The following is a 46549-nucleotide window of genomic DNA, read 5'->3' on the forward strand; positions in this document are numbered from 1 at the left end:
AGCATGCCGGATACGCGGCCGAAGACCTGAAAGGAAGCCGTTGCGGGGTGTATGTCGGCTGCCGGGAAAGCGATTACCTGAAGCCTTTTGCCCAGTTGGGAACCAGCAGCTATCAAGGCACCGGTAACAGCGCCGCGATGCTGTCGGCTCGTATCGCTTATTTCCTCGACCTCAAAGGCCCCAGCCTGTCGATAGATACCGCTTGCTCATCGTCGCTGGTTGCGATTCATCTGGCCTGCGAAAGCATCAACAGCGGGACTTGCGACCTTGCGCTGGCGGGCGGCGTTTCGCTGTTTTGCACCGAGCAAAGCCATCTTATCCTGGGCAAGTCGGGCATGTTGTCGCCGGACGGACGCTGTAAAACTTTCGACGACCGCGCCGACGGCTTTGTGCCGGCCGAAGCGGTCGGCGCTGTGCTGTTAAAGCCGCTGCAACATGCGTTGCGCGATGGCGACCCTATTTTCGGCGTGATTAAGGCGCACGGCATTAATCAAGACGGCAAAACCAACGGCATTACCGCCTCCAGCTCGCCTTCCCAATCGGCTTTGCAGCAGGAGGTTTACCGGCGCTACAGGATCAACCCGGAGCGTATCAGCTACGTTGAAGCGCACGGCACCGGCACCGGCCTGGGCGACCCGATTGAAATCGATGCGTTGACCGATACGTTCCGGGCTTATACCCAGCGCAAACAATTTTGCGCGATCGGTTCGGCAAAAACCGCAATCGGTCATGGTTTGGCGGCCGCGGGCGTCGCGGGCTTAATCAAAGTCCTGCTGTCGATGCGGCATAAACAATTGCCGCCAATGCTGCATTTCCAAAAAGAAAACCGGCATTTTCAATTGGCGAATACGCCTTTTTACGTCAATACCAAAGCACAGGACTGGGACAACGCAAATAAAGAACCGCTACAGGCCGCAATCAGCGCTTTCGGCTTTAGCGGCACCAATGCGCATTGCGTGATTGAGGAAGCGCCGCATCGGCCTGAGCCTGCTGAGGGTAAGAAATCCTATTTGATCCCGTTGTCGGCAAAAACCGCTATCGATCTCGCGGCAAAAATCCAAGCGCTGGCAGGCTGGCTTGAAAACGAAGGCGATGCTTATGCATTGCGCGACATCGCTACAACACTGCTGCTTGGAAGAAGCCATTTCGATTTCCGCGTGGCTTTGGTCGCAAACGACAAGCAGGCGCTTGCTGCCTTATTAAAGGGCCTGCCGTCACGGCCCGACAGCGGATGGACAAAGATCAAGCCGGAACAGGAACGCGGTGCGGCGCTTAAGCAGTTCGGTGCAAGATTGTTGACGGAAATACGGGATTTAGAGCTGCCGGAAAACGAACGCGACGAGAGTTTGTTGAGTTTGGCCGATCTTTACCGGCAAGGCTATGAACTTGAATGGCGCTTGCTTTACCAGCATAACGCCGCCGCGAAAGGTGTTTTCCGTAAAGTGCCGCTGCCGACTTACCCGTTCGTCGGCGAACGTTACTGGCTTGCGCCCATGGACGGTATTGCCGTTAATGCGCAAGCGCCAACTGCATTCGTCCCGGTAGCGTTGCCTTCGGAAACGCCGGAACTGAAGGCGTTCCAGCACGCTTACGCCGAAGTTCCGGGTTTTTGCGCGATGCTGTTAGCCGACACGCTGCACAATATGGGTGTTTTTGAAATGCCGGGGCAACGGTACTTGCGGGAGGAGTTGCGCGGTCAATTGCAAATTGACGCCAAGTACCACCGCTTGCTGGATGCGTTCTTGAATATCCTGTTGGATGAAGGCTATTTGCAACGGCAAGGCGATTATTTTGTTCGTACCGGCCGGGAATGGCGATTGCCGTTTGCCGAACTGCAACAAAGAAAAGACTGCTTGCTAAGCGAGTTTAGCCAGATTGGCGCATTCGTGAACCTGATCTGGGTTTGCGTCCGGAATTACCCGGAAGTGTTGCAAGGCAAGCTCAACGCGACCGAAGTGATATTCCCAGATGCTTCGTTCGAGTTGGTCAAGGGCATCTACAAGGATAACGCCACCGCCGATTTTTATAACAAGATTCTGGTAAACAATGTGCTGGAACAGGTCAGGATACAAACCGCGCGTTTACCCGGCAAACAATTGAAAATACTCGAAATCGGCGCAGGCACCGGCGGCACGTCGGCTTTGCTGCTGAACGCGTTGCAACGTTTCGGCGATAGCATCAGCTATCTTTACACCGATATTTCATCGGGCTTTATTCAATACGGAAGACGGACTTACGGTCCCCGGTATCCGTTTGCCGACTTTGAAGTGCTGGATATTGAAAAAGCGATTGTCCCCGACTGCGTTTATCGCAAATCGTTCGACATCGTTGTCGCGGCGAATGTCATACACGCCACGCGCGATCTTTGCAAAACGCTGGCCCATGTCAAGGCCCTGTTGAAAGACAAAGGCTATTTGTTCCTGAACGAGACCACCGACATCCAGGCTTTTGCGACGATGACTTACGGTTTGCTGGATGGCTGGTGGTTGTTTGAAGACGACATCCGGCTTGAAAATTCTCCTCTGCTCGACGATAAGATGTGGGTAGCGTTATTGCAGCAACAAGGTTTTAGTGTTGCGCCGCCGCAAGGTTTGAGCGGCGCAGAGAAGGGACCGGGCCAGCATATCTTGATTGCAGAGCTGTTGGAAGATAAGGCCGCGCTACACGACGCCGCGCCTGTAAGCGAGCCGGTACCCGCGGCGGTGCAACCGGCCGCGGCCACGAAAATCAGCCGCCCCGTTCAAGAAACGCTGAAACAACGGATTCAGCAAGAGGTTACGGATGCGATATTCCATATTCTGGGCTTGAACGACCGGCAGTTGGTGATGGAAAAAAGATTTGCCGATTACGGCTTGGATTCGATTTCCGGCATTGATTTTTTAAGCCTGGTTAACCAACAGTTCGGCATTAATGTCCGGGTCACCGCGCTGTTCGATTATCCGAGCGTTGCCGAATTATCGGCTTTTATTTATGAAAATTACCGTGAGCAGCTGAGCGCGCCGGACTTTGCCGATGCGCCGGAAACGTCGGCGAATGAAGCTGATGATAAAGAAGACGAATCCGCAACATCGGCTTCGTGCGATGTACCTGAAATGCAGCAGGACGATATAGCCATCATCGGCATGTCGGGGCGGTTTTCAGGTTCCCGCAATGTGCATGAATTTTGGGAGCAACTGGCGTCGGGAACATCCTGTATTAGCGAGCCGCCGACAGGACGTTGGGCCGAAGGCGGTTTCCCGCCAGGTTACCGCGCGGGTTTTCTGGACGGCATCGATCAATTCGACCCGTTGTTTTTCAATTGGTCGGGCGCCGAAGCCGAACAGGCCGATCCGCAGCAACGCCTGTTTCTTGAGGAATCCTACGCCGCGCTGGAAGATGCGGGTTATGCACCCGCCCAGCTTCGGGAATTGACATGCGGCGTCTTTGCCGGCGTCGGCATGAGCGATTACCTGATCAACATGCGCGAGAGAGGCTATTTCGGCGAAGCGCAGTCGTTCTGGGGAAATTCTCCGGCGGTGGTGCCGGCGCGGATTTCCTATTTCCTGAACCTTAAAGGCCCCAGCATTGCGATCGATACGGCTTGTTCCTCTTCCTTGGTTGCCATGCATTCGGCCCGGCAAAGCATTCTTGCCGGAGAATGCGATATGGCTTTGGCCGGGGGCGTCTATCTTTGCACGACGCCGCATTTTCATACGCTCGCTGATAAAGCGCAAATGCTGGCAGCCGACGGAATATGCAAAGCTTTCGATCAAAAAGCGGACGGTTTTGTGTTCGGCGAAGGCGTCGGCGTAGTTGTTCTAAAAAGGCTGGATGCCGCGATACGCGATAAAGACCATATTTATGGCGTATTGAAGGCTTCGGGCGTCAACCAGGACGGCAAAACCAACGGCATGACCGCGCCGAGCACTCTGTCGCAAACCGAGCTGGAAGTTGCGGTCTATCGGCGGGCGGGCATTAACCCGGAAACCATCGGCTATGTCGAGGGGCACGGTACCGGTACCAAACTGGGCGATCCTGTCGAAGTCGAAGCCTTAAGCAAGGCGTTTCGGCGTTACACCGACAAAAAACAGTTTTGCCTGTTGGGCTCTGTAAAAACCAATATCGGCCATTCCTCGCTGGCAGCCGGTGTTGCCGGTGTTATCAAGGTATTGCAATGCTTTGCCCATAGTCAAATTCCGCCGTTGCTGAATTTTTCCGAAGCCAACGAGCATATCGACTTTAACGACAGCCCTTTTCATATCAATACCCGCTTGTACGAGTGGAAAAAGCATGGGGATTTGCCAAGAAGGGCGGCGATCAGCGGTTTTGGCTTGAGCGGAACCAACGCGCATCTGGTATTGGAAGAATCGCCGGTGCGGCTTGAATCCAGGCCGGTAAGGGGAGAAGGGCCGGTGCTGATTTGCTTGTCGGCAAAAACCGGCTATTCGCTCAAACAAAAAATACGCGATCTGGCCACTTGTCTGGAAGCACAGGGAAGGCAATACGCCTTGGAGTATATTGCTTATACCTTGCATGTCGGCAGGGAGCATTTCGGGCAGCGTTTTGCGTTGGTTGCCCAAAGCCGCGAGGACTTGCTCCGGCAATTGCGCGAAGCCGACATCGACGCGATGCCGCGCAAAACGTCCGAGCTTTCAGGCGACGCGGAGCTATGGCTGAAGCAGCTCCGTGCCCGCAATTTGCCGCTGCCGGAGACGCTGGAAAAACTGCATGCCTTGGCCGCGTTGTATCGGGACGGCCGGGATATGGAGTGGCTGAAACTGTACCCCGAAGACGTGCGTTATCGCGTTCCGTTGCCGAGTTATCCGTTCGACCGCTCCCGTTTTTGGTTCCCCGCGCCAACAGCAAAAGCGCTTCAGCCCCAGGCCGAAGCCCAGGTGGTTCCGGTGCCGGGCGCTGCAATGCCTGTATCGGGCAGCGCGGAAAAGACCTGGTGGCAACCTGATTGGCAACCGTCGCCGCTGGATTCTTCACTTGCAAGCCATGCGGACGGCCCGCTGTTGATATTCGGTTCCGGACAACAGGACCTGTCCGGCTGGCAAAATACGAAGGTGGTGCTGGTGACTTCGGGCGAGGATTTTTCGGTCGCTCCGCAAGGGACGGTACCGGGGGCTGACGCCGTTATCCGGATTCGTGCGGGAGAACCGGAAGACTATCGGCAACTGGCCGGACTGCTCGCACAGCGCGGTTTGCTGCCGACGCGCATTTTGCATTGTTGGTCGCAGCAGCCGTTTGTTGCCGATGAGCTGGATAAGCAGTTGGATCGCGGTTTTTATTCGATGCTGTTTATCGCCCAGGCTTTGATCGAACAGAAAGCCTGCCCGGAAAAAATTCGCGTGATTTATGCTTTTGTCCGCTCCGCATCCAGGGATTACGCTTTAAATCAAGCCATCGGAAGTTTTGCCAAGACGCTGAACCGGGAAAATCCGGCGTTTTATTGTCAAACCCTGGAATTGCCGCAAGCCGCGCTATTGTCCCAAATTGCGGACAGGGAATACCGGCACGGCACGGCCAATCAGGTTGAAGTCCGTTACCGGCGTGACGCCAACGGTGAATTGGTCCGGGAAGTAAAAGTCTGGCGGAGCGTCGATCTTGAAAATGCGACGGCCAAACCGCCGGCGCTCAAAGAACAGGGAACCTATTTGCTGATTGGCGGCGCGGGCGGACTCGGGTTGCTGTTCTGCGAATATCTGCGGCGGCAGGCGGAGGCGCAGCAAAATCGCATCCGCGTCTTTTTAACCGGCCGCAGGCCGTTATCGGCGGATAAATTGCAACAGTTGCAAAGGTTGAATTCAACGTGGTGCGAAGCCGTTTATTTGCAAGCCGATATTGCCGATGCGGCGCAGGCTAAATACGTGGTCGCCGAAGCAAGAAGCAGGCTGGGCGGGATTGCCGGGATTTTTCACTTTGCAGGCTGCGCGCAAGACGCTTTCCTGTTGAAAAAGACCAAAAGCCAATGCCGGGAAGTATTGGCCGCCAAGGTTCAGGGAACGCTCTGCCTGGAACAGGCGCTGGCAGGGGAAAAGGTCGACTTTTTGAGTTTCTTCTCTTCAGCCAGCTCGGTAACCGGCAATGTCGGGCAAGCCGATTACGCCTACGCCAACGGTTTTTTCGACGCTTTCGCCGCGCAAGGCGGAATCGGCGGCCGTATGTTCAGCGTGAACTGGGCGTTTTGGCAGCAAGGCGGAATGCAGCTTTCCGATAGCAAGCTGGAAACGATGGCGGCCGATATGGGGGTTCACGGATTGTCCGGCGCGGTCGGAATCCAGGCTTGGGAAAGCATTTTACAATCCGGGTTGACGCAATGCATGTTCTTGTCCGGGAACGGGCAAAAAATCCGGCAATTTGTTGAGAAACAGTTTGCCGAGCCGCAGCGGGTCAAAAAAACCGGGAACGCTCGTTTCGATGCTCAAAATATCTACCGGCAAGCCGAAAGCGTCGGCAGGCTGAACGACACTGTCGGCATGGCTCAACGTTCCGCCGATATTGATGCGGCAACAGGGAACGCTATGCCGCTGTCCCAGGATATCGAAGCCTTCTTGAAACAAGCCGTTGCCGACGTAAGCCGGTTGCCGTTGGATAAAATCAGCATTCATCGTCCGTTTGACGAGTTCGGTCTGGATTCGTTGATGATTACCGCTCTGAACGAAAAGTTGATTGCCAGGTTCGGGCCGTTGTCGGCAACGCTGTTCTTTGAATATCAGGACCTAGCGTCGCTGACCGAGTATCTTTCAGCTCGGAAGCAAGCCGCGCAAGCGGAGGTCGTGTTTGCAAATAATGCCGGGCAAGTATCTTGCCGGACAGCCTCCGGCGTCGACGATATTTACCGAAAAGCCGAGGCGATAGGACATGCGGCCGTTCAAGGCATCGCCCGGAGCATCGATGCTTTGGAAGCAATCGTGGCGTCTTCCGCGCCGGTGGGCCAGGATATTGAAGCCTTCTTGAAACAGGCCGTTGCCGACGTGAGCCGGTTGCCGTTGGATAAAATCAGCGCTGAACGTCCGTTTGAGGAGTTCGGTCTGGATTCGCTGATGATTACCGCGCTTAACGAAAAGCTGATCGCCAGGTTCGGGCCGCTGTCGGCAACGCTGTTCTTTGAGCATCGCAATCTGGCCGCATTGACCGAGTATCTTGCCGCCCGGCAGCACAGCGTCCAACCGGCGCCTGCAAAGATCGCGGAGCTTGAATATAGCGCCGGCCGGCCTGCGAATAAGCAAGCGTCCTCGCAGGCAAAGCTTTCGGACGTCGGCAATATTTACAGCAGGGCTAAAGCTATAGGGCACGAGTTTTCCCGAAGTGACGGCTGTGTTGTTGCAAAGGCGGCTGCTTCGGCCGCTTCCGTTAATGTGCGTCAGGATATTGAGGCTTTCCTGAGAAAAGCCGTTGCCGACGTCAGTGCGTTGCCGATCGAAGAAATCGGCGTTTACCGTCCGTTCGATGAGTTGGGGTTGGATTCGCTGATGATTACCGCGCTGAACGAAAAGCTGATCGCCCGGTTTGGCCAATTATCGGCGACGCTGTTTTTTGAATACCCTAACTTGGCGGCGTTAAGCGAGTACCTTTCAGGTTGGCAGGCATCGGCGAAAGCTTGCGTAGTTGCGGAAGAAAACATCGTCGGCCGCACGCCTTGCCCGGACGACGCTAAAAGAACGCTGAATATCGGCGATATTTACAAAAAGGCCGCGCAAATCGGTATCGCGGACAATGCCGCAACGCAGGCTTCGGCGTTTCGGGCCGATAAAAGGCAAGATACAAGCAGCGTTGCCGGTAATTCCGCGTTAGACATTGCGATTATCGGCGTCAGCGGCATTTATCCCGAAGCGGATAATCTGGAAATTTTTTGGGATAACCTGAAAGCAGGCAGGGATTCCATCACGGAAGTCCCGCCAAACCGCTGGAACCCGGACGAGTATTACGACGCGGACCGCACCCAGGCGATGCATGGAAAAATGTATTGCACAAAGGGAGGCTTTGTTGACGACATCGATTGCTTCGATGCTTTTTTCTTCAATATTTCGCCGCGCGAAGCCAAGCTGATCGATCCTTGCGAGCGTTTATTCCTGCAAACCGCATGGGCCGCGTTTGAAGATGCCGGTTATACGCGCAAGAAGTTGGCGGAAACCGGCAATGCCAATGTCGGCGTTTTCGCCGGCATCAGCAACTACGGTTATTCCCTATGGGGGCCGCAGGAATGGGCAAAAGGCAATTCGTACACGCCTTGCAGCGGGCTTTGGTCCATCGCCAACCGCGTGTCCTATTTCATGAATCTTAACGGTCCCAGCTATCCGGTCGATACCGCCTGTTCATCGTCGTTGAGCGCGATCCATCAAGCCTGCGTGAGCCTGAACAACGGCGAATGTTCAATGGCGCTTGCCGGTGGAGCTTCGTTCAACGTGCATCCCCATCAATACGTGGCGATGTGCCAGGGCCAGATGCTGTCTCCTACCGGCAAATGCCATAGTTTCGGCGAGCAAGGAGATGGTTTCGTGCCCGGAGAAGGCGTCGGCGCCGTATTATTGAAGCCCTTGGCGCAAGCCGTTGCCGACCGCGACCCTATCTACGCGGTCATCAAAGGCAGCTCGGTTAATCACGGCGGGCGCAGCAACGGCTATTCGGTGCCGAACCCGAAAGCGCAGGCGGAGCTTATCAAACAGGCTCTCAATAAGGCCAAGATAGACCCCGCCACCATCAGCTATGTCGAAGCGCACGGCACCGGGACTGCGTTGGGCGACCCGGTTGAGTTTGAGGGCTTGTGCCGGGCTTGGGACGAAGCCGCGGGACAGCAAGCGGTCGAAAAACAGTCCTGCGCTTTGGGCTCGGTAAAATCGAATATCGGTCATTTGGGCGCCGCGGCAGGTATTTCGGGACTGACCAAGATCCTGTTGCAAATGAAGCATAAAACCTTAGCGCCATCGCTGCACGCGCAAAAGCTTAATCCCAAAATCAACTTTGCCGATTCGCCGTTTTTTGTCCAGCAAAGTCCGGCGAGTTGGGAAACCAAGCCGGAAGGACAACCCAGGAGGGCCGCGGTCAGTTCGTTCGGGGCCGGCGGCGCGAATGCGCATGTAATTCTTGAAGATTATGCGCTGCCGTCGACGGCCTGCGGCGCGAGTCCGGTTTCGGGGCCGTACATTATCCCGATATCGGCTAAAACGCCTGAGCGGCTGCTTCGCTACGTGGAAAAAATACTGGCGTTTTGGGAAAAGCACCAAGGCGAGTTGCAATTGCAGGATTTCGCTTACACCTTGCAAACGGGTAGGGAAGCGATGACCGAGCGTTTTGCCTGCATCGTCAACCACAAGCAGGAGGTCGGAATGAAGCTGCGCGCCTTTTTGCAACATAACGGACAAGCGGAGCAGGGGAGCTTTTTTACCGGTCAAGCCGGGGATAATGCGGCTCAGGAAGAGCTTGCGGCTTCTCCCGATCACGAACAACTGGCCAAGCTTTGGGTCAGAGGCGGCGACATCGACTGGGAAGCCCTGTTTTACCGGCAGCAGGCGGCAAAGCGCATTTCCTTGCCGACCTATCCTTTCGATAAACAGCCGTACTGGTATGTGGAAAAGACCGTTGTCGAACCGGCAGGAAAAGCCGGGCGGGCAAACGATCCGCTGGCCCGCTGCACGGAGGCTTTCGACGACTTGGCCGAGCTCGGCGCTAGCGGCTTGCTGAGCGCATTCCAGCAAATGGGCTGCTTTCGGCAGGATCGGGAAGAGTACGCAAAAGACCGGTTGAAAGCCTGCATCCGGCTGAGCCTCGAGCACGATTTGCTGTACGACGCGTTGCTGGACATTCTGCAAACAGCCGGTTATTTGGCGATTGACGGCGACAGGATACGCAGTACGGAGCGGGTTTCGCAAAAAGTTGAAGCGCATAACCTTGATTACTGGTGCAACAAACATCCCGAGCTGGCCGCTAACTTTCAGTTGTTGTGGCAATGCCTGGACAATATGACCGCGATTTTGCAAGGCGATATACCGGCAACCGAGGTTATGTTCCCGAACGCTTCGATGGCTTTAGTCGAGAAGATTTATCAGCAAAACGCAATCTCGGATTATTACAACCAACTCGTCGTTGACGAGGTCGTGTCCTTTATTCGCGAGCGGCTGTCCGAATTGCCCGAAGGAGAAAAAATCCATCTGTTGGAAATAGGCGCAGGCACCGGCGGCACCAGCGCTGCGGTGCTTAAGGCGATTGAGCCGTATCAAGAGTATCTTCGCTATGACTACACGGATGTTTCATTGAAGTTCATTCAGCACGGCAGAAAGCATTACGGTCATTATACGTTCGTCGATTTTCATGTTTTGGATATAGAAAAGGGGATCGAAGGTCAGGGTTTTGTTCGGCAAAACACCGATTTAATAATTGCTACCAATGTGCTGCACGCCACGCGCAACATGAACGTCACGCTGAAAAACGCCAAGTCGCTGTTACGCCGGGGAGGGAAACTTATTATTAATGAAGCGGTGGAGCCCCATGTTTTTTCCACGTTGACTTTCGGCCTGCTGAAAGGCTGGTGGTTGGCCGAAGACCCGCATAATCGGCTGCCGGGCTCGCCGTTGCTCAGCGTTTCGATGTGGCGGCGGTTGCTGGAGCATGAAGGTTTTATGTCGGTGCGAACCTTGGCGCCTGTGATCGAGACGGGAGTGAGCCAAAACGTATTTGTAGCGCAAAGCGACGGCCGCATCCCTTTGCATGAAGAGCAGGAGCCGCGGGAAATGGCGGCGTCAAGCATTCCGAAGCCTGAGCCTGTCGATATACCTGAATATGACGAAAAACTAAATATACTGGCGCAAAAGCTCAGGCACATTGTCGCTGCGGTGATTGAAGTTGAAGCGGAGACAATCAATCCCGATTGCGCTTACGTCGATATGGGCGTGGATTCGATTCTGGCGTTGGAAATCGTCAGCCAAGCCAACCGGGAGCTGGGATCCGAGCTACGGACGACGGCCGTGTTCGATCATGCGACCGTCAACAAGCTGGCCGCGCATATCGCGGCGCAACATCCCGGCGCGGTGCAGCAAGACGCCTTGCTGGATGTTTTTCAACAACTGCATAGCGGCGGCTTGGATATTCACGAAGCCGACAGGCTTTTGGGTCTTTGATAATAATTTTTTAGGAATCATTTCATGAGAAACGGCATTAATCAGGAAGATATTGATTTTTTCATCTCGTTCCCACGGGCTCCGTGGGAATGCAGTGCAGGACGCGCTGCGTCCCCTATACGCCGGACGCTGATCGTGATTCGCGGCGCAGCGCGCCTTGACTGCATTCCCACGCGGCGCGTGGGAACGAGGAAACTTTATCTCGCTCCCACGCGGCGTGCTCGTCGTTATACACAAGTAGTTGTGAGACGCCGTCATCCCGGCAGGGATTGCCGGGATCCAGAAGCCAGGGATGGCAATACCAAAGCAAGTGACAAACCTTACAACGCGAAATTGTTTGGTTACGAGCCTTCACATCCCTGTGCTCTGGATTCCGGCAATCCCTGCCGGAATGACGTGCTTTTAAAGACTTGTGTATAACGACGAGCGCGGCGCCTGAGAACGAGGAAAACTTCGTGTTCTTCGTGGTGAATGCTTTGTTTTTGTTCTGTCACGAATACTTTCAGTCTCATAAGCAACGCGCATCCACCAAAACCGGCGATGCAAAAACTTTTGCGACTATTAATAATAATTTTTTAGGAATAATTTCATGAGAGACAGCATTAATCAGGAAGATATTGATTTTTACAACGAGTACGGTTTTGTCCGGATTCACTCCCTGCTTACTCCGGAAGAGACCGAGCGTTTGCGCATGCACCAGTATAATGCGCTGGAGCAACGCGGCAAGTTCCGCTACCCCGACCGGGATATTCTGGGCGAGGATAATCCGGTATATGAACGCATGTTTTTGCAACGGTTGAACTTATGGCGGGACTACGAACCGATTCGCGAATTTACCTTGAGTCCGCGCATCGCCAAAATCGCCGCCGAGCTGGCCGGCGTTGATGCGATGCGCTTATGGCACGATGCGGCTTTTATCAAGAAAGGCTGGGCCAATCCTACCTCTTGGCATTTTGACGCGGCTTATTGGTCGTTTAATTCGCCCGGCGGCATCACGGTTTGGGTCGCGCTGACCGATGCCCGGCCTGATAACGGCGGGCTGTATTTCATGCCCGGTTCGCATCGCGAGATTGATTTTTGCCTGCCCATTTTCTCTAACGACCATGTCGCCGGTTTGTTCGATTTGCCGGGCTATCAGCATTGGCGCGAAAGGGAAGCGGTATCGCTGCCGTTAAAGGCCGGGGATTGCACTTTTCACAGCGGCCTGACCCTGCACGGCTCGGGAATCAACATGACGCCGCATCAACGCGCCGCCTGGGTATGCGCCTACATGCCCGACGGCTCCGTTTACAACGGTAAGCCCAACGTGCTGCCGGACGATTATGTCAAAAATCTCAGCGTCGGCGATTACTTGCGAAACAACGACTTCAACCCGGTTGTTTATCGGAAGAGTTAACGGAGTAGGGCGTGCCGTGCGCGCCTAAAGGTATATTTAAAGCACCGAAGAAGGCGCGCACGGCACGCCCTACGGCAGCGGGTTTACAGGTCGGAAAATTTTAGAATATCTAAGGTCTAAGGAATATGAGCATCTCAAAAGCAGAAATTTTGCAGCAGGTAAAAAGCCGGCAATTGACTCCTGAAGCGGGTCTTAAGCTTTACCGCGAACTGGAACAAGCCGAACTTGACGCCGAGGCTTTAAAAGCGGACGCCGCTGTAAAAGTGCCGCTTGCCGATGCCGAGCATTCCGCTACGACCGAAGGGCCGGCAGCGCCGGAGATTGCCGTGATCGGCATGTCGGTGCGGATTCCGGGCGCTCAAAATCTGCAACAAATGTGGACGATGCTGAGCGCGGGCAAGGATGCGGTCGGCGAAGTCCCGCTGTCGCGCTGGGCGCAAGACGACGGGGAAGGCCGGACCGGCCGCGGGAAAAAGTGGGGCGCTTTTTTAACCGATATCGACTGCTTCGATCCGCTGTTTTTTGAAATTTCTCCTAAAGAAGCCGAGCAAATGGACCCGCAGCAGCGCTTGTTGTTGCAGGAAAGCTGGAAAGCGTTTGAAGATGCCGGTTATTCCGCGGAGTCCTTGAATCAAAAGTCCTGCTGCGTTTTTATCGGTTGCACTCAAGGCGATTATTTAAGCGAAACCTCCACTAGCGACATCAATCCCCACTCGCTAACGGGCCGTAGCGTTTCGGCAATAGCCGCCCGCATTTCATATTTTTTCAATCTGCGCGGTCCGAGCATCGTGTTCAACACCGCCTGTTCATCGTCGTTGACCGCATTGGTGATGGCCTGCGAACGGCTGCGCAGCGGCAGTTCCGAAATAGGCTTGGTCGGCGGCATTTCGCTGATGAGCACGCAAATAGCGCATACCACGATGGACAAGGTTGGGATGATTTCTCCCGACGGAAAATGCCGTAGTTTCGACAAGGACGCGAACGGCATCGTTCCCGGCGAAGCCGTCGGCGTCGTTATTTTGAAGCGGCTGGGCGATGCGTTGCGCGACGGCGATCCTATCCATGGCGTCATTCGCGGCTACGGAGTCAATCACGACGGCAAGACCAACGGCCTGACCGCGCCCAGCGGCCCGGCGCAAACCGCGTTGCTGCGGGATATTTACCAAAATTTCCGCATCGACCCGAATACGATCAATTATATCGAAGCGCACGGTACCGGCACCAAATTGGGCGATCCTATCGAAGTGCATGCGTTAACGGACGCCTTTGCCGACTACCGGGTGGCTGAGCGCCAGTGCGCGATCGGTTCGATCAAAACCAATATCGGACATGCGCTGGAAGCCGCCGGCTTGATGGGCTTGATCAAGGTTTTGCTGTGCTTGCAGCAGCAAAAGCTGGTGCCTTCGTTGCATTTCAACCAAGCCAACGAGCATATCGCCTTTGCCGGCAGCCCTTTTTACGTCAATACCCAATTGCAGGATTGGCCGCGCATCGCCGGGCGTCCGCTTCGGGCGGGAGTCAGCGCGTTCGGGATGAGTGGCACCAACGCCCATGTGGTGGTTGAAGAGCCGCCGCTACGAAACACGGCCGCCGCATCGGCGAGCGGGCATTTACCTTACCTGGTCGTGCTGTCGGCAAAAACGCCGGAAGCATTGGCGCAACGCGTTCAGGATTTAGAACAGTGGCTGGACGCGCACCGGCACGATGAGGCGTTCTCGTTGGCCGATGTCGCTTACACGCTACAGGCGGGTAGAAGCCATTTTGCTTACCGGGAAGCTATCGTGGCGCGTAATGTCGAGGAATTAAAAAAACGGCTATCGCAATTGCAAAAACAGGGCGTCAATACGGTCGAGCTGGTGCAACAGCCTGCCGCCGTCAGGGAGGCGAAAAAGTCGGTCGAACAGGACTTGCGCAGCCTAGCCCAGCGGGCAACAGAATCAAGCCAGGTTATGCGCATCTTTGAATCGCTGGCCGGTTTTTACAAGCAGGGAATAGCGCTTGATTGGCTGCAACTGTACCCGGATCGCACACCCCGGCGCATCGCCTTGCCGAGTTACCCGTTTGCGGAACAGCGTTATTGGCTTCATGGCGCGGAAAAGGATCCCGGCGCATGCGGACATAGTGAGCGCCTGCATCCGCTGCTGCACCGGAATACCTCGGATTTATCCGAACAGCGCTATACCTCGCTGTTTACAGGCGACGAGTTCTTTCTGGCCGACCATCGGGTTCGCGGCGAAGAGCAAATATTGCAAAAGGTATTGCCCGGCGTGGTTTACCTGGAAATGGCCAGGGCGGCGGTGCTAGCCGCTAGCGGCCGTAAAACCGGCAGCGAAACCCGCATCCTGTTCACAGACGTTGCCTGGATTCAGCCCATTTATATCGATCAAGCGCGGGAAGTTCACTGCCGATTATACGAACAGGCGGATAGCCGGATTCGTTATGAAATTTATACAAAAAACGGCGGCGAACCGGAAACCGTTGCCGTTCATGCCGAAGGAACAGCGCAAATACCGGAATCTTTGGCAACGCAGTCCGCGTTGACGCTGGATATTCCGGGCCTGCGCCTACAGATGCCCCGCGAACTCGATGCCGAAACCTGCTATCGATACATACGTTCGGCCGGGGTTCATCACGGCGAACGCTTGCAAGGCATTCGTACCGTGGCAGTTGGCGAAGGGCAAGCGCTGGCCGAATTGGTCCTGCCGCCGGCGCTGTCGGACAGTGAACAATCGGCCTACGGCCTGCATCCGACGCTGATGGACGCAGCGATTCAGGCCGCTATCGGTTTGGTCGCCGGCATTGGTGCCGATGCCCTGCAACCCAGCTTGCCTTTCGCATTGGAGCAACTGGAAATTCTCGGCGAGTGCGAACAACGCATGTTCGCATGGTTGCGTTTTTCGTCCGGCGGCTTGTCGCCCGATAAGGTGCAAAAACTGGATATAGACCTCTGCGATGAACGCGGCAAGGTCTGCGTCAGCATCAGGGGCTTATCGTCAAGACTACTGGCCGAAAGGAAAATCGACGACATTCGTTTGCCCCAACCGGCGTTACCGCTTCATGCGCTGATGCCGGTTTGGAATGCTGTTCCTGCCGGCGAACACGCGGGGCTTGCGCCGGATTACAACTGCCCTTTATTGGTTATCGGCGCTACCGAGTTGGAAATGCAGGCTATTCGGCAAATTTATCCGCTGGCTGCAAGTTTGCCGCTTAATCCCGCCGATTCTATAGACAAGATCAGCCAACAGTTAAAAGCCGAGGTTTTCGATCATCTGGTCTTTGTTGCGCCGGGAAGCGCGGCAACGGACTGGCAGCCGGACAGCCGCATGATCCAGGCGCAAAACCGGGGCGTGCTGTTCTTGTTCAGGATTATAAAAGCCTTGCTTGCGGCGGGCTACGATGAGCAGGAACTGGAATGGACGCTGCTGACCTTTAAAACCCAACAGGTGACGGAACTGGACGTAACCGATCCCACGCACGCAGGTATTCACGGTCTGGCAGGCAGCTTGGCCAAGGAATACCCGCATTGGAAAATCCGCTTGCTGGATCTGGACCCCGAACAAGATTGGCCTCTGCGCACGCTGTTTGCGTTGCCGGTGGAGCCGAACGGCCAGGGGCTTGCCTATCGCGGCGGCCGTAACGCAAGCCGCGAACCCGAATGGTTCCGGCAAGCCTTGATTCGAGTTCATCTGTTGCAAACGGATGCCAATACGCCGGCGCTGTACCGGGACGGCGGCGTTTACGTCGTCATCGGCGGAGCAGGGGGCATAGGCGAAGTCTGGAGCCGGTTCATGATCGAACGCCATCGGGCCAAAATCGTTTGGATAGGCCGCCGCGACAAAGACCCGTTTATTCAGGAACAACTGGATGCGTTGCCGATGCCCGCCAACGTGACTTACATTAGCGCGGATGCACGCGATTTAACCGCGCTGGAACAAGCCTGCCGCGAGATTAAAAGCATCCATCCGAAAATCCATGGCGTGGTCCATTCCGCCATCGTGCTCAACGACCTGAGTTTGGCGCGGATGGACGAACAAGGTTTTAAGGAATCGTTATCGGCTAAAGTGGACGTCAGCGTCTGTATTGCCCAGGTTTTCCGTAAGGAGCCGCTGGATTTCGTGCTGTTTTTTTCCTCAATGCAAGCGTTTGCCAAAGCGCCGGGGCAGAGCAATTACGCGGCCGGCTGCACGTTCAAGGACGCTTTTGCGTTAAAACTTGCGCAGCAATGGCCTTATACGTTCAGCAACGGCAGCAGTTATCATAAGCCTGCGGTTAAAGTGATCAATTGGGGCTATTGGGGTTCGATAGGCATCGTTAACGACGTGGCTTACCGGGAGCGCAGGAAAGAGGCTGGCGACGATTCCATCGAGCCGCAAGAAGGCATGGATATTCTCGAAAAATTTATGGCTTCATCTTTCCGCCAACTGGCTCCGTTCAAGGCATTGACGCCCGAGGTCGTGGCGAAAGCCTGCGGCACGGAAGACATTACGTCCTATCCTCGGCAAATTCCGGCTATCCTGGACGAAGTCCAACAGCGCTTTTATCAAACGCAAGATCAACTGCCTCATGCCCAAGTGGAGTGGCGTCGATTGGAGCAGGAAGCAAAAAACGACGAGTTGGATGCATTGTTGCTGAGATTGCTGGACGCGACGCTGCAATCTTTGGCTTTACGCGACGGCAAACGCTCGCTGCCGGGTTACTTGCAGCGCTGGTTGCAGGAAAGTCTGCGTCTACTCGACACAGCGAACGGACAGCACGAGACGCTTGACAGCCTGTGGCGGCAATGGGAAGCGGCAAAAGCGGGCTGGATAGAAAATCCCAACCTGAAGGCCGTAATTATCTTGGTAGAGGCTTGCGTGCGTGCGCTGCCCGACATTTTGACCGGCAAGGCCGCCGCAACCGATGTGATGTTCCCTAACGCCTCAATGGAATTGGTCGAAGGTATTTATCGCGGCAACCTTGTGTCGGATTATTTCCAACAGGCGCTTGCGGATTTCCTGGTCGCGGCGATCCAGCAACGCTTAAGCGTTGCCGCCTCGACCGGTCAGCCTGTTCCGAAACTGCGCATTCTCGAAATCGGCGCCGGTACCGGCGGCACCACCGCCACTCTTTTGCCTAAGTTGCAGCCGTTTGCGGAGGCCATTGACGAGTATTGCTATACCGATCTATCCAAGGCTTTCCTGCTGCATGCCCAGGAGCATTACGCGCCGGGCTGTCCGTTCCTTTCCACCCGCATTTTTAACGTGGAAAAACCTCTTGCCGAACAAAGCGGCGAGGAGATTGGCGTTGCGCCGGACCGTTACGATTTTGTTATCGCGGCCAATGTCCTGCATGCGACCAAAGACATACGCAACACCTTGCGCAATGCGAAAGCAGCTTTGCATACAAACGGTATCTTGCTGCTAAACGAGCTTAGCCAACATTCGCTGCTGTCGCATCTGACCTTCGGATTGCTCGAAGGGTGGTGGTTGTATCAAGACGCGCCGTTGCGGATCTTGGGCAGTCCCGGCTTGTATCCTGAAACCTGGGTGGAAATCTTGGCGGAAGAAGGTTTTTCACCGGTAAGCTTGCCGGTCGAGCATGCGCGATCTTTAGGGCTGCAAATTATCGCGGCGCAAAGCGACGGCATTGTGCGCCAGAGCCGCGCGCCTTTGGCTGCGGACATAACGGAAAAACCGGCGGATAGCCAAGTTGAAAGCGAACTGAAAGCGGTCAATACCGCTGCCGTCAACGAATCCTTGCTGCGCGAAAAAAGCACCGATTATCTTAAGGAACAGGTCGCGCGTACTTTAAAAATGAGCCCGCGCCGGATCGATTCCTCCAAGCCCCTGGAAATCTACGGCATCGATTCCATTTTGGTGGTGCAGTTGGCTAACGATTTGCGCAAGGATTTCAAGAAAATAAGCAATACGCTGTTTTTCGAAGTCCGGACTATCGACGCGTTGGTCGAGCATTTCCTGGACACGCAAAAAGACGTTTTGATGCAACTGACGGGCTTGCAGGACCGGCCTGTCGAACAAATACCGCTACGTCAGAAAAGCAAACCCAACCGTTTTGGCCTAAGCGTGCCGGCTTCGGCGAAGACTTCGCGGTTTACCGACGCAGCCGGCGCTGTCCGCGAACGTCAGGGGTTGCATGTATTCGATGTCGCGGTGATCGGCTTGAGCGGCCGTTACCCGCAAGCCGACGATGTGGGCCAGCTTTGGCGACAACTTAAAACCGGGAGCAATTGCGTTGGCGAGATTCCGGCCGAGCGTTGGGATTGGCAGGATTATTTCGATCCCGAAAAAGGCAAAGCCGGGAAAATGTATACCCGATGGGGCGGTTTTATCCGGGACGTGGACAAATTCGATCCGCTGTTTTTCCATATTTCGCCGTATGAAGCCGAAGTCATGGACCCGCAGGAGCGGCTCTTTTTGCAATGTGCTTACGAAGCGTTACAGGATGCGGGCTATACCCCGGAAAATTTCGGCGACGACCGCAAAACCGGGGTTTTTGTCGGCGCGATGAACTCAAGCTACCGGGGCAGGTCGTCCCATTTTTCGATTGCGAACCGCATTTCCTACCAGTTCGACTTTCAAGGGCCGAGCATGGCGGTGGATACCGCGTGTTCGGCTTCGCTGACCGCGCTTCATGTCGCGCTGGAAAGTTTGTATTGCGGCACCAGCAAACGCGCGGTTGTCGGCGGCGTGAACCTGATTTTGGACCCCGCCCATTTTACCGGACTGACCGAATTGGGCATGCTGTCATCGGGTCCCGAATGCAAGTCGTTCGGGGCCGGGGCGGACGGCTTTATTGCCGCGGAAGGCGTAGGCGCCGTCATTCTTAAACCCTTGGCGCAAGCGGTAGCGGACCGGGACAATATCTACGGCGTGCTGAAAGGCAGCGCGATCAATGCCGGCGGCAAAACCAACGGTTATACGGTGCCGAATCCGAAAGCACAGGCCGCGATGGTCGGCGACGCGCTGCAAAGGGCCGGCGTTTCAGCGGCCGATATCAGTTATATCGAAGCTCACGGCACCGGGACCGCGCTGGGCGACCCGATTGAAATCAAAGCCTTGGCAACGGCGTTCGGACAAGCGCCGCCGGACATTGCCGGCACCCAACAGGCTTGCGCAATCGGTTCGATCAAATCGAACATCGGCCACTGCGAAAGCGCGGCCGGTATTGCCGGCCTGACCAAAGTATTGCTGCAATTGAAGCATCAACAATTGGCGCCGTCCCTGCACAGCGCAACGACCAACCCGGCTATTGAATTTGCCGGTACGCCTTTTGCGGTGCAACAGCGGCTGACGCCGTGGCCGCGTCCGCAGTCGGGCGGCCCCAGAGTCGCGGGCATCTCCTCGTTCGGAGCCGGCGGCGCTAACGCCCATGCGATTGTTGAAGAGTACATCCCGGCCGGACAAGACCCGGCCGCGCAAACGGCATCGGCGCAGCCCGCTATCATTGTGCTTTCCGCCAAAACCCAAAATCGTCTGCGTATCGTTGCCGAGCGCTTATTGCAGAAAATTCGCAACACAGCGCTTGAGCAAGGAAGCCGGGGCTTTAACTTGCTCAATCTGGCTTATACCTTGCAGCTTGGACGGGAGCCGATGGACGCGCGCCTGGGCTTTACGGCCTCGTCGATGCAGGAGCTCGAACAAAAGCTGGATGCGTTTCTGGCGCAGGCCGACGGCGAGTTGGCAGGCGTCTATTTATCGCCTGCAAAAAACGAATCGATCGGCGTATTTCGGGCCGATGAAGATACCGCCGCGATGATCGAGGCCTGGATTGGCAAAAACAAATACTCAAAGTTGCTGGAACTGTGGGTGCTGGGCTTCAATATCGATTGGAGCCGCCTGTATGGTGCTGAATCGCGTCCTTATCGTATCAGTCTGCCGACTTACCCTTTTCTGAAAGAGCGTTACTGGCATGAACAGCAAGCGCAACGGTCAACGGCAAATGTTGCGGAAGTAAAAACCGGGCATCGGCAGTCCGATGTGCCGAGCAACGATCCGGGCATCGCTTTTGCGGCCAAATGGGCAGCACAGGCCGACATAGCGCAAGGCGAGCCGGTTTGCCATCAAACGGTGCTGATCGTTGGCAACGAATTCTCGATTGATCTGCAACAAGCCATCGCGGATTACCACCGCGATGCCGAAGTGCTTTCGATTCGCTTGGCCGATGAATCAAGACGCTTATCGGCCAACGAATGGCTGTGCGATATAAAAGACGAATCGGGTTTTGCGGCTTGCTTGCAGGGCGCGGGCAATATCGATTGCCTGTATTTCCTGTCGCTGGACGGCAGTAACGCCGACGTCGCGCATTTGGCCGATAGCCAGGAAAGCAACGAAATCCAATTGCTGAGGCTGGTTAAATATCTAACAACACGTAATCAACGCACTATCGATACCTATATCCTGACCCTGGACAACTATGCGCTGGATAATGAATCGGTTCGGCCTCAAGGGGCCGGCCTTACCGGCTTGGCTTACGCAATCGCGCAGGGAAATCATTTATTTGCATTGAGAAATATCGACCTGTGTTGCCACGACCTGGCGCAGCCGCAACATTTGCTTCCGCTGATCGTGCGCGAACCGGCGTCGAATCGGGGCGAGGTCGTAAAAATCCGGGCCGACGTCCGTTACCGGCAAGAGTTTCACCCGCTGACCTGGCCCGAAACCGGCTTGTCGCCGATCAGGCAGCGCGGCGTTTACTTGATACTGGGCGGTAGCGGCACGATAGGTCAAGCGATAACCCGGCACCTGATTAAACAATATAAAGCGCGGGTTATTTGGCTGGGACGCAGCGGCAAAGATTCTGTAAAAGTACAGCAAGCGCTGAATGCCTTTTCGGAATTTGCCGAACAGCCTGCGTATATCCAGGCCGATGCGACCAGCCGGGAGTCGATGCGGCAAGCCGTTGCCGACGTCAAGGCGGAATATCCGGCCATTCACGGCGCGATTTATTCGGCGTTGGTGTTTGACGCCGAAAACTCCGTCGATAAAACCACGGAGACCGTGTTCAGGCAAATTCTGGAAGTAAAAACCAAGGGCGGCATTTATTTTTATACCGCGCTGGAACATGAGCCGTTGGATTTCATGTGTTATTTTTCTTCAGGACAAGCGTATGCCTTTTCCGGCGCGGCCAAGCATTCGGCCTATGCGAGCGGCATCACTTTTCAGGACGCTTGGGTGCAGGCTTTGCGCAAGCAGGCCGCGTTTCCTGTCGGCACGATTAATTGGGGCTTCTGGAAATCTTCGTTGCCTCCCGATGCTGTCCCGCAAAACTTTGCCTGCCTGGACGACCGGGAAGGCGCAGACTGTTTCGAAAAATTTGTTTTTGCGTTGCAGCAGCAAGAACCGCTGTCGCAGGCGCTTTGCCTTAAACCTTCGCCGGCGGTACTGGAGCTGATGAATTACCGGCAACAAGAGCCGGTGCAAGCCGCTGTTAACAAGATAAGCGATATGGATCAATATATCAGGGACACGCTAACGGACAGCTTTGCAAACACGCTAAAAGCGCCGCTGGAAAAAATCGATCATAACCTTGCTTTTGCCGAATACGGGATGGATTCGATTTTGGGCGTCAGGTTTGTCAACCAGCTTAATCAACGTTTGCATATCCGTTTGAATACGGCAATTATTTTCGAGTATTCGTCATTGGCGCGTCTTGGCAACTACCTGATAAAGCGCTACCGCGACGAGATCGGGGCCCAAGCCGGAGCGCGGCAAGATGATCATGAGCCCGGCACGCAGCAAGCAGCCGCGCCGATGCCTGAGCAAACTTGCCGGCCGCCAGTGGCTCCGGCAACGGCCGATATTGCGGTGATCGGCATGTCCGGTAAATTCCCACGCGCGGAGAATGTGGAAGCGTTTTGGAACAACCTGGTTCAAGGGCTTGACGGTGTTGAAGAATACCCGGCGCAGTATCTGGACCAGGCCAATTATTTCAGTGCGATCAAGCAAGCGGGCAAGAGCTATTGCAAATCGGGCGGCATTTTGGCGGAAAGGAATTGCTTCGATCCGCAGTTCTTCGGTTTGTCTCCGCGCGAAGCCCACTCGATGAATCCGCATCAGCGCCTGGTCATGCAGGAAGGCTGGAAAGCGCTGGAAGATGCCGGTTACGATCCGGCCGCTCTTTCCGGCTCCAAAACCGCTATTTTTATCGGCGCCGAGCCGACCGGCTATTTTCACGGCAGTTTTACCGGCTCTTCCGATGCGTTGATTGCATCGCGGCTGTCTTATCATTTGAATTTGAGCGGCCCGGCGCTGGTGGTTAATACCGGCTGTTCCTCTTCCGGTGTTGCTATTCATTTGGCTTGCGAAAGCTTGCGCAACGGCGAGTCCGACCTTGCGCTGGCCGGCGGCGTTAACGCCTGCATGAACCAGGATGCGTTGGTCAACCTGTCGGCGGCGGATATGCTGTCTTCGCGCGGCGCTTGTGCGACTTTCGACGCGTCGGCCGACGGCACGATTATCTCCGAAGGCATCGGCATGGTGGTATTGAAACGCCTGCAAGATGCGATTGCCGACGGCGACAGCATCGACGGCGTGATTTGCGCATCCGGCATCAACCAGGACGGCGCCAGCAACGGCATTACCGCGCCCAACGGTTTAGCCCAGGAACAGTTGATAGCCGACGTTTACCGGAAGTTTAATATCGACCCGGCGGCTATCGGTTATATCGAAGCCCACGGCACCGGCACCAAGCTCGGCGATCCGGTCGAAGCCAATGCCTTGGTCAGGGCGTTCAAGCCGTTGACCGACAAGCAGGCGTATTGCGCGGTGGGCAGCGCGAAAGCGCATATCGGCCATACTTCCGCAGCGGCGGGCGTTATCGGCCTGATCAAAACCTTGTTGTCGATGCGCCATCGAAAACTCCCGGCGCTATTGCATTTCAACCGGCTTAATTCGTTGATCGAGTTTGCAAATTCGCCTTTCTATATCAATGCCGAAATCGCCGACTGGCAGCCGCAGCCAGGAAAGCCGCGTATGGCGGCGATCAATTCTTTCGGCCATAGCGGCACTAATATCCATCTGGTAGTCAGGGAGCATGTGCCTTCAACGCCGCCGGCAAGCAACATCGAAAGCGGCGAAAAAATCAGGCTGATACCGCTGTCGGCGAAAACCGAAAGCAGCCTGCGCAGCTTGGTTCAGGCTTTTGCCGAAGGCTTGGAAGACGGCTCGCTAAGCAGGGCTGTTACGCTGGAGGAAGTGGCTTATACCTTGCAAACGGGCCGGGAAGCGATGCGCTGCCGGGTTGTTTTTTCCGCGCGCACGTTTACCGAACTGACGCGGAAAATGGCCGCTTTCCTGAATGGCGAACAGGCCATCGCAGGCTGTTGGCAAACGGGCAAGGACAGCCCGGCGCAAACGGCCGGCGATCCCGACGAAGAGACGGCGCAACGCTGGTGCTCGGGCCGTGACGTCGATTGGGCGGCCGCATACGCCGGCAAGCAAGTCAGGCGCGTGCATTTGCCGACTTATGTTTTTAGCAAAACGGAGTATGGCCCGCGGCAGGGCAGCCAAGCTGCGCAAACACGTAAAAGTGCGCTTCTAGCGCAACTGCGGGCACAGAAAAACGATCTGCAAAATCTAAAAATGGAAGCACTGTTGTTCAACCTGCTTTGGGCAAGCCTTGACGAGATCGGTATTATTTATCGAATCGATGGGCAAGAACAAAGCGGCGAGGTTGCGGTATTGTCGATCGCGGAACTAGCCGACAAGTTGCCGGGCAATGCCGGCAGGATCCCGGCGTTCTACCAGCGCTGGCTCGACGAAAGCATTCAGTCGCTGATCGACAGGGAATACCTGTGCCGGCGCGAGGGAAAGTTGTTTTCGCTGAATAAAAACAATGCCAAGCTGGATGCGCTTTGGCGGCAATGGGACGGCGAAAAAACGCAATGGCTGGAAAATCCCAATCAGCGCGCGCAGGTTAACTTGGTCGAAGCTTGTATGCGGGGATTGCCCGCTATCTTGAGCGGACAAAAAACGGCGACGGACATCATGTTTCCGAATGGCGGCATGGAATTGGTCGAGGGCATTTACCAAAGCAACTTGATTTCCGACTATTTCAACGAGGTGTTGACCGATGCGTTGATTGCAGCGATTCAGGCGCGTTTGCAGGAAAATCCGCAGGCTAAAATCAGTATCCTGGAAATCGGCGCAGGCACCGGGGGGACAACCCGGGGGCTGTTAAAAGAATTGCAAATGTTCAAGCATGCGATTACGGACTACTGCTACACCGATCTGTCGAAAGCTTTTCTGAACCATGCGAAAAGACATTATGCGCCGGGCAACCCTTATTTATCGACCCGGTTGCTGGATATAGACCGGCCCTTAAGCGAACAGGATGTGCCGACCGGCCGTTTCGATTTTGCCATTGCGACCAACGTGTTGCATGCGACCGGCAACATCGGGCGCACTTTGGCCCATGCGCGTTCCGCGTTACGGCCCGGCGGCGTATTGCTGATCAACGAAATGAGCGGCAAATCGGTGTTCGTACACCTGACTTTCGGCCTGCTTGAAGGCTGGTGGCTGTACGACGACGCCGAGCTGAGAATCCCCGGCATTCCGGGCCTTTATCCCGAAAGCTGGTCGCGGATTTTGACGGAAACCGGTTTTGAATCGGTGGACTTTCCGGCTCGGGAGGAACACGTTTTCGGCCAGCAAATCATCGTTGCCAACAACAGCAGGGAAGGGGCGTCGGCTGTTAATATCAAAAACACAATAGAACCCAGCGAAATAACAGAGTGGATATTGGAGGATTTCATCGCCGAAGTGCTCAAGGAACAGTTGGCCGATGCGTTGCAAATGGAACTTGACGACATCGCGATGGACGAGTCCTTCGCCGATTACGGGCTGGATTCCCTGTTGGGCATCAACTTTATACGGACGGTTAACAACCGCCTGAACATCGATTTGGAAACCGTGGCGATCTTCGATTATAACTCGGTGCTGAAGCTGAGCGATTATATCGCCGAGACCTATAAAGCTGAGTTGAGCGGCTCGCCCGCTCAAACGAAACTTATGGCCTTTGGCCATAAAGAATCGTTGGCGTTTCCTTCGCATCGCGTTGAAAAAGCGCAGCAAATCGGTTTAAAGGACCTTAAGTTCGACTGTCCGAAACCTGAACGAAGCGCGCCTAAACAGGCAGACGGGGTTTTGGTTAAAGAACCTATTGCTATTGTCGGCATCAGCGGCCGTTTCGCGCAGTCGCCGGACTTGAATGAATTCTGGAAAAACCTGGCGGCCGGGAAAGATTTGGTGCGCAAGGCCTCTCGTTGGGATTTGTCCGCATTCTTTCCGCAAAGCGTATTGGAAGACCCGGATTTTTGCACCGACGGCGGCTTTATCGACGACATCGACCGCTTCGATCCGTTATTTTTCAAAATTTCCGGCGCCGAAGCGACTTATATGGACCCGCAACAGCGACTGTTCCTGGAAGCCGCGTGGAGCGCGCTGGAAGATGCCGGTTATGCGGTCGACAGCGCCGATGAAAAACAATACGGCGTATTCGTCGGCTACGGCGGCTCGGATTACGCCCACTTGTTCGATAAAGACAGCGCGCCGGCACAGGCGTTTTGGGGGAATTCGGCGGCGGTTATTCCGTCCCGCATTTCGTATTACCTGAATATCAAAGGTCCGGCCGTTACTGTGGATACCGCCTGTTCCGGCTCGCTGGTCGCTATTCACCAGGCTTGCCAAACGTTGTGGACTCGGGAAATCGATCTTGCGCTGGCCGGATCGGTATCGCTGATGTGCACTCCCAGCTTCTACCGAACCGGAACTCATGCGGGCATGTTGTCTCCGACCGGCCGCTGTCACAGCTTCGATGAAAAAGCGGACGGCTTTATCCCCGGCGAAGGCGTGGGCGTAGTGGCGTTAAAACGCTTGAGCGATGCGATAGCGGACGGCGACCATATTCACGGCATTATTCGCGGCAGCGGCATTAACCAGGATGGCAGCACCAACGGCATTACAGCGCCGAGCGCCAAATCTCAAGAACGTTTGGAACGCCATGTTTACGAGCGTTTTCGCATCGATCCGGCCGATATTCAGATGGTCGAGGCGCACGGCACCGGCACGAAACTGGGCGATCCGATTGAAATCAGTGCATTGAACCGATCTTTCCGCGCTTACACGGACAAGCAAGGCTATTGCGCGCTAGGCTCGGTAAAAACCAATATCGGCCATGCCGGACCGGCCGCAGGCGTCGCCGGGATGTTTAAGATATTGCTGGCGATGAAGCACAAAAAAATTCCGGCGTCGCTGCATTTCCGGCAGGCGAATCCTGAGATCCGTTTTAAAGACAGTCCTTTCTACGTCAACACCCGCTTGCAGGATTGGCACACCGACAATAACGCTCCCAGAAGGGCCGCATTAAGTTCTTTCGGCTTTGGCGGCACCAATGCGCATATGGTCATTGAAGAAGCCCCTGTAAGCAGGCATCGCCACAGCGAAAAACCGGCTTGGTTGATCGTGTTGTCCGCACGCAGCCCGGATCGGCTGGCGCAGCAGGCAAAAAACCTGCTTGAATTCTGCACTGAAGCGGATAAATCCGGCGAGCCTGTCGATTTGGGCAATCTTAGTTACACCCTGTTGATGAAGAGAAAGCATTGGCCGCATCGCTGGGCTTGTGTCGCGGACTCTCTGGAGAGTTTGCTGGGCCTGCTGGACAAATGGCTGGACGGTAAAAGTCTGCGTCAGGTCCATGTCGCGGAAATGCAGGAGCAGAGAGGCAGGGAACAGGCCGCGTTAAAGCGTCTCGGCAATGAGTGCATTGAAAAATGCCTGCATAACCCAACCGACGACGCTTACATCGACTGCCTCGATACCGTTGCCGATCTTTACGTTCAGGACTATGCGCCGGACTTTGATCGTCTGTTTTCCGGAGGCCATCAAACCCTGTCGCTGCCTACCTATCCTTTTGCCAGGGAAAAATACTGGGTAGGGCGGGCGAAGACGGTTCAGCGAGCCTGCGCAGCCGTTGCAGCGGAAGAAACCGGTGTTATCGCGGCAGAGCCGGTTCCTGCAAAGGAATGGCTGTTTGTGCAAGAGCAATGGGTGGACAGTCCTGTTGCCGGGACAGTGGATTGGAAAGCCGGGCTTAACCGCTATGCGGGCAAGACTATTTGGGCCGTTTATACGCACGAAAGCGATAACATGGCTTTCACGGAACTGTTGCGTCAGTTGCAACAGGCCGCCGGCTTGTCTTCGCCGTTGAATGTGCAGTTGTTAAATGCCCGGGACATCGCGCTAAATCAGCCGTTGATTATTCCCGATGCGGTGCTGTTTTTAGGACCGGCTAGCGATCTTGACCCGGCCGATCAACCCGCGGCCGTCGATATTTCCGCAGTGTATCATTTGAGCCGCTTGCTGATGAGAAAAGCCTGGGAACAGCCGATCCGGCTTTATTACCTGTATCAATGCAGTTCGGCCGCGCCGCGTTTGGATTGTGAGGCGCTTTCAGGCTTAATCGGCACGGCGATGATGGAGAATCCGCTGCACAGTTGGACATTAATCGGCTGCTACGACCGCGGGCTCGAAGTTACCGGGTTGCAATTGCTGGTTCGGGAATGGTTGGCCGACGGCAATACCGGACAGCAAAACGCTTCGGCCGACAGCGCGCAAATTTTCCATAGCCGGGCTTTCCCTGAAATCCGTTATGGCGGGGCAGGGCGGCAGCTCAAACACAGGGTAAAAGCGTCTTTCGACAATACGGCGGCCTCGGTTTTTCAACCCCGGAAAACCTATTTGTTGCTCGGCGGTTTGGGCTTGATCGGGGAAGAACTCTGCACCGAGTTGGCTAAACGCTACCAGAGCACGTTGGTGATTTTATCGGCAAGCGATTACGGCCCGCAACGGCAGCAGCAATGCAGTAAACTCGAAGCGCTGGGCGCAACGGTGCATTACTATGCCGTCGATGCGACCGACCGGGCCGCGTTACAGCAAACTTATGCGGCGGTCAAACGTCAGGTCGGACCGATACACGGCGTCTTCCACTTGGCCAATACCGTCGAGGGCGGTCTTATCGCGGGAATGGATTGGACGTCTTTTCAGCAAATGGGCGCAATCAAAACCCGTGCGACCTTGCACCTGGATGAGCTGACCGCGGACGAGCCACTGGCGTTTTTCATGCTGTTTTCGTCCATCGTCGCGTTCGGGATACGGGGTTCGGCCGGCTACAGCTATGCTTGCGCCTTCCTGAACCAGTTTGCCGGCTATCGGAATCGTTTGAAGGATCAAGGCAAACGTGCGGGGAATGCGGTATCGCTGTGTTGGGGACCGTGGACTTCCGATCCGGTTCATGCTTGTAAGGATAAAAACCGCCGGCAAAAAATCGATGCCGACGGCTTTGACCTGATTACTATTGACGCTGCTTTCCCGCTGCTTGAGCGTAGTTCTTCGCAACGGCAGGATATGCTGGGGATCTGGGCGATCCGGGATATTAAAAGGACGGCGCAGCTTATGGATATACAGACAAGCCCGGTATCGGAACAAGATGCCGAAGCTTTGCTTTGGGAAGCCAGAGTCAGCGCTTGGGAGCAACAGGTTCTGCAAGGCAAGCCGACGCCCGTGGAGGAATTGGCCGCGGCAATCGATTTTGATCAGATCGAACGGCTGGAGCCTGTTTTACTTCAGCGTATTCACCGCCTGCTTTTCCAACAGCAAAATATGGAGCCCACGGTTCAGCAAATCGATGCACCGGTAGCCGCTTTTACCCAGGAAGAAGCCTGTGTTGATAACCTGGAAACCGGCCAAGACAAATTGTCGTATTTGAAGGAAGCCATTAGAGAAACGGCTTCGGAATTATTGAAGTTGAAAGACATGGATGACTGCGAAGCTTTCCAAAATTACGGCATGGATTCGGTGTTCGGTGTGCAGTTGGCGATTCGCTTGGAAAAGAAATTGGGGCGGGAAATCCAGCCCAAATGGCTTATTGATTTTCCGTCGATCCAGGCGCTGTCGGAATACCTGGAGCAAACGGCCGAATTGACTGAAGTTTAGGAGCATCGGCGATGAAATCTATCGAACAACTGTTGGGGCTTGATTCCCAACCCATGAGTTCCGGGCAGTCTGCGTTTCGGCCGCCTGTTTCGTTCAGCTTTCTGTTCTTCTCGGACGTTCGCAAAGACATCGCGGATCGGGAAAAGTACGAATTCACCCGAGATGTGACGTTGTTCGGCGACCGTGAAGGCTTCACCGCGATTTACCTGCCGGAGCGGCACTTTTTTGAATACGGTTCGGTTTTTGCGAATGCCGCGATTGTCGCGTCCTACCTGATTCCGCAAACCGAGCGCATTCGCTTTCGCACCGCGGGAATTTCGTTGCCACTGCATCATCCGGTGGAGGTCGTCGAAGCCTGGGCGATCAACGATATTTTATCCAACGGCCGGATCGATTTGGGTTTCGGCTCCGGTTGGCAGATTAAGGATTTTGTGTTGTCCCCAGGCACCTACGAAAACCGCCGCGATGTTTGCCATCAGCGTATTCCTGTCGTGCAGAAGCTTTGGCGCGGCGAAAGCGTCAATTTCATCGGGCCTCAGGGCGAGGAAATCCCGATTCGGGTTTATCCGCGTCCGCTACAGCCGGAACTGAATGTTTGGCTGCTCGCGGTGCAAAGCGATGCGGCTTATATTTATGCGGGCAAACAGGGATACAATGTTTTTACGATGCTTTCCGGGGCCGACCTGGACGCGATGGGCAAGAAATTTGCGTTATACCGCCAGGCGCGCGAGCAAGCCGGTTACGATCCGCAAACAGGCATTATCTCGCTGATGCTGCATACCTTTATTCATGAAAATAAACAGACGGTCGAAAACGCGATCAAAAAGCCGTTTACGGAATACATTAAAAGTTTTCTCGATGCGCACGTGGCGTCGGGACTGGGCAGCAGTAAAGGCGTTAACGATATTGGCGAAGCGGAAAAAGCCAAAATGCTGGAGTACGCTTACCATCGTTATTCAAAAACCGCGGCCTTGTTCGGAACCGTTGAAGAAGCCAAACAGGTTGTCGATCATGCGATTCAAGTCGGTGTTAACGATATCGCCTGCCTTGTCGATTTCGGCGTGGATTACGCGATGGTGAAGTCTTCGCTGCCGCATTTGAAAAAGCTGGTCTCAGCTTATCTTTAGGAAAAACATGCATAACCAGCAAATATTGGAACAAATAAAAGCCAGGATTTCGGAACTGTCCGGGCAGTCTTCGGACGATTCCGGCAGCAGGCAAAATGCGCAGCCGGTTGCCGGAAACGGCAAAAACGCGGCAACCGCTCCCCAACCGATAGCCATCATCGGCCTTTCCGGCTATTTGCCTAAAAGCCGATCCGTACAGGATTTTTGGCGGGCGCTGGATAACGACGAGGCATTATTGGAAGAGATTCCACAAAGCCGTTTCGATTGGCAAAAGCATTACGATCCCAACGCTGCGGATGCGATGAAAAGCCATAGCAAATGGGGCGGCTTCATACCGGATATTCGCGGTTTCGACGCGCGTTTTTTCCGGATGCTGCCGAACGATGCCAAACATCTGGACCCGAGACAACGGCTGTTGCTGATGTCGGTATACCATACTCTGGAAGATGCCGGTTACGCGCCCGAGTCCTTGCGCAAAACGCGCACCGGGATTTTTGTCGGCGCGGAGGAAAACGAATACGTTAAATTATCACAATGGAATAAAACGCAAAGCGAGGGCATCGGCAATGCGCCCAGCATGATTGCGAATCAGGTTTCCTATTTTTTCGACTGGCGCGGCCCTAGCGAATACATGAACACCATGTGTTCCGGCGGGGCCGTAGCCATTCACCGGGCGATGGCTTCGTTGCGTTCCGGCGAGTGCAACCAAGCCGTGGCCGGGGTTGCCAACCTGCTGTTGCGGCCTGAGACCTTCATCTCGTTGTCCGCGATGGGGCAAATGAGCACCAGCCGTTCGATAAACTCTTTCGGCCGGGATGCCGGCGGTTATCTGCCCGCCGAAGGCGTCGCCAGTATTTTGTTAAAACCTTTGGCGCAAGCGGAAGCGGACGGCGATGCAATTTATGCGGTACTGAAACATAGCGCCGTCAATTTCAACGGCCAAGGCGGCATGTCTATTGCCTCGCCGAATATTGCTTCGCATACCGAATTGATTTTGCAGTGTTATCGCGAAGCGGGCATAGACCCGCGTAACCTGGAGTATATCGAAGCTCAGGGCATGGCAAATCCGGTAACGGATATTGCCGAATGGTCCGCGTTTAACCGCGCTTTACAAACGCTGGCTCAACAGCAAAATGTCGGCTTAAAGGACGGCTACTGCACGGTAAGTACGCTGAAGCCGACGCTCGGGCATATGCAGTCCGCCTCTGCGTTCGGCGCATTGTTCAAGATTATCCGCAGCTTCGATACCGATACGATACATAAAATCCGCGATTTTCGCCACAGCAGTCCCGATATAGAAAGCAAACACCAACCCTGCCGACTGGCGACCGAAAACCAGCCTTGGCCGCCGCAAGCGCAACCGCGCTTGGCCGGTCTCCATTCTTACGGTTCAGGCGGCAATAACGCGCATTTACTGCTTGAAGAATACCGGCCGAAACAGACCCAAGCCGCCGTTCGGGACAACTTGCAGGTATTGCCGTTCTCCGCGCAAACGCAGCATCAATGCCGCGAGCTGATAGCGGAGTTTTTGGCCGCCGTGCGGCAACATCCCGAATATACGCCGACTTCAATCGCATACACCTTGCAGGCCGGCAGGGATGCAATGAATATCCGCGTGGCTTTTGTTTCGGCAAGCCGCGAGCAATGGATTCAACAGGCGGAAGCTTATCTCGGCAAGCGGCCGCAAAATGATGTGTTTGAAGGCGTAGCCGATAGCGCAAAGGCTTCCGGCTGTGCGGATACCGATCCGTATACCGTCGCACAAAGCTGGGTACGCGGGCAAAAACAATTTAAGAATGCTGGTAAGCAGGCGCGTCTCCACCTTCCGACTTACCCTTTCGAGCTGACGGACTACTGGTTGGACGATGCGCAGGCTGTAGCAAGCGAACCGGAAGCTAATCCGATAGAAAACGCGTCTTGCCGGAATAAAAAACCACCTCAACAGAAGGACACAAGAATGAATGCAAGCCCCGAAATAATCCAAGGCGAAAAAAGCGCAGGCGAGAAAGCTGCTGAGCTGTTTACTTATTGCGCCGAAACCAGCGACCAGGATTTTCACGAGGATTACCTGACGTTTTGTCCGTTTCCGGAGCGCATTCCGGGTTTCTCGATGACGCGGGTGTTTTTGAATCCCAAAAAATATCGTACGGAAATGGCCTTGATTCAGCGCAAACAGATTGAAATGCGCCAAGTGCTGTTCTTCAAGGAAGACTTTACGCAAATTCGGAACTTGTTGGACATCGGTTGCGGGCACGGCACCGATGTGATCCAGATTGCCAACTATTATCCTCATATTCACACCGACGGTTTTACTATTACCAAGGCGCAGGCCGATCTGGGCAATCATCGCATCGCCCAAAAAGGTCTCAGCGGGCAAGCGCGCATATTTAACCACGACAGTTCCAAAGTGAAATTTCCGCGAAACGATTACGACGTGATTATCGGTTTTGAAGTAAGTTGTCTTGTGGCGGACAAGGAGGGTTTGTTCGGCAACATCGAATCTTCCTTGAGGAATCACGGCCGGGTCTTATTGATGGATTTTATCGCCAATTTGCATGGCGCGATCGAAGATCCCGGCATCGATATTTATATCCCCACGCAGGAACAATGGGTTAAGACGCTGGCGAAACATCATTTGGTGATCGATGAGATCATCGATGTGTCGCCGCAAATCGCCAATTTTCAGTACGATCCCGAGCATGAAAACAATGTAAAAGACTGCCCCAAAGTCGTACGCGATTCCTGGAGAAATTACGCTAATAACGCTATTGCGATCGAACGGGGCTGGCTGAGTTATATGCTGTTCCGCTTGCGTAAAGACCTTTACGCCAATGTCGCGGAGCTGGAACAGTTCAATTTGGCCAAACTGCGCGCGCCGAAGCCGTACCCGGTTGCGTTGCAGGAAATGCTTGAATTAAGCCACGTGCCCTATCCGATTTTGGATGAAAGCCTGCTGGCGGACGCTTATCCCGATGAACGGCCGTCTGCCGCAAACCCGGGTTCCGCGTCATTGAACCGTTTCGCATTGCTGAAAACCAAGCTTGCAGGGATCTTCGAAGCGGCTTTGTCATTGCCTCAGGGCGAACTGGAACGGACCGAAACGTTCCATGACCTGGGGATTTCATCGATTAATTCGGTGGAACTGCTGCAAGCGATTAACGGCGAGTTCGAGCTCACATTACCGACCAGTTTGATTTTTGCGCATAACACGCTGGATTCGCTGACCCGCTATCTGGAAACCTATCTGAGCGAGCACCAACCGCAACAGCTGGAAAAACTCCAAAATGCGCTGCCGGTAACCCTGTCCGCAACTATCGTTGCAAATCCTTTAGCGGACAAGCTGCTGGCGCTGTTTGTCAACAGTTTGGCGTTATCAACGGAAAGCCTGTCGGCGGATGACAAGTTCAACGAGCTGGGGCTGACTTCCATCAATGCGGTGGAACTGATGCAGGCTATCAACGCCGAATTTCAGCTTACGTTGCCGACCAGCGTGATGTTTGAATGCAATTCCTTGGCTGCACTTACCGACTATCTCGCTGCTTTGGGGGTTAGCGTGGCGGGCGGCGCTCAAAAAAAAAGCCTGAACTAAAGACCCGGGAGGGGGCATCCGGCAAAATTGCCGTCATCGGCATGGCTTGCCGGTCTGCTGGCGCATCGAATCCCGGTGAATTTTGGCAACTGATGCAACAGGGAAAAGATTGCATTGACAGCATCCGGGAACAAAGCTGGCTCGATTTTTTTGCCGCGCACTCGCAAACGCCGGTTCCGCTACGTTACGGGCAAATGCAACGCAAAGAACATTTCGATGCCGCGTTTTTCGGCATCGCTCAGGATGACGCGGCAGCAATGGATTTTCCTCAACGGGTGCTGTTGGAAGAAACTTACAAAGCGCTTGAAGATGCCGGGATAGCACCGTCGTCGCTGCAAAAACAGCCGGTAGGCGTTTTTATCGGCAGCGTTGGCGGCGGCGAGCAAGCTGCCCATAGTTTACTAGGTACGGACACCGGGGCATTGTCGTCGCATATCGCCTATTTTTTGGATTTGAAAGGTCCCGCGTTGACGATCAATACTGCGTGTTCTTCGTCATTGATGGCAATGGACGTGGCCTGCCAGTATTTGCGCAGCGGCAAAATCGACTTGGCGATAGTCGGAGGAGCCACCGTTTATACCGATCCGCGCGCGTTCATTATGATGAATAATGCCGGCATACTGTCGCCGACGGCCGCTTGCCGTCCGTTCGATAACAACGCCGACGGCATGATCGTCGGGGACGGTACGGGCGTGGTGATATTGAAACGCCTGGACGATGCCAAGCGCGACCAAGACCCGATTCATGGCGTCATTGCGGCAATAGGCAGTAACCAGAACGGGCAAACGGCAGGCAGGACCGTGCCCAGTTATTTGTCGCAAAGCCAATTGCAGTCATCGCTTTACCGGGACAATCGCATTAATGTGGAAGATATTCAGTATATTGAGGCGCACGGCACCGCAACGAAACTGGGCGATGCGATTGAGGTCGATGCGTTAAAGCATAGCTTTCAACAATTTACCGATAAAAAACATTATTGCGCAATCGGTTCGGTCAAGGCCAATATCGGCCACACGACGGCGGCGTCCGGGGTGCTGAGCGTTATCAAGGTGTTGCTGGGTTTCCGGCATCGGTTGATTCCGCCTTCGCTGAACTTTGAACGTTGCAATGAATATATCGATTTTGAAAACACTCCCTTTTATGTCAATACAACGTTGCAGGAATGGCCGGGCAATGCGGTCAAACCGCGTATGGCCGCGGTAACGTCGCTCGGACACGGCGGCACTAATGTGCATGCGGTGCTGGAGGAGTATCTGCCTGATTCGGTCTTGTCCCAAGCGGCGCAACCCGAAGCTTTTTTAATTCCGCTTTCGGCAAAGACGCCGGAGAGTTTGGCGGCATATGCGACGAGGCTGGCGCTGTTTATCCGGCAAAACGCCACGCTGGACTTGAATGCGTTGGCTTACACGTTGCAGGTCGGCAGGGAACGCTTGCAGTACAGAAGTATTTTTCAGGTAAAAACGCTTAAAGAACTGGCCGCGAAACTGGAATGGCTTGGCCGCGGCGGCGCACGGGATGAACGGCCTGAAAATTATTGGCAGGGCGAAGGCAAAGTGCGGAATCGAGCCTATCCGGAGCAAAGCTTCGAGTCAGGGCCATTGGCTACGCTTGCCGAACATTGGGCCGGCGGAGACAACATCAACTGGCAAGCACTGTACAGCGAAGATAAGCCGCAACGGCTGCACCTGCCTACTTATGTATTTGCCAAGACCGGCAATATCGGCTGTTCGGAAAAAAAACAGGAAGCAGCAAAGGAAGAGGAAGCAGCAAAGGAAGAGAAAGCAGCAAAGGAAGAGAAAGCGTCAAAAGAACAACAGTTGGAACTGCTGCTGAAAAAAATACTGGCGCATCAATTGGATTGCCCGGTTCAGCAAATCGATAGCCGGAGAAACTTTTTCGAGTTGGGTTTAACTTCGTTGGGACTGGTGAATATGCTGAAGTCGCTGGAACAACTGACCGGCAAGAAGATCGCTTCGAGTATAGTGTTCGAATACAGCAGTATTGAGCGCTTGGAGGCCTACTTAACCAAAAATCACACCGATATTGTTGATCGGGCTGAGTTTGCGGATTGCACGGCACTGATAAAAAGCTCAGTTTTCAGTCAGCCCAGCGCCCGTTTTCCCGAACTCATCCTGCTGAATGAAAACGGCAGGGGACAACCGGTGTTTTGGTTTCATGGCGGACTGGGCGGAGTGCAGCCTTACCATATCCTGGCGGAAGTGTGCGAACGCCCTTTTTACGGGATTCAGGCCAAAGGCTGGATCAGCAAGCAGCCTGGGATACACGGCGTGCCGGCAATGGCGGCCTATTACATTCAGGCCATGCAATCCGTCCAGCCGGCAGGACCTTACGATCTGGGCGGCTATTCGTTAGGCGGGCTTATCGCCTACGAAGTCACCCGGCAGTTACAGGAGCGGGGCGAATCGGTAGCGACTATCGCGATGTTGGATACTTTCGATACTACCGGGATTAAGGATGTTAAGCATTCAGCCAAAAACGATTTTTTGCAGGCCGTCAATATTGCGCTGCAAACCACAGTCATGCAAAACCCTGAAGCCTTTTCCTCGACATTGATTCATCGCGATCAACTGGATGTTTCGTTAAGCGATGAAGCTTTTTTGCAGCAATTGCTGGATTTAGCGAAAACTCGCGGTTTGCCTTATAGCGAAGAGCAAATGTATGAGCTGATTCATAAACAATCCAAGGTTCAAACGGCTCATGAAGCGCATCGCTACCGGATGCTGCCGCTGGCCGCAGCCGAGTCGGTCGATTGCTATTATTTTCGTAATAAAAACGGCTTATATATGGGCGAGTTGGAGCCTTATTTCACACTCGTGGGCTATGAGTACGACCTTGATAAAAAGAAGCACTGGCAAATCTGGCAGGAATATCTTCCTCATTTTTCGATAGTGGATATGGATGCGTCCAATCACTTGGTCTTTTTGTCGGAACCCGACGTCTGCAATTCGTTAATCGATTTTTTCCGTGTCTTGTATTCCGAGGCTGGAATGACGCCTGAGTTTTTCCGGTCTTTTCAGCAGCGGACAATCGAAAAGCACGGCGTATTGAGCAATGAATAATCAATTGATGTTATGCAGTCGAATAATACAGCGTTTTTAAATTCGGTTAATTACTAAGGTTAAGTAACGGAGTGCAAGCTTTGCTTGCCAGCGCAGGCGAAGCCTGCACTCCAGCGGAAATAACAACATACTCTTTAACAGTATGAGTAACTCATTTAAATTGAAAACGCTGTAAGTCCACGAAAAGCACGAAAAAAAACGGCGGCCTGCCTGTCCTGAGTGTCGTCGAGGGTAATGTGAAGAATGTCCGGCATTACATCGTAAGCTTGGATCATTCCACTCTATTTTTTCGTGGCTTTCGTGCTTTTCGTGGACAAATGCGTAACGTCAGTAACTAACAAAATTTACCGTCCCCAATGAAAAAGGGGCATATTTTAGATGTTTTTATTTGCTTTGGAGTTGTTATGCGTAAATATGCAATACCCTTGTTAGCGCCGCTTATGTTTTCCGGTTGTGCAAGCCAAATTACCCCTACGGAATCTCAAGTTTGTACCGGCGCCGAAACGGCAACGACGCGCCTGTTCCTGCAACAGGTATCGGATACCAGCGCTATCGTAAAGTGGCGGGGAGACGCCGACAAGCTGTGTGTAGGAGCCGATATGAATCGGCTTAACCTGGAAGTAAAGGCGACTGCAACGGCAGGCGGGCATAAAGAAGCCCTAGTTACCGGCCTGCTGCCCGACCGGACTTATTACTATTCAGTGGGCGGAGCGATCAAAGCGCCCGCTGACCAATATTTCAAAACCTCGCCCAAACCTGGCAGCCTGCCGGCTGACGGCAATACGCGCATCTGGATCGTCGGCGACTCCGGCAGCGGCACCGATGAAGATTCCGGTAACGCGGGTAAGGCCGCGGCCGTTCGGGACGGTATGCTGAAATATATAAGCAAGCACGGCGGCGAAGCCATCGATATGTTTCTTATGCTGGGCGATAACGCTTACCTGAACGGTAGCGATGCAAACTATCAACAAGGCGTTTTCGATTTGCATAAGGATTTTTTGAAGAACACAGCCATGTGGTCAACGATAGGCAATCACGAGATGGGCACCGCACGTATCGACTATTGCAACATCAAGGATCGTAACGGCGTTCCGCTTGTACCTTGCGGACAAGTAGTCCGTGACGATCCCGGAGTCAGTTTCTCCGCCGATCCGAATAGTTGGGTCGACGGCGTTACCCAGGCATCGGGAAGGATGCCTTACCTGGATATTTACAGCTTTCCGGCCAACGGCGAAGTAGGCGGCGTCGCCAGCGGTACGGAGCAGTATTATTCCTTTAATCAGGGTAATGTGCATGTTGTGAGCCTCGACAGCCAGCTGAGTGCTCGCGATAACGACCAGCGCGCGGCGATGCGCCAGTGGCTGATAAGCGATCTTTCCGCCAACAATTTGGATTGGACTATCGTTATCTTTCATCATCCTCCGTACACCAAGGGCGCCAATCACGATTCGGACGATACCGAAAACAATATCGTCGATCGTCCTACCTGGGATATCCGCAACGAGTTCGTTCCGGTTTTCGACGAGTATGGCGTCGATCTTGTCTACAGCGGGCATGCCCATACCTATGAGCGCAGCTATTATCTGCACAATCACACCGGCACTTCCGACACTTACTCTCATAAAGCTTACGCCGAGTTAGTGCAGGGCGATCCCCGGAAGCCGGCTTCAGGGCAGGGCAGCGAAAGTTATGCGCAATTAAGCCCTGGCAGCGGCGGCATCGATAATCGCGTGGTGTACACGGTGAACGGCAGTTCCGGTAAAGCCAACACCGGAGGCGGCGGCATTACGACGGAGGCGGAATGGCTGCAACATCCGGCCCATATTCAGCAGGCTGCCGACACTGCGACTCCCAAACGGCATGGTCTGGCGGTTTTGGGTTCCGTTATTGTCGATGCATCGAGAACGGCGTTAAAGGCGAGCTTCATTGACGTCAATGGCGAAGTGCTGGATTATTTCACGATCACCCGCCAGCAAAATCAGTAGCCAAGCAAAAAGTTTTTGCGTGCTAGTTCCCAAGCTCTTGCTTGGGAATTCAGTACGGGAAGCTCCAGCTTCCTGGCTCGCAAAGCTAGAGCTTTGCTCACTGGGTTCCCAAGCGGGAGCTTGGGAACCAGCGTATTTCTTAACTTAATGGCAGTGCTCCGGAGCGTGGGAACGATAGCTGGGTACAGTATTTATTATTACTTCCCATTAAGTAGTTCGGCAAAAAGTTTTTAACAACAAATTTTTATCGGATAAGTCCTTATTAGGATGGTTCAAACTGGAATACTCTCTATGAACAACAATACACTGTGCTTTTTATTCGGCCTGTTTTTATTTCAGGCTGAAGTTTCTATCGCGCATGAAGGCCCCGGCGCGCATCTGGATCATATCAATGAAGCCCTTGAAAAAACGCCCGATAAGCAGTCGCTGTATATCGAGCGGGGGGTGATCTATTCCAGCGAAGCCGGTATGTATGAGCAGGCATTGAAAGATTTTCAGCGCGCCGAAAAGTTGGGGCCGCCTGTTGCTGTTGCTTACGAATTGGGGCTGCTGTTTTACCGTCGCGCCGAATTTGCTAAGTCCCGTACGTATTTTGACCGCTATATCGGTCAATTTCCGGACTATGCCCCCGCATACGAGTATCGCGCCAAAGCGTCGTCCCAGGTAGGAGACACTAAGCAGGCTATGGCCGACTTTAATGCCTTTTTTCGATTACAAAAACAAATCAATCCGGGCAGTTTTATTGCCGCGGCTAAAATTTATGCGTCCGCGAAAGAAGCCGGCGTCGATGCCGCGATTGCGCTTTTGGATCAAGGCATAAAGCAAATCGGCTTGAATCCGCAATTGCAGAGTTACGCTGTCCGCTTGGAGTTGCAAAGAAACCGGCCCGAGCAGGCCATTGCCAGACATCAAAGCTTGAAAACCATGCTTAACGACAGTCCGGCATGGAAGTCGGAGATGGCTGAACTTCTGCTGGATGCGGGAAAGCCGGCCCAGGCTGCGGCGTTTCTCGACGAAGCGGAGCAGCAGTTGGCGAAGCTTAAAGCCACGCCGGCGAGACTCAATCTGCTGCAAACAATCCAAAAGCTTAAGCAGCAGGCCGTTTCGAGCTAGAGCAATTCGTAACTATTTAGCGTATTACAAATAGAACACGGATGCCAAAAGTAGGCGCCTCTACGACTGCATGGACGCAGGAGGTAGAGCAACGCAGGAGCAGTTGCCGAGGCGACACAGATAGGACGGATTAACACGGATTTTTTAGCTCTTTTTAAAATCAGTGATTATCCGTTTAATCCGTGTCATCCGTGGTCTATTGAGCATACGGTGAGTAGTTACAGTAATTCAACAATTCCTTGGCTGCCGTTGACTCTAACCTTATCGCCGGTTTTCAGCCGCATCGTCGCGCTGCCCGTGCCGACCACAGCAGGAACGCCCAATTCGCGGGCGACGATGGCCGCATGCGAAAGCGGCGCGCCAATGTCGGTGACGATAGCGGCGGCACGCGGAAATAGCGGCGTCCAGCCGACATTCGTGAAAGAGGTCACCAAAATCTCGCCACTGATAAACTCATGCATGCATTCGTGGGAAGACAGCACCCGAACCGTTCCTTCCACCAAGCCAGCCGATCCGGGAAAACCTTTGAGCAGTTTGTCGTCTTCGATCTGAGGCAACGCCTGGTTTGCATCGAAGTAATCGGTACGCCGGTTCGGTAGTTTCGCCCACTGAAACGGATCTATCGAGCCCGATATCAAGTTGGGCACCGGGGGCAGGGCGCTGTAAGCCGCATAAGTTTCCCGTCTTGGGGCGATACGCTCCAGAACTTGACTGTTCCCTTGCAAAAACTCGATCAATTCATTTTTGCTCAGGTAGAACAGAGCATCTTCAGCTTGATGATTGAGTTGCGCCGCTTTTTGTACAAATTTCCGCACGACCCAGGCCTGACGGAAATTTTCCGATTTGGCCAGTTCGCGGTTGTAGGCGAGCGTGGTTGCCGTTGCGCACAGCTTCTGTAATTGCTCGGCCAGTTTCGGTTGCTGTTGAGCCAGCGTTTGCCAAATCCTGTCCCGGTTTTGTTTTTGCTTAAGAAGCAGGGCGGCGGGGTCGGCATCTTGATGCTGGGCCAGCAACTTATCGATCCAGTCCGGGTCTTCGGCTGTCCTGGGGGCCGCAAACTCGGCTTCGTCGGGACCTCTGTGACCGTAGCGCCGGACGAACTCGTCGCGGGTGATTTCGCCTTTGGTCATTGCCGCAATACCCATTAGCGGCGCCATGCTGGGTAATTGGCCGTCACCATCCAGGCCGGACAAAATGATTTCCCGGTCTTCCGCTGCCAGTGCGCCGGACAGTGCGGCCTTTAGTTTGTATTGTTGCTGCACGAATTGATTGCCGATAAACGCAACCATCGTGAAGGTTTTAAACAGGACCGGTTCGATGTCGGCATAGACTCTGAGTAAGTCGGCATTATTTTCGGATTGTTCGATTGCCGAAAATGTTCTATCGCACCAAGCCGGACCTTCTTGTTGAGCCCAAACCAGGAATTTTTTGAGCGCGAAGGCGGATTTCAGCGAATAGCTTGTTTGCTTTAATACGAATCCGAGGGCTTCGGGCCACGACAGGTTGAGCTGCGGAATTTTTATATGATCGGGGATAATGCCTAGGAATAAATCAAAGCTGTTTAAAATATCCGCGTGTTTTTTGCCGAGCTTGCTGAGAAGCGCGTAAATAAGGCTGATGTTGAAATAGCTTCGGCCTGCTATCAGGCCGATCAGGAAATGCTTGCCTACCGGACCCACGTTACGCTCGGTCACTTCACGAAAAATCGACCAAGTCAAAGGAGTAATCACATTGCCGAAAAGTTCACCCAGATTGGTATTGCTCCAGAGGTAATTATCTTTTAGCGAATCGTTCCAAACCTCCGGCGTGGTTTGCAGGCCGGTAATCGGGCGGCTTTGCAGTAGAAAAAGTTGGTTTTGGAAAATTGCCCATTCTATATCCTGTAGCGACTGGAGTTCAGCCGCCAGCCGGGAGGCCATCGAAAACAAAGCCTGCTGATGGGGTTTGAAATAATCGGGACCCTGGTAAGTGCCGGTATCTGTATGAAAACTGAAAGCATCGCCGGTAACTTCGCCTGAAACCAGCTTGTCGCCTGTCCCCGTGACTAAATTGCCTTGCATGGTGTACGCGGCCCCGGAAATAGGATCGGAAGTAAACAGTACGCCGGCATAGGACGGGGCCAGCATATGTTGAACTACCACGGCTATGCCTTGGTTGCCGGTTTGAGCTTTGGCGGCGGCATAAGTTTGCACCCTTTCGCTGTTGCCGGATTCATATACGGTTTGAATGGCCGCGTAAAGTTGGTCTTTAGACTCGACATTAAGTACCGTCTCAAATTCGCCCGCGTAAGACGCCTGGGCCGAATCTTCCGCCGGCGCCGAGGAGCGTACCGCTACTTTACCGGTTGGACTTGAATCGGTCAGTTGACGGTAGTAGGCATGTATTTGTTCGCGTGCGCTATCTATTAAGCCGCGGTTATCGAAAGCCGTCGACAGGATGATAAAGCCGTCCGGGACAGGGTAGCCGGATTGATACAGCCTGGCTAACATGCCGCCTTTACCACCGGCTTGGTTGGCATGCTCCTGCTCGGAAAACTGACTAAATGTACACAGCATGTTTTTTCCTGGGATCGATTGAATTATTGGAGAAGTTTGGTTTTATGAAGACATGGCGGGTCGGCCGTATTTTAAAGCCCGGTTACCGGCGTAATATCGTCCAAATCAAAATAGCCGTTGTAATTTTTCATGTAAATGGCTGCACGATGGCCGAATAATATGACGGCTTGGGTTTGGGTTTCCAACAGCTGTTCATAGCCTTTTACCCTGACTTTTGTGGCTATCGGGTAAGTATTGTTCCAGTTGTCGATGCGTTGCTGAATATTTTCAAAAGCAGGTTCTTGGTTCGATTTTTCGGCCGTGAAGCTATTTTTTATCTGGTTGACGAGTTTGGTCAACACGTTTCCGGGGCCGATTTCTTCAAAGCGGCTAACGCCTTGTAAAAGCAGGTATTCTATGCTTTCTTTCCAGCGCACCGAGCCGGTAATCTGTTGGCTGAGTGTTTCTGCGATATGGCTTTGCCGGTAAGGCCGGGCATCGATATTCGCCACTACAGGACAACGGAAGCCGGAAAAGCTGAAAGGCATTATGTATTGCTGAAACTCGCACTTTGCGTCTTCCATGTAGCGCGAATGAAACGCACCGCTGGTGTTAAGCGGGTAAAAAAGGCCGCCTAGCGCTTCCAGATGCGCTCGTGAGCGCTGAATATCATCCTGAGAGCCTGAAATGACCAACTGAGAAGCCGAGTTGTAATTGGCAATATCTATATTTTCCAGGCGGTTATCGCGCAAACATTGTTTGAGTGCGTTTTCTTCGATATTAACGATAGCGGCCATCGCGCCGTGTTTGGCCTGGCTCATAAGCTCGCCTCTTTTTTTCACCAGTTTTAAGCCGTCCGCAAAGCTCAGGACGCCTGCGGCGTACAAGGCGCTGTATTCGCCGAGACTGTGGCCAATGCAGAAATCGGGCAACTCGCCTGTATCCCTTATTTTGGCTTGATAGGACAAGGCATTGACTACATAGAGAGCCGGTTGGGTGTACTGGGTTAGATTTAGTGTGTTGTTTGGGTCTTCCAGGCAAAGCGCCTGCACGGAGTAACCCAAGATATTGTCGGCTTGACGGACAAGCTGGGGGAATTCATCAAACAATGCGCCACCCATGCCTTTGTGTTGCGACCCTTGACCGGGAAAAAGATAAGTAAGCAAAGTTATATCCTCAAGTTAATAAATAGTCGGCGAGCGCATCGCATTCATGATTGATGACATTTAGAAGCTCTTTTTCCGCTACTTGAATAAAAAAATGGCCGCCTTCGAAAAAGTGGCATCTAAAGCTGTGTTGCGTATGTTCCGCCCAGCCGAGCAGCTCGGTTTCGTTAACGTGAGTATCGTCCCGGCCCATTAGCGCGAGAATAGGCGTATCAAGGGGGGCATGAGGCCGATAATGGTAAGTTTCCAAAATCTGGAAATCCGAACGAATCCTTGGCAGAAACGCCGACATCAGTTCTTCGTTTTCGAGAACTATTTTCGAGGTTCCTTCGAAATGTCCGATTTTTGTAATGAATTCTTTATCGGAGAGGGTATAGATCGGTTTTGCCCGGGCAAGAAAGTGCGGCGCTCGATGTGCGGACGCCATGAATAGCTTTGGCGACGGCAATTTCAGGTCGTTAATGGTTCGAATCAATTCATAACTGATTAACGCCCCTAAACTGTGGCCGTATACGATATAGGGCTTGTTCAGATAAGGTGTTATTGCCGGGATCAGGCCGGCGATAACCTGCGACATCTCTGTCAGTGCCGGTTCAGTGTAGCGTGCGTCGCGGGCAGGGAGTTGGATTGCGATGAGTTCGACATCGTCGGGCAAGTATTTTGCCCAGCTTTTAAAAGCCAAGGCGCTACCGCCGGCAAAATGAACGCAGAATAAACGTATTGCGGAGGAGTCGTTACCGCTATAACGAATTAACCAGGGACATAAAGTTTTCATGTGGCGCCGTTTTTTCCATTCAGGAAGGAAATAAAAAATTGGGAAATAATCTTGTATGCCCAAGGCTTAGAATTAAGACTTTTAGCTGTTGATCAACAATAGTGTACACAATACGGTAGATAATTCGCTACCCTAATACGATAGTAATTAGCATTGCCTTACAACTTAAAGAAAGCCAGGCGGGCAAGGGTTATCGGCTGATATTTACTGATCATGGGGGTATCGGTCGATATTGCCACTGTTTGAGTGCGTCACACTTATAAAATCTTAAGAGATTTTATAAGTGTGACGCTTTTTTACCTAAATTAAACAGCATTATTTATTTTAACAAGTAACGAAAAACATTGATATTTTCACATAACATGTTGCAATAAATTAACTTTAACGGGGAGCATATGTCATGCAAGATTTGTCAGATAAAAATATAGTAGAAATATTCCCATTGCCTAAAAAACGCGGCAGGTCATCAACCCGCCAGGCTAAAAGCAGTGCTGAACGGCAAGCCGCTTATCGATTTCGTAAGCATCACGGCTCTGACGGTGGTCAAGTTGCGATTAATCACGGCAATATTGAGCAACAAACTTGCTCTTGAACGTCTAGCTCATCATTATCGTTGTTCAGAATCCGATATGTTGAATAAGTTGATTTCGCAAGCCGATATTGCCGTTACTTCGCAATTTGCATATGGTGATGATCAATGGAATATATTGGCAACATGTGACAAAAAAGCCTTTTACTATTTATTGTTACATGTTATGTAATAAATTAAACTGGAGATAATACCATGATTAGCTATGAGAAAGACTTTTACGGCTGGACCCAAGAGCAGGCTGCATTGCTCAGGGCAGGGCGCTTAACTGAGCTGGATATAGAGAATCTAATAGAAGAGGTGGAGACCATGGGGCGCAGTGAAAAACGCGAATTGGAAAGTCGTTTAACCGTGCTGTTATTGCACTTGTTGAAATGGAAATACCAAGATGTCAGGCGCGGCCGTAGTTGGGAGCTATCTATTATTGAACAGCGTTTAAAATTCGAAGAAACCCTCGGTGAAAATCCCGGTTTAAAGCCTCAGCTTGGCGCTATATTGCTCAAGGCTTACAAATACGCCGTTATCCAGGCTTCCCGTGAAACACATCTTAGTCGTAGCGTTTTTCCGACAGAATGTCCTTGGACTTTTGAGCAAATTACTGACGACAACTTTTTTCCCGATTAATTTTTTTAGTTACTGTAACGCGTTACGCTAAATATTGTCATTTTGTTAGCATTAATAACAGACAGGCCGCCGGCAGCATGGCGCTTGCGTCAATTAACTATCCCCATAACTGGCCCTGCGGGCCTTTCCGCGCGTGATGGATGGCCTATCGCATTATTGAAACATGTTACGATAAATTCTTCATCGGCTGCGCCATCCAACACCTAAACAACTGATGCCAGTGTTTATAACGCATAAAGAGGGGCAGGGAAGCAGCCCCGGATAGGTAACGCATCTTTTCCAATTTCGTTTTTCAAGGCGCAGTGTTACGATTAACGCTTATTATCAATCGCCTTAATACAAACGGGGATTTTATGGGCTTGCAAGATCGCGATTATTGGAAAGAACAATATCAATAGGACTTTCGCAATCCTAACCAAATAGGTTATGTTATCCGGCATGATCACCAAGCAACGTTATGTGGAATACTTGATCTGCACACCGA

General features: G+C 53.5%; 13 protein-coding genes (1 of these 13 only partly in view). 10 read left to right on the plus strand and 3 right to left on the minus strand.

Annotated features, from left to right (window positions below; translation table 11 throughout):
• From EKO24_RS20630 to EKO24_RS20670, 8 genes are all read left to right on the plus strand, one after another.
• Positions 1 to 11099 carry the 3' portion of an SDR family NAD(P)-dependent oxidoreductase gene (locus EKO24_RS20630; protein ID WP_143733271.1) on the plus strand. 4045 nt of this gene lie to the left of the window's left edge, so only the last 11099 of its 15144 coding nucleotides appear in the window; its start codon lies beyond the left edge, outside the window; its stop codon occupies positions 11097 to 11099.
• A gap of 589 nt (positions 11100 to 11688) precedes the next feature.
• Positions 11689 to 12495, plus strand: coding sequence for a phytanoyl-CoA dioxygenase family protein (locus EKO24_RS20635; RefSeq protein WP_127030103.1), 807 nt, complete (start codon positions 11689 to 11691; stop codon positions 12493 to 12495).
• A 125-nt stretch (positions 12496 to 12620) separates the two neighbouring features.
• Positions 12621 to 29483, plus strand: coding sequence for an SDR family NAD(P)-dependent oxidoreductase (locus tag EKO24_RS20640; protein ID WP_127030104.1), 16863 nt, complete (start codon positions 12621 to 12623; stop codon positions 29481 to 29483).
• Positions 29484 to 29494: 11 nt separating this feature from the next.
• Entirely contained in the window at positions 29495 to 30610 is a 1116-nt protein-coding gene (locus EKO24_RS20645; RefSeq protein ID WP_143733272.1) for a MupA/Atu3671 family FMN-dependent luciferase-like monooxygenase, read from the plus strand.
• Positions 30611 to 30617: 7 nt separating this feature from the next.
• On the plus strand, positions 30618 to 34199 hold the full coding sequence (locus EKO24_RS20650) for a beta-ketoacyl synthase N-terminal-like domain-containing protein (protein ID WP_127030523.1): 3582 nt from the start codon (positions 30618 to 30620) through the stop codon (positions 34197 to 34199).
• 35 nt (positions 34200 to 34234) lie between these two features.
• Positions 34235 to 37279, plus strand: a complete 3045-nt coding sequence (locus EKO24_RS20655; protein WP_277752519.1) for a beta-ketoacyl synthase N-terminal-like domain-containing protein — start codon at positions 34235 to 34237, stop codon at positions 37277 to 37279.
• 404 nt (positions 37280 to 37683) lie between these two features.
• Complete coding sequence (locus EKO24_RS20660; protein ID WP_161990638.1) at positions 37684 to 39264, plus strand: metallophosphoesterase family protein; 1581 nt, start codon at positions 37684 to 37686, stop codon at positions 39262 to 39264.
• A 291-nt stretch (positions 39265 to 39555) separates the two neighbouring features.
• Entirely contained in the window at positions 39556 to 40377 is an 822-nt protein-coding gene (locus tag EKO24_RS20670) for a tetratricopeptide repeat protein (RefSeq protein WP_161990639.1), read from the plus strand.
• Between the two features lie 218 nt (positions 40378 to 40595).
• On the opposite strand, the gene EKO24_RS20675 is transcribed toward EKO24_RS20670, so the two are convergent.
• The 3 genes from EKO24_RS20675 to EKO24_RS20685 form a co-directional block, all read right to left on the minus strand.
• The gene (locus EKO24_RS20675; protein WP_127030518.1) at positions 40596 to 42932 is read right to left on the minus strand and encodes a PEP/pyruvate-binding domain-containing protein; all 2337 of its coding nucleotides are present in this window, start codon (positions 42930 to 42932) and stop codon (positions 40596 to 40598) included.
• Between the two features lie 71 nt (positions 42933 to 43003).
• Positions 43004 to 44077, minus strand: coding sequence for an ACP S-malonyltransferase (fabD, locus tag EKO24_RS20680; protein ID WP_127030517.1), 1074 nt, complete (start codon positions 44075 to 44077; stop codon positions 43004 to 43006).
• Between the two features lie 10 nt (positions 44078 to 44087).
• Positions 44088 to 44852: a thioesterase II family protein gene (locus tag EKO24_RS20685; RefSeq protein ID WP_127030516.1), complete on the minus strand. Its 765-nt coding sequence runs from the start codon at positions 44850 to 44852 to the stop codon at positions 44088 to 44090.
• Positions 44853 to 45252: 400 nt separating this feature from the next.
• Here EKO24_RS20685 and EKO24_RS20690 point away from each other — a divergent pair, with 400 nt between their 5' ends.
• The gene (locus tag EKO24_RS20690; protein ID WP_127030515.1) at positions 45253 to 45444 is read left to right on the plus strand and encodes a hypothetical protein; all 192 of its coding nucleotides are present in this window, start codon (positions 45253 to 45255) and stop codon (positions 45442 to 45444) included.
• 192 nt (positions 45445 to 45636) lie between these two features.
• Positions 45637 to 46065 carry a DUF29 domain-containing protein gene (locus EKO24_RS20695; RefSeq protein ID WP_127030514.1) on the plus strand — a complete coding sequence of 143 codons (429 nt, stop codon included), beginning with the start codon at positions 45637 to 45639 and terminating at the stop codon, positions 46063 to 46065.
• The last annotated feature ends 484 nt before the right edge of the window (positions 46066 to 46549 follow it).

Source organism: Candidatus Methylobacter oryzae (genome assembly GCF_003994235.2).
GTDB classification, from domain to species: Bacteria; Pseudomonadota; Gammaproteobacteria; order Methylococcales; family Methylomonadaceae; genus Methylobacter_A; species Methylobacter_A oryzae.

What these genes read in the sequence shown, in the direction of transcription:
- EKO24_RS20660 (WP_161990638.1), top strand. Translation starts at nt 37,684, where the DNA reads ATGCGTAAATATGCAATACCCTTGTTAGCGCCGCTTATGTTTTCCGGT.
- EKO24_RS20670 (WP_161990639.1), top strand. Translation starts at nt 39,556, where the DNA reads ATGAACAACAATACACTGTGCTTTTTATTCGGCCTGTTTTTATTTCAG.
- EKO24_RS20640 (WP_127030104.1), top strand. Translation starts at nt 12,621, where the DNA reads ATGAGCATCTCAAAAGCAGAAATTTTGCAGCAGGTAAAAAGCCGGCAA.
- EKO24_RS20690 (WP_127030515.1), top strand. Translation starts at nt 45,253, where the DNA reads ATGCAAGATTTGTCAGATAAAAATATAGTAGAAATATTCCCATTGCCT.
- EKO24_RS20675 (WP_127030518.1), bottom strand. Translation starts at nt 42,932, where the DNA reads ATGCTGTGTACATTTAGTCAGTTTTCCGAGCAGGAGCATGCCAACCAA.
- EKO24_RS20685 (WP_127030516.1), bottom strand. Translation starts at nt 44,852, where the DNA reads ATGAAAACTTTATGTCCCTGGTTAATTCGTTATAGCGGTAACGACTCC.
- EKO24_RS20650 (WP_127030523.1), top strand. Translation starts at nt 30,618, where the DNA reads ATGCATAACCAGCAAATATTGGAACAAATAAAAGCCAGGATTTCGGAA.
- EKO24_RS20695 (WP_127030514.1), top strand. Translation starts at nt 45,637, where the DNA reads ATGATTAGCTATGAGAAAGACTTTTACGGCTGGACCCAAGAGCAGGCT.
- EKO24_RS20635 (WP_127030103.1), top strand. Translation starts at nt 11,689, where the DNA reads ATGAGAGACAGCATTAATCAGGAAGATATTGATTTTTACAACGAGTAC.
- EKO24_RS20645 (WP_143733272.1), top strand. Translation starts at nt 29,495, where the DNA reads ATGAAATCTATCGAACAACTGTTGGGGCTTGATTCCCAACCCATGAGT.